The following is a 57,671-nucleotide window of genomic DNA, read 5'->3' as shown; positions in this document are numbered from 1 at the left end:
ATGCCATTCACTTGACTGTCCCAAAGCTTTTTGAAATAACCCGCATTATCAATAAGCTCGTTAAAGCTACCTTGTTCAATAATTTTTCCGTCCCCTAAAACAATAATCCTATCCATGTGGCGTATAGTTGATAGGCGATGGGCAATCGCAATCACGGTTGCGTTATTTTGGGTCAGCATGGCATCAATCGATTGCTGAATTTGTTGTTCCGTGATGCTATCAAGACTCGATGTGGCTTCATCAAGGACGATAATCGGTGCTTTCTTCAAAAAAGCGCGTGCAATGGCGATACGCTGCCTTTGCCCTCCTGATAATTTCACGCCACGCTCACCGACTGCAGTGCCGTATTGTTGCGGGAGCGACATAATAAAGGCATGGATATTGGCCAGTTGCGCTGCTTCTTGTACTTCTGCCTGGGACGCATCTTCTTTGGCATAAGCAATATTTTCCCCGATGCTGCGATGAAAAAGCATGATATCTTGTGGTATCAAGGCAATTTGCCTGCGCAAGGAATCGGCAGTAATGATTTCAATGTTTTGTCCATCGAGCAAAATCTCCCCTGAAGCGGGACGGAAATTTTTAAGAAGTAATGAAATCAGCGTTGATTTTCCGGCACCGGAATGACCGATTAAGCCAATTTTTTCACCGGCCGCGATAGTTAGATTCAGATTTTCGAATACCGTGTTTTCAGCATCGTATTTAAATGACAAGTTTTTAAATTCAATCGCCCCTTTTACCAGGGTGGCGGGTTTAGCTGTGGGATGATCGAGCATACTGTGGGGTGTGGCTAACACCGAGAAAGAAGATTTAAAATCGCCAACTTCCTTCATAAACTCACATAACCCTGCGATAAGTGCCCATAAGTCAAAAGAAATCGCAATTGCGGTCAGCATGACAAATACAAAATCACCGATGGAGATTTTTCCTTGTTCGCGTAGATAGACCATAAAGATAAAAACCGCAATGATCATGAACCAGTATAGGAAAGTCCCCACCAGGTTGAATTTAAAATCATATTTATGCAGGTTGACATGGCGCGGCACATAATCTTTAGACATAAATTGTTGAGCACGCTCCAATTCCAGACGGCGGGTTGCAAAATGAAATAAGGAGAAAATATTGGTGATGTTGTCTGCAAATAAGCCTATGACCGTATGCTTGCTTTCCGCCGCATCTTCTGACAACTGATTAAGCTTTAAGCCCATTGGATACAGGACTGCCACTACCAGGGCACACCATCCCAGCATAAAAATAAATACAGCAGTATTCACCAATAAAAGTACAAAAATAGATAGAACAACCACAAAGAAATTTTTGCCGATTACATGGTTAATATTGTTTAAAATGCTGTCGTATTTATCTAATAATCCTTTTAACTTGCTAACTACAGAACCACTTTGTGTATTTTGGAAATAAGCATATGAATGATGTTGAACATAATCATAGGCAGTTAATAATAAATTGCGGCGGATATGCGGTTCCGCCTTCCAGGCTGCAATATTGCTCAGGCGCCAGGAAATATCCAATATAATCTGTGCTGCAATGAACAGCGTAATCGGGTAGATAAGATGATGCATTTCGCCTGCACTGGTTTCTAGGGAAAAAGCGTCCACCAGTAACTTTAAGGAATAGTTATTAGCAAATACATATAAAGCGGTTACGAAAGACGCTTGGAAAAGCAGGATATACCACCAGCGATACGGTTTAATAATGCTCCATAAGAATTCCCGGATGGTTAGTGTTTTTGGGAAAAAAGCGCTCATTTAAATTGCTCCAAATTTTGCAATAATTGCTGCTAGATTATCGCATTATTAGACCCAAGGTATTTCACCGATAAGATGAGTTAACCAGGAAAAAAGCGCCAGGGATTGCACGATGATGCATCCTGAAAATAAAGCCGGATGACAATTAAAATTAAAATGAATAACAATGGGATAAAATCAGCATAAATTCTCAAAAGTTAATGGGAAGAAAGGTCTGCTTTGTGAATTTTGCTTAATAATGGCGCAATTATATAATTAAATGCACACCAGAGTCAATGTCCTTACTAAAACCTATAGGCTTAAAAATGGTTGCGTTTTATTTTTCGCCATGTACAAGGTGGAATGCCATATAGGGCAGTGAAGCGCCGGGTAAATGCTGAAATATTCTCATAACCCACAGTATAAGCAATGGTTTTAACGTTTGAATTTGAAAATTCCAAAAGCAATTTTGCGTGTTCTATCCGTCTATTACGCCAATATTCCGCTAGCCCCAAACCCGTGAAATATTTGAAGCGGCGCTGTAGCTGGCTCTGACTTAAGTGGAAAATTTTAGCCAATTCTTTTAGCTGAATTTTGGCCGCATAATTTTTATCAATCCATTTTTTAATTTGCCCGACTAATTTATCCTCGTTGCGAGGGAATCTATGCAGAAGATTCAGCAATAAATTTTGTAACAGAATGTCCGTATCCAAAATTGCATGAGAAGGATTATTTAAAGCCAGATATGTTTGCGTAAAGTGCAGAAATTTTTTTGTAACTTCATTTAAATTGATGAACCCTGAAGTTGGGACCTGACTTAAGCAGATGTCTTGTTCCGGCACATTAAAAACTATAAATGAATTATTCGGGCTGCCGGCAAAACTGTGAACCGTGTCGGGCAAAATAAGTGCCGCGGTTTCAGTGGTAACTTTTCCTGCTGCTCCACCCATTTCCAGTTCAAGACTCCCTTGGACAGGCAGTACAAATTGAGCAAACCCATGCGTGTGTTGTTGTATCTCAGTCCCATAAGTGCACAGGCTTAATTGGCGTGGGGTGCGATCTATGCGAAGGTTTGACATTTTAAATTCACAAGGGCCGTAATGAGAAGGCTAATTTTAGCCAAATTTTATAAAATTAAACTATATTTTGATTATAATTTGCGAAAGGATGCGTTATGAAACGTTTGAGTCTCACCTTCATTTGTCTGCTGCTCGCGATGCCGCTACGTGCGGAAGAGCCAGTTGTGCAACTTAAATTTGTATTGGAAACTTTAAATGGATGTTATGAGTTGCAAGGAAAAAGAAAAGCTGAACTGGCGCAATGCGTATTATCTGTTTTAAAACAAACTAAAAATCCGGATGGTTATCAAGTGTATATGAATATGGATGATCCCAATGAATATCTGGTGTCGTCTTTTACCCTGACTTTATTTAACAAACAAGGACTCATGATCGTTTGTAATGGTACAGCGGCAGAGCGAATTAATTTGGAGTATTGTACCAGCAAACAAGTTGCACCGCTTACTCCAGAGCAGCAAATGTCGATTAATCCGCCTCGCTAATAATGAGCGTAAAATTAAGATAAATTGTTAAATTCTGGCCGTAGGTGCCACACAGCCAGAATTTTTTTGTTATGTTAGGAAGTAATACAAAAACAGCAACCCGCATGCGTATCTTCTTCGGTGTCGTTTTCATCTCCCAAAGAGTTTGGTAAAGGAAAATATCCATCGGAGCGAATAGGTTTAGTTAATAAGGAATATTCATTTTTTTCGGTGTAGCCTTGCATGATGAAGTGTTGCAAGCGCTCACTATGATGCTCTGCAAATTCACCGCAAAAATGCACGCGCATGGGTATAAAAGTGACATTGTACTGCTCTTTAATCGAATGAACTTCCTTTTGCATCAAATTCAGTTCTTCAATATTATCATCGAGATGAATCAGAATTCCCTCACCCATTTCCTGGGCAATCGCCGCCAGTCTTGTAATTTTAGGCTGGCGTGTGTTGACGGTACTCATAAAACATTCAGGGCGAATATGAATGGTCATATTATGTTCTTTATACTTCGCAGCGACAGCGTGGGCGGAATAAAATTTTTGTTGTTCCTGTTTATACGCTTGCACCAGCGCATTAGCTTCAGTTAACCATTGCTCCATGTCGTCAAGTTTTTGAGTTAAATTGCGTAAAGCGTAGGTAGTTTTATACTCATATGCCTGCATGGTAGTTTGCAAGAACGTTGCAGATGTGGTGGTTTTGACCAGCTCGTTGGAAAAAAATTTCCCATTATTTTGTACTCGGTTTTTCAAGTTTTGGCTGTCGAATTTGCACTGTTTGATTTCTTTTTTAAACGCTTGGATGCTTTTAGGTAATCCGTTTAATATTTGTTGCGGATTCCCTCTTGCAGTAAGGAAAGCAGCGTAAGTATCTTGTCCCATTTTTTCATATAGCGGCACAATATTCTTATTAATTATTGTTTCTTCCGATAAAATGGAGTGGGAGCGCAGGAAAGTAGTATCATCGATGTCCAGCGATATATATTTTTTTTTACTGGCAAAGCTTAATTGATTAAAAATTTTTTGATCATCTGCATTAATATCACCGCTGTCATATAAACATAAAGATTTAACATTTTTCTCGCATAAAGATTGATAAAAAAATTTGTCTAAGGTAATAAAAATATATTGATTTTTAAATTTTTCAGCAGGGAATTGCCTGCCTATCTGTTTTTTAATACTCACTTTATCGTAAATAAAATGTCCAGCCTGGTCTTTGCATAAAGATATAGGTTCCTTGGAAAAATGAATTTCCTCTTCTGCCAGGGTGTTATATAGCCATTGCAAGGGGACTTCTAAAAATTCCTCCTGGTAAGTTTTTTTCTTAAATTTTTTATTTGTTTTTTCTATTGGGCTTACTAAACAGTGGAGAATTATATCTTCTGTTGGTTGAGGAGTATTAGCAGATGCAATCTTGTTCAAGCAAGAATTTAATAAATCTTTAAAGTTAGAATTAAAATTCAGTTCACATTCCCCAGGTGAAAACGGGTTTTCGCGAATGATAACAAGCGCATGGATATCAATAATTAAATGTGTTTTCACTTGCAACATATATTGTTCTCCCTTTCCTGTCGTACATGAAAAATCAAGCGGAAAATAGCCGCCCGTGAAAATTTGCTAATTCTGTATAAACTAATTTATAGCGGGATATAAAATTCCAGGGAATGGAAAATGAAAAATAAATTCAGATGGTTAATTTTGCTGCTGGTGTCTGCTCCCACCCCGCTTTTTGCTGAGGTGAGCCTTAAAGATTTGATTAAAGTTTCCAAAGAAAACAACCCTCGGTGTGTAGAGTATTATAATTACGCGGGCCAGGTATATTGCAGTACGAAAGCATTAAGCACTGGGGCAATCGATGTCGATGTATTAACCGACGAGAAACAAGACATTTTGTTTGACTCGCGCACCTGGCGTGCTGCCTGGGGGAAAAAAACTGATGCAGTGGTGACGATTGAATACATACCGGCTGAGGGAAAAATTATGGAATGGCGTGAATTAGTTACCAGCCAATTCATTCCAGGCATTCAAGACTCGATTACCCCTATGGATTTTGCAAATTCAGTGATTGAAAATTTGCAAAACTCAGGTTTGAGCCCCAAGATTACCTTTCATCAAAAAACACCTGAGCAAGTGATTTTTGAATTTAGCATTGCATCTCCAGAGAATCTTAAACAAGACGAGTTGCAAAAGATAACCAAGGGCAAAGATGGATTTTATGTCTTGCATTATGTAATTAAAGAAACGGATATGGGAGATGAAATCCGCAATCAATGGCTACAAAATTTAAAAGATAGTCAAATTAAACCGGCTGGCAATGAAGCTCCCCACACGGATAAGGATTAATATGCGCGCCATTTGGTCAGGATCCATTTCGTTTGGCTTGGTTAATATTCCCGTCAAAATCTATAGCGCCGTAGAAAACCATACTTTAAATTTGGATTTATTGCGTCGTCAGGATTTATGTCCTATCCGCTATTCCCGCGTGTGCCAAACGGATGGAAAAGAAGTGCCTTGGGAAGATATTGCGAAAGGATATGAGTATCGCAATGGTGACATTGTACTCCTGGAAAAAAAAGATTTTGCAGAAGCCAATGTAAAAAAAACACACGCTATAGAAATCAGTGAATTTGTGTTGCAAGAAGAAATTGATTCTATTTTCTATGAAACGCCATACTATTTGGCACCCCAGAAAGACGGCATAAAAGCCTATGCTTTGCTGCGTGAAGCGCTGAAAAAAACCAAAAAAGTTGGTGTAGGCGAATTTGTATTACGTACCCACGAAAGCCTGGTAATCATCAAGCCCTACCATGATGCACTATTGCTAAACAAACTGCGCTATAAGGATGATATTCGCGAAACCAAATCATTAAATTTACCCGAAGCTGAACACATCAAACCTGCTGAATTAAAGATGGCGATGCAATTGATCGAGCAATTAACAGAAGAATTTAAACCAGAAGTGTTTAAAGATACTTATATGGATGATCTTAAAAAACTTATTGAGGCTAAAGCAAAGGGAAAAAAAGTGAAAACAGCAAAACCTGCACCAGCAAGGGAAAAAGTCACCGATATTATGGAGTTATTGAAAAAAAGCATACAGGCTAAGGCAGTAAAAGGGCGTTAATCATCTTGTTTACTCCAGTTAACTTATTAGCTCTTAACTGGTGTGTCCAATTCCATTAAATCACTTCACATTAATCGCACTTCAAATGCGTTGAGGGATCGTTGCTTGGTGTGCTCAAAGAAATAAAAATCATTACTACAGAGAAACCTGCGCAGCCAAACATGTTCAGGATCATTGTTTATAGCTCGTAACAAAAGGCCGTGCAGGACCAGGTATACTGTCAAAGTAAAGTAAACAAGCGTTTACGGACAATGTATTCCATTCAGTCTTTATGATTTGCGCAATCAGTTTCCTGATGCAAGTCAGGAAGAGCTTAAAATGATCCAGAAGCAAAAGAGCGCGAATGGGAAGAGGATTGTCTTAAACGCGCAAAAAAGAACGTGAACTTAAGTACAGTGAGCAATGTAAAGAGGAGCATGTATTACTGGTTGTGAAAATGATATTGGGCGTATTTTTCTCCTCATTCCTGATGTCTCTGGCAGGCTTGGGATTTGTTAAAAATTATATCATTTTCAAACTCCAAATAAGCCCTAAGCTCTAAACAGGTGCATATCTTATTCAAAAAACGAAATGGGCTTTCATAGGATTTTTTTTAACCTTTGGAATACTCACATTTATCTTATTCTTCTCTTTGATCAAGCCATTGTATTTTTTCAGCCATCCCTGTTTGATCATAACAGCCATTACAACAAGTATTGCGATTAATATGGAGGCAAGCCGAATTGGAGTGAGTGTGTTGTCAAAAGCCATATCCAATTTTTCTATAAAGACAAAAACGAGACTTTCAATGCGTAAGCAACCTAATTTCAAACATTATACGCGTGGTGGGATAATTAGTTTTCACAACTTTCGTATGTGGGATCAGATTACGGTCATCTTAACATTAATTTGTCTTTTTCTTTGGGTAATCCTTACTGTAATTATCACTGGTTAGACATCTCTGCTGAGAATCTAAAACAAGCAATCGCTTATTACTATACTCTTTTTTGAACTTGGTAGGGCAAAAACACACATTTGGCCTTTCTTTTCGTGGTAAAGAATACCATCAATCGGTAGAAACCATTCTTCATTATCCCTATTATGCAGAAAATGCTAAGGGTGTGCTCAATTTGTTTGGTATGGCAACGAATAGCACATTTTTTATAGCGCCATGACTGGAATAGACATTGCAATTTACTTTGTTAAACGAGGTAAAGAGCAGAGCGAAAGCCCATTTGTTCGTGGCAGCCAACTCAGAGGTGCAAATGAAGTAAAAACAAATTCTTCATAATAAAGCTCAATCTGATATTACCCCTTAACAAAATTCCTCTTTAAGCTTTTTCGTTAAATTATACCCAAGCGTTCTTGTAGATTAGTTTGTCTCAATAGCCACTATCACGATTTCCAAGAGAGAGTTATAGGTATTTTGCGGGAAAGAATACTCTTTACTCCGCAAGGATTAGGGAATAATAACGGCAAGGAGCGTCCAACTAATTGGAGTAGGTTTTACAATGAGTTATATAAAATCTTTTGCAGGGATTGCTCTGCTATCTTTTCACTTTCATCATATGCTGGCGTCTGGGCTCCAACCGCTCATAGTCGAGCAAATTGCTTTGGTTTAATGAGTCTGTTACTTGGCATGCAGGACATTTTTATTATTGGAGAGTTGAAAGTCATCATTATCCTGATAGATGGTCAAGACCTGTCCATATTCTTAATACAGGAACTCAATATATTTGGCGGGCTGCTGCTTATCACGCCACTGAAGCTTATTCCAGCCAAGGGGATAAATGGTGGGTCAACGGTTTCCATTTCTACTAACTAATGGGAAAGAACGCTTGGATGTAATGACCAGTGTAGGGGATTGTAGTATTTATGATGGTTGGTGGGATTAATTTAAAGTATTAGGGAAAATTATGAAGAAAACTGTGTCATTAATATTGGCTTTAGGCGCCAGTATGGTATTTGCAGATCAAGCTGAAGATGATTTGAATGCTAAACGCATGGCTTGGTCAAAAGCTTATCTAGAGAAACAAGGGTTACCAATACCTGATAGTGGAGTAAAAATAGTACCCGACAAGCAAATGTCTAGCTATGCTGAAAAAAAGGATAAGCGTCTTAAATTCAAAAAAGATATTCAAAAATTCGGTTATATTAAATCAGACAACCCTTCAGCTAATCAGCTTTTAACGCTTTCAATTACTGCAAAGCGTGATTTGAAGGCTCATGGCAATGATAGCGATCCTGAGAGTACTCATCTTAAGAGAAGTATCAGCGATTTAAAAATGGCATATACACCAACTCAAATTCCCTCTTCCGTTGCTGATACATATATTGGAGCAGCACCTTATCTAACCTATTTGCAAGCTCAGGGATGGGTTGGCGCTATACAATTCTTCAGAAATAATGCAGTAGGTAATTGCTCTTTTAGTGAAAACAATGTGAAGTTAAGCCATGGGGCAATTGTTATTGCACAAGAAGACGTTCGTAGTGATGTAAACGGTAAAACTACAACCGTTGAGGTTATGGGAACTCCAAATGCTGGTTTTACTTATACTGTAGAATGGTTCGATGATGCATTCTTTAGAAAAGTAGAATGCGCCAATAAAAAATACTCTGCTGATTTAACTAATGTAGTAATAAAAATTGCCCAAGCGATTGATAATAATTAAAATCAATATTTTAATTTTGATTTCGTATCTCAATGGACTGTTGAGATACGAGTAAAAGCCCAGTCTCGGGAGCTGACAGTTATCGGTTTTTCAGAAGTGTCTGTCAGGTCAAATTTAGTTTATAAATTTTTCCTTCCAGATTTGTTTTCCATCTATCAAAGTGAGCATGGGAGTTCGTCGACAGCACATTTTGCCTTGATGGGTGCGCTCATTATTATAAAAATGAAGCCATTTTAGCTTGCTCAGTTTTTTCAGGAGCTCCCTGCACATGCACTGAGTAATAGTAAGACAACCATGCAGAAAGAGAATTGGTATCAAAATGAGGATCTAAGGGATGAAAAACCTTATCTATTACAAACTTTCGATTTTCTTCATTTTGGTGATCTAGGAAATTCAAGGATTTCTCCATGAGCTCATTGTACCCTGTTTCTGATAGATAAGGTACGTCATCTATCTCAAATCACTATATTCTTTGAATATTGAGCGCCACCCCTTGATATTATCGATATAATAGCCAAACAAAATATTTTTAGAGGAAACAAAGATGTCAGACATAATTAATCTAAATAAAAAGCGAAAAGCTAGAAATCGTTTAGAGAAAAAAAAGAAAGCCGTTGAAAATCGTATTAAATTCGGAAGAACAGAAAAAGAAAAGCATATTGAAAATCAAGTAAATGAACGCATTGAGCGTCACCTAGACGGTCACAAATTGGAAAAAAAATAGGCAGAATAAAAATTCATTGCAACACTACCAGTATGGAAATTACCTGCCATCCGAGCAGGTTTTGGTCCTGCCAATTGATTCTGGTGCTAGTAGTTACCTTGGGATTTAAAAGTTTATTTAACAAATTTAAAAAGATTTAAGAATTATATCTTTTCTATTACAAATATACTGGTATCTCAATAGTTCATTGAGATACGGAATGGATTTATCAAAAATTAAATATTGATTTTTATCAACTGCTTGGGCAATTTTGCTTACTGAATTAGTTAAATCATGGGGTGTTGAGTTCTAAACCATCGTCACTTTCACTGTCATTGTATTCATACTCGTTTTCTTCTGGTGTTGCTTGCGTTTTGTTTGCATTCACAGAAGCAAGCGTGCGAGTCAAAATATAAACTACCCCTATAAAAAAACCCAGAACAGTGGAGATTAAGGAAGTAAGTGCCATTTTCAAATGAGTACCACCACTTTGGAATTCCTGTAGGGCATCGTTCACTAAGCTTTTGGCTCGTATCTCTGCATCCGAAGCAGAGCTTATTGCCACACGCGCGCTTTCTGCCAATATCATCAATGCCACAGGTATGGCTGCTAATGCGGCAGCGCTATGGCCAATAGTTGTAACTGCAGAATAAATGGGAATAAGTATAGGTGATGCTAAAGTTACGCAAATATCTTTCTTATCCTGAAAAGGGGTCCAAAAAAAAGAATTTAATGTTTCCCGTACGCTCACTCGAAATTCACTCCTATTTTAGGTGTTATTAATATACATTTTTTTCAATAAATGATCAATTGTCAGTGCTTTTTCTATGTGTTTTTGACCTGATAGTGAGCCTATCCCAGGATGAGATAGTAAGGTTAGGTCTAGCTGCTAAGGATGATAAAAATATTTAATACGTAGACAGAGTAAAATTTGCATCATTCTTATGAGTTACAACATCTGCTATCGATATAATGGTTCGCGACACAACGCTGATTAAACCTAAAATAGGGCCAAGCAGCGCCAATGGCACGAAAGCAAAGGCCATAAAGATGCTTTCCATGCCGCTTATAAATATCTCTTTTCCTTCCTGTAACTTATCATTTGCCCTGTGGTACTCACTATTTGAATAGGTAGTAAACCGGAGGGCGTCAATTAATTGTCCAATGACTAAAATGATTAACGCTAAGCCCGCACATGCATAACTAATAGCCATAAGGCCAAAATACACAGGAGCCAGAATAGGGGAGGCCAAGGTTACCAACACATCTTTTATGCCTGAATACGGGGTCCAAAAATTACGCTGCAAGGCGGCTTTACTATAGAAATCAAGTTCCATTGTTGCTCCATTATTGTGCTTAAATATTTAACAACAAAAAGGAGCGGTAGTTATACCATAATTACGCGCTGCTTCAATAATGAAAACTTCCGCTACAGCAATGTATAAACTAGCAAGAATTTATTTGGTGGCCTATATATTCTTGAAAGGATTGCTGAAAATTACTCAGGAGTTGTAATGGGACATTCAAATGAAAAAGACAACAGCAAGTATGCTTATTTTGAATGTCAGGTTTGTCAGGTACTTGATGCAGGACATCCAGAACACAAGTCTCGCTCCTATGCTTGGCGTCCAGCCACTGATATCTATGAAACCGATGCCGCCATCATTATAAAAACAGAATTAGCAGGCATGCAGGCAAAAGATTTCAATATTACGTTTATCGATCATCTATTGACAATTAATGGAGTACGCAAGGATAGCGAGGCTAAATTAAATTATCACTGCCTTGAAATACCTTATGGCGCCTTTCAGGTAAGAGTGCTTATTCCGGGTAAATATAAAGAAGCAGATATCAGCGCACGCTATGAAAATGGGTATTTATACGTGCTCTTACCAAAAGCTTTGTGAAGCCTCCATATATCAGTTGAAAAGGATGTAAACATGGAAATTCTTACTCAAAAGGATGAGGGGAAAAGTTCGGATATCCGTCCTGAAATTCCAGTAGAACTCCCTATTTTGGTGTTACGCGGCAATTTGGTATATCCCTCCATGGTTATGCCACTTAGCATTGATCAAGCCAATTTGATTCAATTGGTTCATGATGTGGCTTTAAGCCCTTCGCGGGTTTTGGGGTTGGTAGCCATTAAAGACGATAGAACTGAGGGTGATAACAATAATATATATACCATGGGCACGGCGGCTACTGTTTTACGGTTATTTCATGTTCCTGACAATACGGTACGTTTGATTGTACAAGGGCTGGAGAAAATTCGAATTAAAGAATTTACCAGCACAGAGCCTTATCTTAAGGCAAAGGTTGAGGTGGTTTCAGAGAGCATGGCTCAAAATAAGGAAACCGAAGCGCTTATGCGCAACACCATTGAATTATTAAGGCGAATGGTTGCATTGGCTCCTCATTTACCGGAAGAGCTCTTAATGGCTGCCTTAAATGTGGATGAACCGCGTCAGTTAGTATACATCATTGCTACTAATTTACGCATGGATCTCAACAATGCACAAAAACTTTTGGAATTAAACACCATTGAAGACAAATTAATGGAGCTTAACAAATTACTCGGTAAGGAAATTGAAATACTTGAGTTAGGAAAAAAAATTCAAAGCCAAACCCAAACGCAAATGGAAAAAAACCAGCGCTCTTATATTCTTCGCGAGCAGCTTAAGCAGATTAAAAAAGAGTTGGGCGAGGAAGATGATGAGACAAATGAAATTAATGAGTATCAGGAAAAAATTCTCACAGCGCATATGCCGTCTGAAGCTGGGAAAGAAGCCAGTCGCGAGCTGCAGCGTATGCAAGCGATGACTCCAGCTTCTGCGGAGTATCACATTATTAAAACTTACCTTGATTGGTTGATTGAAATACCTTGGGAGAAACGGACTGAGGATAATCTGGATATTACGCGCGCGCGCAAGATTCTGGATGAAGATCATTATGATATGAAAGAAATCAAGGAGAGGCTCCTTGAATACCTTGCTGTAAGAAAATTGCGTTCTGAACGCGACCGGGAAGAAAAGCATCACCATAAGGGTTCCATACTTTGTTTTGTCGGCCCGCCTGGGGTGGGAAAAACGTCCCTAGGCCAATCCATTGCCCGTGCTCTGGGACGCAAATTCATCCGGATGTCACTAGGTGGGGTGCACGATGAGAGTGAGATTAGAGGGCATCGCCGTACTTATATAGGGGCTATGCCTGGACGCATCATCCAATCGATTAAAAGAGCCGGTTCACGTAATCCGGTGATGATGTTGGATGAAATAGACAAAATAGGTTCAGATTTTCGCGGTGATCCTTCTTCGGCCTTATTAGAAGTTCTGGATCCTGAACAAAATAAGACGTTTGCAGATCATTACTTGGATGTTGATTTTGATTTATCCGAAGTGATATTCATTTGCACAGCAAACCAATTGGAGCCAATTCAACCCGCATTACGGGATCGCATGGAAATTATCAAGTTAGCGGGTTATACCGAAGAAGAAAAAGTACACATAGCAAAACAATACCTCATCCCACGACAAATCCCAGAAAATGGCCTTACAGCAAAAGAAATCAAATTCAAAGACCGTGCAATACGTAAAATCGTACGTGAATACACTCGCGAAGCAGGGGTGCGTAACTTAGAGCGGGAAATTGAATCCATTTGTCGCAAAGTTGCGACTGTGGTTGCAGAAAATAATCGGGATATACCCATCGTAGTCACCCCGGAAAAAGTTGAAGAATTGTTAGGTAAGCCAAAATACTATTCTGAAATCGCGGAGCGAACCACTCTTCCTGGAGTGGCTACAGGACTTGCTGTGACTCCTCTCGGTGGGGGCGATATCTTGTTTATTGAAGCCACTAAAATGCCTGGTTCCAAACGATTTATCATTACAGGGCAATTGGGAGAGGTTATGAAGGAATCAGCACAAGCCGCATTGTCGTATGTGCGTTCGAAAGCTCATGAGCTGGGTATCGCTGAAGAATTATTTGAAAAAAATGATATCCACATTCACATTCCGGCGGGTGCAACGCCAAAAGACGGCCCCAGCGCCGGAGTTACCATGGCAACCGCATTGGCATCCCTGATGACCAATCGTTTGATTAACAGTGAAGTCGGCATGACGGGTGAAATCACTTTACGTGGCAAAGTCTTGCCTGTAGGGGGAATTAAAGAAAAAGTACTTGCAGCACATCGTGCAGGCTTGAAAAAAGTTATTATCCCCAAACGCAATGCTAAGGATTTGGAGGATTTACCTGAAGAAGTCCGGCAGGAAATGGAATTCATTCTGGCAAAAGACGTCAGCGACGTATTTGCAGCGGCGCTCAATCCTGAAGCAAAATCCTAATCCACCCTTGCATAGGTTGCAGTTCAAGGCATAATCAAAGTCATGGCGTTATACATTAAGGATAATTTTATGAACGATATTAGCCGCGGGAATATACGTGTTCGAGGTTTTGCCAATGAGGAAATGGATTTTCAGCTGCTAAGGCAACTAGGGGCAACCTCCTATGGGGCAGCTTCTGTGGGGGAGTGTTTCAATCTTTCTGCTAAAATTGCTGATGGCAATCCTAAGAATTGGGTGCAAGAATTCACCCGTTTGGCCGAATGGCAAAAAAACGATGGTTTAGAGCGCTTGCTTAAAAATCACATTATCAGTGGCCGCGAACAATTGTTTAAAGCATGTAATTCGTTCCGTGCTGCTGAATATTATTCGCCTTGTGCGTCAGAACAACATCGTACATTGGGTTTAAATTCAGCGGATTGCTTTAGGACCGCAATCAGTACTTTGGATATTCACTTCGAAACCCACAGCATTACTTATCAGGATATAGCCATCCCGATTTATTTTTTCTCCCCTGCCAATGATGGGGTGCAGCGCAAGACAGTTTTAATGGTAAGCGGTTTTGATGGAACCATGGAAGAAGAGTTTTTTATGCGTGGATGGGCAGCAATTGAACGAAATTATAATGTGATTCATTTTGCGGGTCCGGGGCAAATGGATGTATTTCGGCAATATCCAACTACATTTTTTCAGCCTGATTTTGAGCAGGTAGTCAGTAAGGTCATTGATCATATTGCGTTCCGGCAGGAAGTGAATATGAACAAACTGGCTTTGGTAGGTATTAGCATCGGCGGTTATTTCGCAACGCGTGCCGCAGCTCATGAGCCACGCATAAAAGCTCTAGTCGCCAACTCTCCCATCCTTGACGTCTATGCTTATCTTACATCATTTGTTCCTGGGAATCCTTTGGATATTCCGGATGATCACGACTTTACATTGGCAGATATTCCCTTTATTTCCGATACCGAGTTTCCCGTTGAATTAAAAGCAAGAACCGAGCAGTTATTGATGCGTTATGGGAGACACTCTTTTAAAAACACATTTAAATACTTGCAAGAATTCCAGGTGGGGGAGGCAATCAACAATATTACATGTCCTTGTCTTGGCCTTATAGGAACCGCAGAAGGGGAGGAGCCTAGGAAACAATTTGCCGAATTTTGCCGGCAAGTTAGAGCGGATAGTTATGAATTCAACGATTTTGAAGGTGCGAGCACGCATTGTCAGGTCGGTAATGTTTCTTTTGCGAATGCAGTCATGTACGATTGGTTGGATCAACTGTAATCGGAGGAGAAACTTATGCAGTGTTATCGAATATTGATTTTGGTTTGTTGTACTTTTTTGGCAAGTTGCCAAGTGTATCAAAATCAAAGTTTATTCACCCTTAAACCTAACGATGCCACTATCACCACCTCGGTCATGGATGCATTGGTGAGTAATCGCGAATTGGCTCCTTATAATTTGCACGTCGAAAGCGAAGACGGAGTCGTACACTTAAGCGGTTATGTGAAAACCATCCGCCAAAGCGATATCGCAGGTGAAGTAGCCAAAAAGGTTGCCGGGGTAAAATCTGTGGAAAACAACATCATTGTCAGAAAATAAACATGATTAAGCCTGATTATTGTGCCGTGATAACCAGGCTTAATCTCCTAAAAAACAAACAATTAGATTCAAATACAATCATTCCTTCCTTTACTTATTTTTCACTGTATCCAATACTTTAGTTATAAAAATCAATTTCCAAGAGCACAATAACATGAACGCATGGACACAGCAGTTGGAAGAACGATTGCTCAAGCAATTGGGAAAAAGCAAAGGTTTGGCATTAAGTAAAAAGTACGTGCAAAAATTTCCAGCAGGATATCGTGATGATTTTGATGCCATCCGTGCGGAAGCTGACATTGCCAAACTTGAAACTCTCTCTGAAAACCATACTCTGGCGATTAGCTTATATTTCAAGGCGGGTGAAGAGGGCGATTTGCATCTGCGTTTGTATCAATGGAGGAAACCGGTGCCGCTGTCCGATGTTTTACCCATGCTTGAAAATTTTAATTTGCGTACCCTGGCAGAGCATCCTTATAAAATCCAATTGGAAAAAAATAAAATGGTTTGGATTAACGATTTCCATTTGGAGTATAAGGAAGGGAAGCTGGAACTTGAAAAGGTAAAGGCACTATTTGAAGATGCATTTGCTAAAGTTTATTTCAATCTAGCTGAAAATGATGGCTTTAATAAACTAATTCTCGGAGCTTCGTTATCATGGCAAGAAGTCATTATTTTGCGTGCGTATGCCAAATATCTCCATCAAATACGCTTCCAATATAGCCAGGCTTATATTGAAAAGGCATTAATAAATAATGCATCTTTAATGAAAGACTTGGTTGAGTATTTTAAGTTGCTACACGATCCTGGGCGATTTAAAAAAAATCAATCCGCTGCTTTAGAAGTAGAAATTCTGCAGAAACTGGAGTCAATTCCCGCATTGGATGAAGACACCATAATTCGCCGTATATTAAGTTTAATTAAGGCAACTTTGCGTACTAATTATTTCCAGCGCACTCATAATAATGAGATTAAACATTATTTGGCTCTTAAGTTAAATTCCCGTACTATCCCTGAAATGCCCTTACCCGCTCCCCTATTTGAGACCTTTGTTTATTCTTCACGTTTTGAAGGGATTCATTTACGTAATGCGAAAATTGCTCGTGGCGGTTTGCGCTGGTCCGATCGGCGGGAAGATTATCGTACGGAAATTCTAGGATTAATGAAGGCTCAAGTCGTAAAAAACTCAGTGATTGTCCCTTCCGGCGCCAAAGGCGGGTTTGTACTTAAAGCAGTGCCTCCTGGTGCTGGACGTGATTTTATGGTTAAAGAGGTAACGTATTGCTACACAGGTTTTGTAAGTGGTTTATTAGATCTTGCCGATAACATCAAGGATGGAGCGTTTGTTCCCCCGAAGGATGTCGTGTGCCATGACAGCCCCGACCCTTATCTGGTTGTCGCCGCTGATAAAGGAACGGCCACTTTTTCCGATCTTGCCAATAGTATTTCCAAAGCATATGACTTTTGGCTGGGTGATGCATTCGCCTCAGGAGGTTCTGCGGGATATGATCATAAAAAAATGGGTATTACAGCCCGGGGTGCATGGGAATCGGCCAAACGCCATTTCCGTGAGCTTGATATTAACATCGCTGAGCAACCGATTACCGTAGTCGGTATTGGCGATATGAGCGGCGATGTATTTGGCAATGGATTGTTATATTCCAAAAACCTTAAGCTAGTTGGTGCTTTTGACCATCGCCATATTTTTATTGATCCTAATCCGGATGCCGAACTATCATTCGCCGAGCGCCAACGGTTGTTCACTCTTCCTGTTTCATCTTGGGAAGATTACAACCCAAGTTTAATTTCTGCAGGCGGAGGCGTTTTTAAACGCACGCTTAAATCCATCCCGGTTACTGCGGAAATGAAGCAGAGATTTTATATCGAGGAAGATACACTGACTCCAGACGAATTGATCCGCGCACTTCTTAAGTCGCCTGTGGACTTATTATTCAATGGCGGGATCGGTACGTATGTTAAATCCAGTCAGGAGAGCCAAGCCGAGGTAGGCGATCGCAGTAATGAGCGGTGCCGGATAAATGGCAAGGACTTGCGTTGCCGGGTAGTTTGCGAAGGTGGAAATTTAGGGTTTACCCAACGCGGCCGTGTGGAATTTGCCTTACATGGCGGCTTAATCAATACTGATTTTATTGATAATTCGGCTGGGGTCGATTGTTCCGATCATGAAGTGAATTTAAAAATTCTTTTGGATCATGAAGTGCAGCAGGGAAATTTATCACGGACTGCACGCAATAATTTGCTCATGTCTTTAACATCCGAGATAGCGCAATTGGTTTTAAAAGATAATTACCATCAAGCCTTGGCATTAAGCTTTTCTAGATTTTCAGCTGCAAAAGACATAGTCCAACATACTGATTATATAAAACATTTGGAAGCGCAGGGAATTCTAGATCGCCAGGTGGAATTTTTGCCAGATGATAAAGAACTCATTGAACGTAAGGTAGAAGCCATTGGTTTAACGCGTCCTGAGCTTGCTGTTTTGTTAGCCTATACAAAAATTAATCTTAAGGCAGAAATTTTAAAATCCGATCTGCCCGAAGATGCTTATCTTAAAGAAATCATTCAGACAGCTTTCCCGGCCAAAATTGGTAAAAAATATAAAAAATCCATGCAACAGCACCAATTGCACCGCGACATTATAGCAACCCAACTTGCTAATGAAGTGGTCAACAACATTGGTATGACGTTTATTTATCAAACCCAAAAAGAAACGGGGACGCCAGTTGATAAAATCATACGTGCCTACACCGCAGCTTCAGCTATTTTTGAAACCAATGAATTGCAACGCATGGTTGAGTCACTTGATTTTAAAATATCCCTGGCGGAGCAATTTGATATCATCACTAATATTCGCCATTTACTCATCTTATCCACCCGCTGGTTTTTACAGGGCCGCCGTTTAAGTTTGGATTTGCAGGAATTAATCGGTAAGTATTACAAATCCGTAAAGCGGCTTGAAAAGATCATTCCTGAACTTATGGGAGGTTTTACGAAACAGTATTTGGCTTCCATGACGATGAAATTTCAGAAATCAGGTCTTTCGCAAGCGATTGCCGAACGCATCGCTACGTATCGCGCTATCTATACCGCACTGAATATCATAGAAGTAGCCCATATCAATGGTTTCGATTTAATCAAAGCTGCAAAAGTTTATTTTGCCAGTGGCGAGCGTATGAATTTGTTATGGTTTAGAGATCAAATTGCTAGCGAGTCTCGTGAAGGGCATTGGAATACGCTTGCGCGTTTTGCCCTAAGGGATGAGCTGGACAATGCCCAGCAAGCAATGACTGTGGCAATTATGCAATCTACACCGGATAAATGGGATGTAAACAGACGCATTGATAGATGGGTGAGTGATAACCAGACTATTATTTTGCGCTGGGAGCAGCTTTTATCAATGCTACACAGCAGCCAGGCGATCGAGTACAGCATGTTTTTTATTGTTATTCGCGAATTTATCCGCCTGATTCAGGCTGCCTGCATCAAATAGCTTGCCGTGTTGCAATATTTATTAATAAGTATCCATCCTTAATGAAGGTTCTTTTTCTTTGTTATTGCTTGCCGAGAGGGGACGCGAGAAGAATCCATTCCTAAGCGCTAATGGCACTGAGGGTGAAACGGGAGAAAACTGGGTTTTTGAAGAAAGATTATCATTATTATTTTCAAGAACTAATAGCAATTGAGGTTGGGAAAACATACCTGTCATTTCCTGAAAATAAGGATGGTTATTTTTTAAGAGTAAGGCGATTAGGTCGCTTGCGTCTTCGACGGTTAGTGCAGGTATAACTTTTTTCAGTAATTCATTATTTAAAAGCGAGGGGGAAGTATATGCTATTCTGCACAGAATTTTTAAAGCTGTCTTTTTTACAAATCCATCCTCATCATTCAGGCAGCCTGCAAGTTGGGTTAACGCGGAGCTAGATAACGTATTCGGAAAATAGTGGCTGAGTGTTTCCAACAGGAGCACAGCACTCTTACGGGCAAAGGAAGGCGTTGCCGCTATATTTAGGATTAAAGGCATTCTTTTTACTATAAGTAGGTGCATCTCCTGGGGGCAGGATTTTAAAAAAGAGCGTATGACCCAAAGGCCAAGAATTTGTTCATCTATATCTTTCCGCTCCAATTTGGCCAGATACTGTGTGGCATAAAAGTAAATTACGCGCGGTGTTTGCAAGCTTATAATCGCGCTAATTAGCGAAACCAGTTTTTTTTGAATGATATTATTCTTTTCAGCTTCAAGCGATGCAAAGAGGCTGGAAAGGCCTTTAGAACCCAATATTTCCGGCGCTATTCTCACTAAAAACTTCAGTGTTTGTATTGCGTAAATCTGTAATTGCGGATGTTGGTCTCTTATATTTTCACTCACAGAGGTCATTATTTCTTCATTTAAAAATAATTTTAATGTTTTCGGACATTTTTTTGCCAGAAGAGAAAACATGAACAGGGCACTTCTGCGTGAGAATGTATTTGCTTCTTTAAGCTTATTGGCAAGAGAGCAAAGGAAGTTGTTATTTAATAATTGTGAGAAATGCTGGGCAGGAAAATCCTTTAATGTTGCATAAAGCTGATTTTGTACATCGAATTGTTCACTATCCAGTTTATTGACAATAATATTCAGTTGATTTTCCGATAAAGACACTTCACTTTTTGTAATGAGAAACGCTATGGCTTGTAATGCTTTCGTGGCAATATAATCTTCACTATCGCGCACTTGGATAATAAAACCATTCAATAAGTCCGCGTAATTTTTATTTTTGTCAGGTAAGATTGGAATTAATCGAGAAAATAAGCTTAAGGAATTCAATTGCATATAAATGTCGTTTTGACTTAAATTTTCAATTATTTTGGTAGCATGTTTTTCTGTTATTAACACTGAATGGTTCAAAATTATAGTTGCAAGTGCATGCTGGGCCACGCATTGGACGTCGACATCAGAATGGGTCAAATGCATAACCAACTTATCCGTAAGAGATTGCATTTGTTCCTTGTTTAAAAAAATAGCTAATTCATCCTTTAATAAATTGATTGTTTCCAGCGCTATTTCATGGGTATTGGCATTGGATATGGCTTCTATTGTTTTGAGGAGATTTTCGCAATAAATACGAATAGTATGGATTTGCAGTTCAGTAAATTTTTGTGGATGTTTTTTCCATAAAAAAGATAAAACGTGCAATACCATAGGGGAGTTGCTGTTTTTAGTATTAAGCATTTGAATCAGGGTATCGAGATTTTCCTCTGTAATTAACTGCGGTTGTTTTTCAGCGATTACGCGGCAGGCAAGCAGAACAGGCAGAGCTCCTTCGGAGTTTGTTTTAATCACGTCTAAAAGTGTTTTGACAGTAATTAGGTGTGGAAAAGTAATGAAAATACTCCACACGACTGCTGTGTTGGGTAGCGATAATTGCGTTGGCTCTTCTTTAAATTGCTCTAGCAAAAATTTGATATTTTCATCTTTAAGAAGAGGTAATAAGCTGGCTAAACCTACTACACGGTACTCTTTCAAGAGAGTGAGTTTATTTAAAAAATCCAACTCAGCTGGAAGGATGAATTCTCCTGATTTAATTTTAAATCCGATATGCAATGCATGCAGTTTAATGAGGGTAGGAGAATAATCAAGTTTGTGTGCTAATAAATAACTAAGTTGCTGCTGTAAATAGGCAGTAATCGATGAATAAAAATTGATATCTTTTTTTTTAATATTTTCTATGGGCTGGAGCAATTGAGCAAAAAGCCGTTGGTATAAGATATTCCAGGAAGCCTCATCTTTTTTTTCTTTGATTGTTGCAAACAGCGGCATCAATACACTGGCAATATAATTTGCCTTTTTAGTAAGGGAAAAATTTGCAATTTCATCATGAGAAAGAAAAAAACTCATTTCGGTAATCAAGGAGTTTAACTTTAAGGCAGACAGAGGTGGTTTAGGCATGGTTTTATTTTATCCCAAATGAAATATAACCAGTCATACTATAGTACTGTAACTATAAAACAGGATAAATAAAAAATTCATGCATTATTCACGCGCATAACCTATTAAATCTAAGCTTCGTTGCAAATATTCAGCAAGAAAAGGATGGCCCAATAAATAATCAGGCAAATTATCCGGTAAATTATTTTGTGCAGATTGTCGAGCGCTCTCCCAATCGTCAAAATCACCGCGTCCTAAGTACATTAAGGTCAGTAAATCCAGTTTTTTTTCCACCGTTAATGCGTCAATAACATTTTTTATCTCAAGATAAGTTAAATCATCCTGGTGATCGGCTAAAATTTGCGCCCAATCGTATTCATATTCCGTTTCAGGCATCTGTTCACCAAAGGTAACTTCTTCTTTCGCATGAAATTCTTTAGTTTTTTCAATTAAGTCACTCACAATTTGCGGGTTTACAGATAAAATATCGATGCTTAACATGGCTACATTCCTTTGCCTTATATGCTTATAATAATTATAGAACACCGACTAAATAGAGCATGAGTACCTTAGGTAGAGAAGCGATAACTTGAGAATATAATTTCTATAAAATTATAGAAATTATTGGCCAGTTATCTAATTATCGTTAGTAAAATTAAATATAGGAAGTTATTTTAAGCGATATGAATACCCCATTTCTTTCTTCCACAAACGAATTGATACAGCAGGCGGAACACGCGCTAACGAATTCTTTATCGGTCCTTAAAGACTTGGCTCAACATGCGGATGCTTTGCCTGGGTCTGATTCAGTGGGAGGTAGAGTACAAACCCTGCAATTAATTTTACAGTATCGATTAGATACCCAGGATGCTCTATTGCGGCTTTTACACATTGAACAAACGCTGCTGCAAGTTTTAGGGATTGCGCCGCAACATTCTTCCCGGATTAACATGGAGAGAATTGCTTTTGCCCTGGGCCACGATGATTTACGCCACATTTTGCATGCATTAAGTCAATTGATTGATTCTTTGGCAAAGATTGCGAATCGGATGGGAAACCGCGAGCGCTTCACTGATCAAGTCACACACCAGCAAGCATTGAAAGCCAGCAATCGTTATTTAAAGTTTCAAGAGCGTTTGCAGAGCGCTGCTGAACAACAAAAGCGTTTTGTTATCACATTGGATGATATTCATCGGAACATAAAAGAGTTGGTGAAGCGGGAAGCAATCGGACCTGTTCTTGATCACATTGCGGCACTGCGCGGTCCTATATCGCAATTTTTTCAAGCAGTACAAAATGGTTTGGGCTTATCCCATGCCCTTTACGAAAAAACTAATAAAAACATGGGCGTAACTAAAGAATTGAGCATTTTGTTGCAGCAGGCAGATTTAGTATTGCGTGAAATCCCGGCTTTGCATCCGCGGCAAACTCTTCTTTCGCCGGCAAAAATGTCAAGCCCCGATCGCTTGGAAGAACGTGCAACTGCAAAGCGAATGGGGCATTTTTTTCATTTGTAATGACGCCTTTTTATGCCAAGATATTATCCAAGTCATGTGCCAGCAAACGTCGATTGGCGCGAAAATACGTAAGCGGCGAATGTTCAAGCAAGTCGGATAATCGCTCCATGTAGATGCAAGCATAGCGGTCCACTTGATAGGCAAAATAACTTTCTTCTGCCCCAGCCCGAAAAATTCGCTCCCATTTTGGATTAAAAAATTTATGTTGTTCCTGCAGTAATTCCATGATTTGTTTGTCAACCGCATTTATTTGTATCTGTAAAGCCTGAATTTCATTGTCATAGACATGCGTTTCTTCTTCAATGCTTTTGGTATTTATCTTGATATAATTTTCTTCAAGTTTGCGCTTCGTTTTCATGGCAGCGTTAATCTGCAATTCAACGGGCCTTGCTTTTACCTGTGCTGCTATCTCATCGCCGAGTTCTTCTACGACGAGAGCCGTGCGCCAATTACAGTCTTTCTTTAAACGTAAAATATCGCCATAAATATGATCGCCAATATATAAAATTTCATCTCCTTTTAAATGCAAATCTTCTGTGAATTTTGTTGCATATCCTCCCTGATAGACACCGGGAGTAATTTTTCCTGTAACGTTGGTCATTGTGCCGGTTGTCGGATGAACGGCAAGAAATCTTGACTCGTCATAGAAAAAACGCGGTTTATTGGCGAGTGTAATCACATATTCAAACAAATCCTGCCAATTTTTGCCTTTTTCCATGAAAGGATCGATAGTGTATTCCAATAAAAGTTTTGCATATTGATACTCAGAATTGGTCAAAATAAATATTTTTTTCCCATGCTTGATGTAACGTTTAAGCCCTTCTACTACGGTGTGATCTTGATAGACAAACTGCTCCGGTGCATCACAGATCCGCCGCTTCAAGGTGCCTTCTGCGTGGACTTCATCCACGCTGTTTAATACGTCTAACGCAATGACATTATAACTGGGTAGTTCATGAGGGTATTGATCTTTATAATCAATTAACTGGCTATATAAAACGCAAAATGCAATGGAGAAAGACGTATCGATAGCCATGTAATTCGGATCACCTAAATCCACATAAATACTGCGGTAAAACTGCTTTTGATCAGAAAATTGTATGGCTTGTGTACCATGATAACTCTGGCGGATAGCTGCATATCGACTTAATTTTAAGATATTGCCATTCTTGCTATCGACTACCAGCCCACGAATTGCATCTTTAAAATTAAATTTAAAGCTGCGGATGTTTTCAGGATATTTCTTACTGTTTATCAAATTATCAATGACCAATTGATACACTAAAGCTTCGAAGTTTTCAGTTTTATAACGGATCAGCGTATGATCCATATCCAAGCCGATAAACTTAATTTTTTTCATGTTCAAGATGCGGTTTACAAAAACTTTCTGATTCATGCCTTTTCTCTCAAATATTTGCCGTTAAAGAGCGTTGTACTAATCATGGATATATGGCTGATAGTCGGGGAACCACATGGTGTTATGAATTGCTGTCTCAATGTTCTTTTCAGACTGCGCATCTGCATGTTTTTCTTTAATCGCTTCCAATAGGACTGCTTTTGCGATGTGCTGACTGACTTTGCGTATGGACGTTAGTTCGGGTAACAAGCATCCTTGGCCGGTAATAGTCGCGGGTGCCAGTTCACTCAGTGCTAATGCTGCGGCCATCATCATGCCATCCGTTACCCGCTTGATTTTACCCGCAACCACGGCTAAGCCTATGCCGGGGAAAATATAGGAATTATTGCATTGCGAAATGCTTATTTCTTCCCCATTTATGTAGACTGGGGCAAACGGGCTGCCTGTCGCCACTAAAGCTCGGCCTTTTGTCCAGGTTAATAAATCATTAGGAGTAGCTTCCGCTCTGGAAGTGGGATTTGACAGAGGAAAAATAATGGGCCGCTGGCAATAATGACCCATGGTTTCCACCATGGTTTGCGTAAATTGGTTGGCTTGACCGGATACACCGAGAAGAATAGTCGGTTGTGCGTGCTGGATGACATCCAAAAGGCTGAGTTGTTTCCTTGCTGGTTGCCAACCTGATAATGATTTGCGGGAATGGGCAAAAGGTTTTTGAAATGGCAGCAATCCAGGCAACTCATCATGCAATAACCCTAAGCGATCCACGAGATAAAAACGGGAACGCGCCTCTTGTTCGCCGAGCCCCTGGCTTACCATCATTTGCACTAGTTGTTCGCTAATGCCGCATCCTGCCGAGCCTGCCCCTAATAAAGCGATCCGATGCTCCCTAAGTGGCATGTTGCTAATTCGTGTGGCGGCCATAATGGCTGCCACAGTCACTGCTGCTGTACCCTGGATGTCATCATTAAATGTACACAATTGCTCACGGTAGCGTTGCAATAAAGGATAGGCATGTTGTTGGGCAAAATCTTCGAATTGCAATAATGCTTGTGGGAAATGCCGCTTGACCCCTTGTACAAATTGATCGACAAAATGATCATACTCACTGCCATTTATACGAGTATGACGCCAACCTAAATATTGCGGATCATTTAATTTTTCCTGGTTATTTGTACCCACGTCGAGAACGATGGGTAAAGTTTCACCAGGATTGATGCCACCGCAAACCGTATATAAGGATAGTTTACCAATTGGGATACCAAGCCCGCCTGCACCTTGATCGCCCAATCCTAAAATGCGTTCACCATCGGTCACCACGATGACCCGTATACTGCGTTCCTGTGCAATGGACGCCAGGATGGCATCCATTTTATGTGCCTCCGGATAACTGATAAACAATCCTCGCGGTTGCCGGTAAATATGATGGAAAAATCGACAAGCTTCACCTACCGTAGGCGTATAAATGATCGGTAACATTTCCGTAAGATTTTCTAAAACAAACCGGTAAAACAAAACTTCATTGCGATCTTGTAAAGCGCGCAAATAAATATGTTGCTCAAGTGGGCTCTGTTTTGCTGCATAAGCATCACGGCAGCGTTGTAATTGCTCGCTAATTGTTTCGGTATTGGCGGGAAGCAAGCCGTATAAGTGAAATAATTCTTTTTCTTCGGGAGTAAACGCAGTGCCTTTATTTAATAAAGGATTGCGCAGTAATGTTTGTCCAGTTGCAGATACTTTAATTGCCATCTGTTGCCCCTGTATCCTTTTGCTTATAATAACAATTCAGTAATTCCTTATACATTTTGCATATTAGCACGTATGCTGTTGTTAACAAGCAAGGAAGACTCAAAGCTGCAAAAGAAGGCGTAAATTCAGAGTCTTAAGATAGGGTATGGTTTTTTAAAATTTAAGGATTGCAAAAAAAGTGTTCAATAAAGATACCATTTTCCTGGGTTTTTTGTTATAATTTCCGCCACTTTTAAACCCGGGCTAGGAGTCATGGTTGTCTGAGTCAGTTGCAATTGATTCGCAGGGCATTTTTCCTCGCACTTATTGGATGCCTTGGCTGGTATGTTTATCAGCCGGATTATTTTTTCTGTACGAATTTTTTCAGCTCAATCTATTTGATGTGATTAATGAGCCATTGCGCCAGGAATTTCACATCAATGCTGCAGAATTGAGTTGGATGTCCAGTGCTTACCTTTGGGCAGACATCTTGTTTTTGCTGCCTGCCGGAATTATTCTTGATCGGTTTTCTACCCGTTTTGTTATTTTAGCCGCCATGTTTATCTGTGTGTTAAGCACGATGGGATTTGCTCTGACCCACTCATTCGTCTGGGCTTCTTTTTTCCACTTTCTATCCGGCATCGGGAACGCATTTTGTTTTTTATCTTGCGCTGTTCTGGTTTCACGCTGGTTTCCGCCGCGCCGGCAAGCGCTTGTCATCGGTTGCCTGGTGACGATGGCATTTATAGGCGGCATGATGGCACATACTCCTTTGGCATTTCTAAATGAGCAATATGGGTGGCGAAACGCTTTATTTATTGATGGCGGAGCAGGGGTATTATTATTTTTCTGGATTTTTTTTACGGTCAAAGACCGCCCTGACAACCAGAAAAAGACAAGCTCTGTGAATCAAGCGGCATCGTCCGGTTTTTCACGGGCATTGCTTAATCCGCAAAATTGGCTGGCTGGCTGTTTTACTTCTTTCCTTAATTTGCCGATTATGGTGCTTTGTGCCTTGTGGGGTGCAAGCTATCTGGAAACCGTGCATCATTTATCCAAGATGGCAGCCAGTAATGCCGTTAGCTTGATTTTGGTAGGGAGCATCATCGGGTGTCCTGTTGTTGGGTGGTTATCTGACTATATGGGGCGGCGCAAACCGCTGATGATCCTTGGCGCTATGGCAACTTTGCTGACGGTTCTGCCATTGTTTCTGCATAGCTCCATTCCTCCGGTAGTTTTATGCACCCTATTTTTTTTGCTTGGGTTTTTTACCAGTACTCAAGTGATTTCATACCCCCTGATAGCTGAGAGTAACCCAGCCAGCAGCACCGGCTCTGCGACCGGGATTTCTTCAGTAATTATCATGGGTGGCGGTGGCCTCGGGCAGGTTTTGTTTGGCATATTAATGCATCATCATGCCGGGGCAGCGCAGTATTCAGCAGCGGATTTTCAGTTCGCTATGTGGATGTTCCCTGTTACGATTGTGGCTGCGCTAGTAGCCGTTTTCTTTACCCGTGAAACCTACTGCAAACGTTATAGTTAAGGAGTCTTTTTTATGCAGCCATTGGTGGAAGAATACAGAAGATTCGACCTGGTAAAAACAACGCTGTTACCATGGATAATTTGCTTCGCTGCATCCTTATTTCTCTTTTATGAATTTATTCAGGGCAATATGTTTGCCTCGATTGCAGATAACATAATGCGGGATTTTCATATTCAAGCCGACAAAATGACTTATTTGTCCAGTATTTATTATCTCGCCAATGTAATTTTTCTTTTTATTGCAGGGATATTGCTCGATCGTTTTTCAACAAAAAAAACCATAGTAATTGCCATGCTGCTCTGTATTTTGAGCACATTTCTTTTGGCTTATGCCCACTCGTTTTACCTTGCACTTTTTTGTCGGTTTGTAACAGGCATCGGTAGCGCATTTTGCTTTCTTGGACCTATCCGTATTGCTTCGCGCTGGTTCCCGCCTAACCGCATGGCGCTGGTTACCGGCGTAGTCGTGACTATTGCCATGACAGGCGGTATGTTGGCCCAATATCCATTAACCAAATTGGTGCTTGAATTAGGTTGGCGCGATTCGCTTATTCGAGTAGGTTGGCTGGGTGTCGCATTATTATTATTCATGATGTACTGGATTAAGGATAAGCCGCAAGAAGAGGCCTTAGCCACCGCCAAAAAACTGGATGTATTAACCACGGCAAAAATGGCTTATCTAAATTTGCAAACATTTCGGGCGGCTCTTTACACCAGCTTGATGAATATGCCTATTGCCGTGCTGGGGGCAATGATAGGTTCTTTATATTTAATGCAGCGGCTTGGGGTGAGTAAGGAAGATGCTGCATTGGTTAATTCCATGTTATTCCTCGGTGCCATTGTAGGCGGTCCTGCCATTGGCTGGTTTTCAGACAAATTAGGTTTGCGTGTATTACCCATGAAACTGGGTGTGCTGGCATCTTTGCTTACTCTATTAGGGATTATGTATTTACCCGTATCCCTGACCATGATGGGTTTTTTATTCTTTTTGCTGGGTTTTTTTACTGCCGCCCAGGTAATCAGCTACGCTTTGGTAGCAGAAAGCAGTCCTGCTGCAATGACGGCCATGGCAGTGAGTATGATTTCCTTGCTGACCCAAGGCGGATATATTCTTTATCAAAATTTATTCAGTGCCGTATTGCTATGGCATGGTGACATGCATATGGTTGCGGGAACGCCGGTGTATTCTTTTACAGCGTATCAAACCGCAGCCTTGATCATGCCGCTGGGATTGGGTATTGCCCTGTTCGCATTGTTTAAACTGAAAGAAACGTATTGTCGGCATATTCAAGGATAAGTATGGATTCTGGACGGGTTTGTATACTATTAATGGATTCATTAGGTATTGGTGCAAGTCTTGATGCCCCAAGCTATGGGGATGCAGGCGCAAATACCTTTATGCATATTTACCAGGCTTGCCGGGATAGGCGTGCCGACCAATCCGGATTACGCAATGGCGATTTGCACATCCCCAATCTGGCGCGTTTGGGTTTATACCACGCCGCAATAGCCAGTGCGGGGGTAAAATTTATCGATTTATCCACTTTGGCCGAGCCTGCCGGCTATTATGGCTATGCGGTGGAGCAAAGCCTTGGGAAAGACACCCCTAGCGGGCATTGGGAATTGGCAGGAGTGCCAGTTATGTTTGCATGGGGCTATTTCCCTGAGGCCATTCCGTGTTTTCCCCCGCAATTAATAGAAAAATTCATTGAACGCGCGGCTTTGCCTGGGGTTTTAGGCGAAAAGCATGCATCGGGTACGGTGATTATTGAAGAGCTGGGAGAAGCGCATTTACTGTCTGGGAAACCCATTGTTTACACATCTGCGGATAGCGTTTTTCAAATTGCAGCACACGAAGAGTATTTTGGCTTGGAGCGCTTGTACCAAATTTGCGAAATTGCCCGTGAACTGGTTGATGAGTATAAAATTGGACGCGTCATAGCGCGGCCTTTTACTGGAATTCCAGGAAAATTTAAACGCACTGGCAACCGCCGCGACTACGCAGTACCGCCGCCGCAGCCAACATTATTGGATTTTTTGAAAAATGACGGGCGGGAGGTTATTGCCATTGGCAAAGTGGCCGATATTTATGCGCATCAGGGGATTAGCAAAACCATTAAAGCAGATGGTAATCAAGCGCTTTTTGATGCAACCTTGGAATGCATGAAGACAGCGCCTGATAAAAGCCTTGTCTTTACCAATTTTGTAGATTTTGATTCATCGTACGGCCATCGTCGCGATGTGGCGGGTTATGCTCATGCTTTGGAAGCTTTTGATGCACGTTTACCGGAATTGGAGTCTTTATTAAAGCCTAATGATATGGTTGTCATCGCTGCCGATCATGGCTGCGATCCTACTTTCCCTGGAAGCGATCACACGCGGGAGCATATTCCTGTTTTAATGTTTGGCCCGAATTTAGCCAGTCGTTTTATAGGAAGACGGGAAACTTTCGCAGACATAGGGCAGACGCTTGCAGAATACTTCGCAGTTAAGCCCCTGCAGTATGGACTTTCTTTCTTAAATCAGCCATGAGCTATCCTGTTTCCTTTTTAGAATATTGCACGCTTCTTAATTTGCGCCTCACTTCCATGCGCAAGGAAATTCTTTACATTTTATGGCAAGCGAAAAAGCCTCTGAAAGCCTATGAAATTTTAGAAGCTTTATTAAAAATAAACCCCAATGCCAAGCCGCCTACTGTGTACCGCGCCTTATTATTTTTTGTAACACAAAACATGGTCCATAAAATTGAATCGATTCAGAGTTATACGTTATGCTCTGAACCGGAAAAAAACTTGTTCTCGGAAGTGTTGATGGTTTGCAATAGTTGCCATGAAGTTGTTGAAACCTATGACGCAATGATGCAGGCGTTGGTTTTAAACATAGCGGCAAAAAATGATTTTAAACTAAAACAGCATGTCATCGAGTTGAAAGGAGTTTGCCATAAATGTGCGGTATAGCGCATGGCTTTTATTTTATTCTCGCAGCCATCGTAATTGCTATTCAGATTGCGTTCCAAAACGTATGGAGAAGTAGAGAATTCAATATTGCTGCATGCTGGGTTGCTCAAATATGATACATTTGTGGGTTTTAATGAACTGAGGATTTTCTAATGCCAACTTTGACTGACGCCATAAACGCGATAATTGCTGGAAATGATGAAGATTCAATTGTAGGTAAGTTAACGTCTATTCCCAAGTATCTCTTCTTTCAGCCTTTTCAAAAAAATTTTAGTGATGTGGCGCTCACGGTTACCGCTTCGGTGACCGCCCCCCTTGTTCTGGGAGTGATGACGGCAGTAGCCGCAGCAATGGTGGTAACGCTGCCGCTTGTTGCCATAGCTTTATTTGCTGCTAACCGCTTTTTCGCTGCACGTGGTTACGAGGATGAATATGAGCCAGGGAATGAAGATGACATAAGAAATAAGGCTTTTGTTGGGGGGGCGCTGGCACTGCTTGGCGCCATGATTGCACTGGCTGCGACCCCTATATTATTGCTGTTCACGGTGCTCGCAACCCCACTGGCCTTAGCGTCTGTCATAAGCCGGACAGCAGCGACCATTGCCGATGCGATACAAAGTGAAGACGAATTGAATGCATACGGTTGTCAATAGAAATCGATTGCTAAATTATTGTTTGTTTTATGCAAATTACAGCGGCATCCTTCCCACCATAAATAATTCATCCTGGACCCTCTGAAACCGTCATGAGTTAACTACAGCAGGATGTCATTTAGCTGAAAGTAATTTGCCGAAGATGCAACATAATAGTATTTGTTCAATTTGTGGATGCCATAATGACCATGGCTGCCTAAGGTTGAGTCGCAAAAGATGAGCTGAAGTTTTTAAGGAATTCCATTGTGAAATTTGCATAAACATGATACATTGTGAGTTTTAAATAAACTGGGGATTCTTCTGATGCCAACCTTAACGGATGTATTTAACGTTGAAACGTCGATTGGGACGAAATTAAGGAGTACTTTCTTTCAACCTTTTCAAAAAAATTTCAGTGATGTAGCACTCACTTTCACTGCGCCAGTCAGTGCTCCTCTTTTTTTTGGCATGCTGACAGTGGCTACTGCAGCAGTGGCAGTAGCTTTGCCATTGGCTTCTATCGCTTTATTTGCTGCCAACCGCTTTTTTACAGCACGCGGTGCTGAGCATCAAATTACAAATGATAGTAACGATATACGCAGCCAAACTCTTGCCTTCAGTGGCTTTGCATTGATTGGTGGCGTGGTGGCATTGGTTGCCACCCCTCTGTTGTTGCTGCTGACGGTGCTGGCAGCCCCATTGGCTTTAGTGTCTATTGCAACCCGTACAGCAGCGACCATCGCTGATGCTGTACAAGGTGCAGAGAATTCTAGACCACAACATGTGTATTAATGGTTTTGTAGTTCTGCCTATGGCTGCATTTGCAGCCATAGCATTCAAATTTATCAGCCTCATCCTTTCACAAGATAATTCCTTCTTAAAATATATTTTTTATAATATATTTGCATAATGTGTTTAATTGTAGTACAATTTGATTTTATTATGCAGTCGAGGATGTATTATGCCCAGATCTTTTATCCCTACTTTAAACGATGTATTAAATTCCGAAGGACTAGAATTTACTGAAAAGGTAAGGTTAGGCATAAAACAAACTTTTTTTCAGCCTCTGCGCCGGGATAATCCCAGAGACTTCGTGCATACCTTGTGTTTGCCAATCACAGCACCTCTTTTTATGACTGCAGCTACAGCACTTGCTGCATTGCTGGCGCCGACGCTATTGGCTGCTTCGGCGGCTTTATACGTGACCCATAAATTTCTTGAGGCACGCGATACCAACAATAATCCGGACCAGGAACATGCCCCGGATTCTGGGTCAGATGTACTTTTCTATAGCAAAATTGCGGCTGAGTATACATTAAAGGCTGCCGGGGTATGTTTCGCACTCACTCCTTTCTTATTGTTGGGTGCTATTTTAAGTGTGCCTTTAGGGCTAGGAGCTATTGTGACCCGTGCAATTGCCACTCTGGTTTCTCCTCCTGCTTATGATGGTGCAGAGAATGAGCCTCAATACCCTAGGGATGCCTGTACAAATAATTGATTTTTTTAGTACAGAAAATGTTTTTATATTATTCAGCAATAATGTTTGTTCAGAGGACGTGCCATGCCGACTATTACCGAAGTTTTGAATGACCAGTATCAATCTATACCGCAAAAAGCCGTCGGGGCCTTGCATGCAACTTTTTTCCAACCCTTCAAAAAAGGAGCTACGAGCGATATTCTCTTCACGCTGGCTTCACCGATTAGTTTCCCGCTGTTTTTGGGAGTGGCCACGGCCATATCCGCTTCTTTGCTGGTTACTTTACCGGTTTTATCCCCCTGTTTGCTGTTCGCCAGTTCTTTTTTAAAAGCACGCGGCGCGGATGCACAGTCCAATGGTTTTTTTAGGCCAGAACATTTATATAATGCTGCCATGGCAAGTTCAGTCCTTGCAGTTATCTGTGCGGTAGCAACTCCAGTATTATTGTTGGCAACATTATTGTCTGTTCCATTGGCATTACTCTCCATGGCGACTCGAGCCGGGGCAACTATTGTTGAGTCGGCTCGCGAGCGAAATAATGCAGAATATCCAGCATATGAGGTGTGATGCATAGTGTGCAAACATGGAATGTGGTATTCAAGGGAATATGCCAGGAGGTAACTTAACTTTCTGGATATTCCCCTTGTCGTTATTTTTCATCCAATTTATACATTTTTATTGCAAATCATAATTAGAAAACAAAATTTTATTGCAAAAACTTTACGAACTCCCATCATAATTGCAAATAAAATTACCAATCCCTATTGATTTTTCTGATGTCATCCCCAAATTATGCAATTTGATTTTGTGAGGATTAATTTTGGAACAATTTCGCGGCACAACCATTTTATCCGTACGGCGCGGCAATCAGGTCGTTATAGGTGGTGACGGTCAAGTCACTATGGGTAACACCGTGATGAAAGGAAATGCGCGCAAAGTTAGGCGTTTATATAAAGATAAGGTTATTGCGGGTTTTGCCGGAGGAACGGCGGACGCATTCACCCTGTTTGAGCGCTTTGAAAGTAAACTGGAGCTGCATCAAGGCCATTTGGTGCGGGCTGCAGTCGAATTGGCCAAAGATTGGCGCACTGACAAAATTCTAAGGCGCCTGGAAGCTCTTTTGGTGGTTGCAAACAGCAAGTCATCTCTCATCATCACGGGTAATGGTGATGTAATCGAGCCAGAAGAAAGTTTGATGGCAATTGGTTCAGGCGGTCCCTTTGCACAAGCTGCCGCGCGTGCGCTTCTTGAAAACACGGATTTATCTGCACTGGAGATAGTTAAAAAAGCATTAGCCATTGCCGGCGATATCTGTATTTATACCAACCACAATTTAACCATTGAAGAATTAGACAGTGAGTAATTTAATGAGTGACATAAAAACTGTAATGACCCCGCGCGAGATTGTCGAGGAATTGGACCGATACATCATAGGACAAGACCAGGCCAAGCGGGCCGTGGCTATTGCCCTGCGCAACCGTTGGCGTCGTTTGCAAATCCCGGATAGTATTTTACGCAATGAAATAATGCCTAAAAACATCTTGATGATTGGGCCGACCGGGGTCGGGAAAACAGAAATAGCGCGAAGATTGGCACGCCTGGCAGAAGCTCCTTTTATCAAGGTGGAAGCTACAAAATTTACTGAAATTGGCTATGTTGGCCGCGATGTGGATGCCATTTTGCGCGATTTAACCGACATTGCGGTGAAACAAGAGCGTGAATTGGCTATGAGAAAAGTACAAAATATCGCCGAAGAAGCAGCTGAAGAACGCATTTTGGATACCTTGCTGCCGCCGCCGCGTGGCAATTTAAGCCCTGCGGAAAAAGATTCAGCCACGCGCCAGATTTTCAGGAAACAATTGCGTGAAGGCAAGCTTGATGACAATGAAATTGAAATCGATTTAATGGCTTCCAATGTAGGGGTGGAAATTATGGCACCTCCTGGCATGGAAGAGATGACGAATCAATTACAAGCCATGTTTCAGCAAGTGGGTTCAGGAAAAACAAAAACAAGGAAATTGCCTGTCCGCAAAGCAATGAAATTGTTATGTGAAGAAGAAGCAGCAAAACTTATCAATGAAGATGATATAAAAACGCGCGCTATTGAAAATGTAGAGCAAAACGGCATCGTTTTTATTGATGAAATCGACAAAATTACCAAGCGTCCAGAGCACGGAGGTGATGTTTCCCGCGAAGGAGTACAGCGTGATTTATTGCCGTTAATAGAAGGAACAACGGTTTCAACTAAATATGGCATGATTAAATCGGATCATATCCTTTTTATCGCATCAGGCGCTTTTCATGTCGCAAAACCTTCCGATCTCATTGCAGAGTTGCAGGGAAGATTGCCTATTCGTGTCGAGCTTTCAGCTTTAAGCGTAGAAGATTTTGTGCGGATTTTAACGGAACCAAATGCGTCTTTGACGGAACAATACATTGCTCTTATGGCAACAGAAGGCTTGCATCTTGCATTCACTGAATGCGGCATTCAAAGAATTGCCGAAGTGGCGTGGCAAGTAAATGAACGCACGGAAAATATTGGCGCACGCCGTTTATATACTGTTATGGAGCGTTTGCTTGAAGTGGTTTCATTCGAAGCAACTGATAAAGCGGGTGAAACCGTATGCGTCGATAAGGATTATGTGAATCAGCATTTAGGCAAATTAGTAGCGGATGAAGATTTAGCCCGTTATATCCTGTGATAAATCACCAAGTTTGTGCAGGCGCCAAGCGTTTGCACAAATTTAACCCTCATGGTTCTCTTTCAGCATTTTCTGCACTGCCTTTGCTTCATCTTTATTTTCGCGGAATAATTCATCCAAAGTAATGCTTAATTTCTCCTTTAATTCCTGATCCGTTTCCCTAAGATGTCGATGCCAACGTTTCGCGATCGGTGAATCCGTTGAAATTAATGCATCTACATGCGGGAAGCGGTAAGGTAACAAACGGATTAAGTCATAAAATGTTAGATAAGATAAATCCCTGCTTAAAATATAATGGCTGTCTGACGTTGTCTGAATGAGTTTTAAATTCGAGAGTATAGCCAACATTTTTCCTATATCGACGCAAAAAGGCTGGCTGCTGATATTGATTAATTCATCCAATGTCACGCTTCTACCTTGCAATTGTTTGCGCCAAAGAATGTGTAGCCATAATAAGGCGTGCACAAAACCATCCAGAGGCATACCCTGTCGTCTTTGATGATGTACAGAAAGGGCATAGCTGATTTCAGCCCCAATTAAAATGATGACCCAAACCCAATAAACCCACAGGAAAAAAAGAGGAATGATGGCAAAAGCGCCGTATAGCAATTGATAGCTGCCGTATTGAGTTAAATAGTGGCCGAAAGCATGTTTAGCCGATTCAAATAATAAGGTTGCCACTAAAGCGCCGTAAAACCCATGAGTGAAGCGCACCTCGCAGTTGGGTACTACCACATAAAGAAAGGTAAAACCCACTAGAGATAATAAAAAAGGAATAGAGCTTAATAAAAAGGGCGCGTAATAGCCTCTAATTAAAGGCATGGAAAAAAAATAAGAACTGGCGGCCAGGCTTAATCCCAATAAAAAAGGGGCCAAAGATAAAATACCCCAGTACAGAAGGAAAGCTGAAGTGCCCTGGCGAGGCGAACTAACTCGCCAAATTTTATTCATGGAACGCTCAATGGTATACATCACCAACAAGGCAGTAATAAATAGAAAAATAACGCCAATTGCTGATAATTTGGACACTTGCGTTGCAAACAATTGTAAGTAATTCTGAATTGCTTTCCCTGTGGCTGGTACAAAATTCTCAAAAATAAAATCTTGCAAAGGGCCTGAGAAACTTTGAAAAACTGGAAAGGACGATAATACCGCAAATCCAACTGACATCAGCGGCACGATAGCCAGCAAGGTGGTAAAGGCTAGAGCCGAGGCGCGGTAGGTGCAATCGTCTTCAATAAAATGATTCACTACGAATTGAATGAAGAGTTTTGCTTCTATAAATTTTTCTGTGATTTTTTGTTTCAAATTCGCGTAATGAACCATTCTGACGTGCTTGCGTAAATAGGTATTACTACATTTTTTAGTGCAAAATACAAATATATTCAAAAAGTCAGCAAGATAGGAAATTAAGGCTTACAGTTGCCATTTGCCTGGCAGAAGTTGTCCTGTAAGATAGAAGAGGTAAAAACTAGGAGTTTTAATTAACACACTTGGAGACGCTTATGTCAGGGATGAAACGAGTTTTATATTGTCTGGGTGCGTGTTTTATGTTGGGAGCAAGCCATGTTTTGGCATGTACAGGTTTGCAGCTCAAAGCACAGGATGGCGCGTTTATAAACGGCAGAACCGTCGAGTTCGGCATTCCCATGAACCTTTCCGGACTGGTTATATCGCGAAATTATGAATTTACCGGAACGCTTCCTGAACAAGCATCTGGCTTGCGTTACCGCGCCAAATATGCGGCAATTGGTGGCAGTGCATTTGATGAAGCTTCAATTTTAGACGGTATCAATGAAAAAGGTTTATCAGCAGGCATGTTTTATTTTCCAGGATATGCTTCATACACGGCAGTTACCCCGGAAAATCAAAGTCGAGCCTTGGCCCCGACCGAATTCATTACTTGGGTCTTAACGCAATTTGCAACTGTGGATGAAGTTAAGCAAGGTATTAACACCATTGTTATTGCTCCCACCGCGCAAAAAAATTGGGGTGGTGTACCGCCATTTCATTACATCGTTTATGATAAAACTGGTAAAAGCATTGTAATTGAACCTTTAAACGGGCGATTAACTGTTTGGGATAATCCTATCGGCGTTATCACCAATTCGCCGACATTTGATTGGCACTTAACCAATTTATCTAATTACATGAACTTGTCTCCTTTTAATATTCCTTCTAAAAACATCGGTGGGTTGCAACTTAAAGAATTTGGGCAAGGAAATGGCTTGCGCGGCTTGCCGGGAGATTTTACGCCTCCCTCCCGATTTGTGCGCGCGGCACTATATTCCGCAAGTGCCTTACCCATAGCGACTGCTGAGCAGGGGGTGTTTAATGTTTTTCATATTTTAAATCAATTTGATATTCCGGTAGGTGCTGTCCGCGCTGAGGAAAATGGCAAAATGATGGTGGAAAATACTTTAGCGACTACCGTTAAGGATCCGCAAAATCTCAAGTATTATTTTAAAACGTATGAAGATCAATCTATCCGGGTCATTGATTTGCAACAGTTTGATTTGAACAGTAAAGAGCTGATATCGATTAGTTTCAGCGGCAAGCAAGCGGTTACCGATGTGTCAAAAAAGGGGATTCCGCTGCAAAAATCTAAAAAAATCAGCAATTAGCAGAATAATCTCCCAGGCTTCCTCTTTTGCAAATGACGATAAGGCGGGGAGGTAAGCCCATCCAGTTTTGCTTGGATACAAAAATCAGCCTGCATTGATTATGATCACTCTGCTATACTGTGATCATCATTTTATTTGGTTTGCCAGAAGTTATTCCTATATCAGTGTTCTTATGAGACTATCCGCAACGACAAATATGGATTAGTGAGTGTATGCATGAATAAGCCGTATGTATTGGTTTTATACTATTCCCGCAGTGGCTCCATTGCCCAACTTGCGCAATACGTCGCCCGCGGCATAGCGCATGTAGACGGTATTGAGGCGCGCATCAGGAGCGTGCCCCCGGTGTCGGCAACGTGTGAAGCTACCGAGAAAGCTGTACCAGATGCGGGAGCTCCTTATGCTTCGCTGGAGGATTTACGCAATTGCGCCGGCCTTGCTTTAGGAAGTCCTACACGATTTGGTAATATGGCAGCACCTATGAAATATTTTGTGGATAACACCACGCCTTTATGGTTATCCGGTGAGTTAGTCGACAAACCCGCTTGTGTTTTTTCTTCTTCAGCCTCTATGCATGGTGGGCAGGAATCCACGCTGCTTAGCATGATGCTGCCTTTAATTCATCAAGGAATGATTATGGTGGGTCTACCCTATACAGAGGCTGCTTTGAATACAACGCATACGGGAGGTACTCCCTATGGGGCAACCCATGTAGCTGGTGTAAATAATGATAATCCATTGAGTCAGGATGAAATAACGCTGGCAAAACGGCTTGGGGAGCGAGTCGCTCGCGTTGCCTTACAAATGAAAAAATAGTGATATGAAAATTATTAGTTTTAATGCAAATGGTATTCGCTCTGCTGCACGCAAGGGCTTTTATGATTGGTTGCATAAGCAAGAAGCCGATTTTGTCTGCATTCAGGAAACCAAGGCGCAAACAGAGCAATTAAAAGATGATCCGCTTTACTATCCGTGTGACTATTTTTGCGACTATTTTGACGCAGTTAAAAAAGGTTACAGCGGTGTTGCTATTTACGCCCGCCAAAAACCACAGCAGGTTGTTAAGGGGCTGGGATTTCCTTTCTGCGATGAAGAAGGCCGCTATATACAATTTGATTACCCTAAATTCAGTATTATTTCCTTGTACATGCCTTCAGGAACCAGTGGTGAGGTGCGGCAAAGCATTAAGTTTGATTTTTTGGTACGTTTCGCCAGGCATTTGCAGGAATTGAAAAAAACAGGGAAGGAGTTAATTATTTGCGGCGATTATAATATTGCTCATAAAAAAATTGATTTAAAAAATTGGCGAGGTAATCAGAAAAACTCAGGGTTTTTACCGGAAGAGCGGGCTTGGATGGATGAATTATTCAGCAGCATGGGTTTTTTTGATGCTTTTCGCTTGCACAATCAAGAAGAAGAACAATACACCTGGTGGTCTAACCGTGGACGTGCATGGGAAAAAAATGTAGGGTGGCGCATCGATTATCAAGTCATTACTGCCGGTTTAGTGGAGAGTATTGCTGCAGTGGATATTTATCGTGCCACGCGGTTTTCCGATCATGCACCCTTAACGATCGAATATCATGGGGAGTGGTATGCTTAAAATAGCAAGCTGGAATGTGAATTCACTAAAAATTCGCCTGGAACAAGTCTTATCTTGGCTCAAAAGCTCGGAAGTGGATATTTTAGCCTTGCAGGAAACCAAGCTCATAGATGAACAATTCCCCACGTTTGAATTTCACAATCAAGGGTATCATGTAGCTTATACAGGCCAAAAAACTTACAATGGCGTTGCAGTCATTAGCCGTAAACCGATTGAACAAGTAACCATTGAGGTTCCGGGTTTTATGGACCCACAGCGCCGCATGCTGGCAGTTACCATTGCTGGAATGCGCCTTATTAATCTTTATGTACCAAATGGCAGTGAAGTCGGTTCCAGTAAATACCAATATAAGTTAAATTGGCTGGAAGTCATGACTGGATTTATTCAGCAAGAATTAAAACATTACCCGCATTTGGCTGTTGTTGGGGATTTCAACATAGCTCCGGAAGATAAAGACGTGCATGACCCCTCTGTTTGGGATGGGTGTGTAATGGTTAGTCCCCAGGAACGCAAGGCGTTTGCCGATTTAGCGCTTTTAGGTTTGCATGATAGTTTCCGCTGCCTGCACCCGGAAGAGCAAGCGTATACGTGGTGGGATTATCGGACTGCCTGCTTTCGGCGTAACAGGGGGCTGCGGATCGATCACATTTTGCTGAGTGACAAATTAAGGCAGCATTGTTTGGAAAGTTGGATCGATGTCGAACCGCGCCGAGCTGAGCGTCCCTCTGATCATGCGCCTGTATGTGCTAAACTAAGTGAACTGCAATTACATTTGCTTTAAAACCCCATATCTGTTATTGTTTTGCGTTATTTGTGGAGTATGGTGCCTGGCAAAGGCATGGTATTGACCGAGGTGGGGCTGTGTCATTGTACCGTGCAGATCAGGTGGCGATACTCATTTATCATGTCATAGAGAGTAGTATTATGAAAGCTTCGATTCATCCTGAGTACACAACCATCAACGTAACTTGCAGTTGCGGTCATTCATTTGAAACTCGTTCTACTTTATGCAATGATTTAAGCATCGAAGTGTGTGCACAATGCCATCCTTTCTATACCGGAAAACAAAAGCTGGTAGATACCGGAGGCCGAGTACAAAAATTCCGCGATCGTTACAGCAAAGATCGTCGCGGCAATTAATTCATTATTCAATAAAAAACAAGATCATATACATTGGCGCATTTAAAATGCGCCTTTTTTTTGCAATAAAAACTATTCATCCCTAAAGAATTTCTATATGATTTTTTTCTGGATGACTTGAAACGAGAGTAAGCACTTTGGACAAAGATGATTTAAAAAGCCGTGCGTTGCAGTACCACGAATTTCCCACGCCCGGAAAACTGGGGGTGTATGTAACCAAATCCACAAATTCTCAAGAGGATTTATCATTAGCTTATACACCGGGAGTAGCTGAGCCCGTGCTGGCTATTGCCGAAAATCCGGAAGACGCCTATCGCTACACTGCCAAGGGCAATTTAATTGCGGTAATGACCAATGGTACTGCCGTACTTGGCTTGGGGGATGTGGGGCCGCTGGCCAGTAAACCCGTTATGGAGGGAAAAGCGGTTTTATTCAAACGTTTTGCCGGCATTGATGTTTTTGACATCGAAATCCATGCAAACGAACCGCAGGCATTCATCACCACAGCAAAAAATATCGCCCCAACTTTTGGTGGCATTAACCTTGAGGATATTAAGGCTCCGGAGTGTTTTGACATTGAAAAAGCCTTAAGCGAACAATTAAATATTCCTGTGTTTCATGACGACCAGCATGGTACAGCGATTGTAGTCGCGGCAGGGTTGCTAAATGCCCTTGAGCTGCAGCAAAAGAAACTGTCGGAAGCGCGCATTGTCTGTATCGGTGCAGGAGCCGCTGGCATTGCTTCCATGCGCTTGTTGGTGGCGTTAGGCGCAGATAAACGCAATATGTTTTTATTAGACAGCCGCGGTGTAATCCACACTGGCCGGGATGATTTAAATATTTATAAACAAGCATTCGCGCAAACAACCGACAAACGCACGTTAGCCGATGCTCTGGTCGATGCCGATGTCTTTATTGGCGTAGCAAAGCCTGATTTACTAAATGCCGATTTATTAAGTTTGATGGCGCCCAGGCCGATTATTTTTGCTTTATCCAACCCAAATCCTGAAATAAGACCTGAATTGGCTTTAAAGTTATGCGATGATTTAATTATTGCAACAGGCCGAAGTGATTACCCAAACCAGGTAAATAACGTATTATGTTTCCCATACATTTTTCGCGGCGCATTGGATGTGCGTGCTACCTGTATCAATCAAGCCATGCACGTTGCCGCGGTGGAAGCGATACGCCAATTGGTGCATGAACCTGTTCCACAAGAAGTTAAAGATAATTATCCTGGTGTAACGGATTGGGAATTTGGACCGCAATATATCATCCCCAAACCGATTGATCCCAGGTTGCGCGAGCGGGTTTCGGTTGCCGTAGCAAATGCAGCAATTGCAAGTGGCGTAAGCAGAAAGAATGCTTTGTAGCTTACCCATAGAACTCATACGTAAACCTTTACGTTAAGGAGCTTATTTTGTCTACCAGCAATAAACGCTATCAATTAGTAGGATGGTTAATCTGTAGTTTAGGTGCGGTGTATTACGCTTATGAGTATTTTTTGCGCATATCCCCCAGTGTAATGGAAACTGAATTGCGCAATCATTTTAATTTATCCGCCGCAGGTTTTGGCTTTCTATCCGCTTTTTATTATTACGCTTATGTTCCTATGCAGTTGCCTGTAGGCGTGCTCATGGATCGTTTCGGTCCACGGCGCTTGCTGACTATCGCCTGCCTAATTTGCGTAATAGGTACGTTTATGTTCGCAGGGACCACTTCTTTTCCAATTGCTGCTGCAGGGCGCTTTTTAGTGGGGTTAGGTTCGGCATTTGCTTTCGTTGGCGTATTGAAATTGGCCACGCTTTGGTTGCCTGAGAATAAATTGGCTATGGTGGCTGGTATAGCTACCGCCCTGGGAACTATAGGGGCTATGATTGGCGACAATTTACTGGGATATATGGTGTCCTGGCTGGGATGGCAAAAAACAGTAAACTTTACTGCAATTTTTGGTATTGGACTCATCGTGGTGCTGTGGTACGGCATACGTGATCAACGGCGTACCCAGCAAGTGAGCGGTACCATAGACAGTTTCCGGCGCAACATGGTTGATTTAGGGATCATTGCCCGGAACAAGCAAATTTGGATTAATGGTTTGTATGGATGCCTGGTTTATTTGCCTACCACTGTATTTGCAGAATTATGGGGGATTCCATATCTGCGCCATGCACATGGCCTCACTGAAGCGGGCGCGCATTTTGCCAACTCACTGCTTTTTTTAGGATTTACAATTGGGGCGCCGCTTGCCGGTTTTATTTCCGACACGCTTAAAAAACGTAAACCACCGATGTTAATAGGTGCTGCCGGAGCAGCCTTGATTATGATGGCAATCCTGTATACCCCGGGGCTAACGCAGCATTGGCTGAATGCATTAATGTTTTTACTGGGCTTGCTTTATAGCGTACAAGCGATCGTGTTTGCCGTGGGGCGTGAACTTAGTCCAAAAGAAGCGGCAGGTACCGCTATTGCCATGACCAATATGATCGTTATGATTGGCGCCATGTTTTTACAACCGCTGGTGGGCCAGTTATTGATGTGGAGTTCCCAGTCGCGCGCAGCAAATCTGCCTGAACAAGCATTGCATTTAGATAAAATGCAACAATTCTACACAGCAAATGATTATCAATTCGCTATGACTATCATTCCCTTGGGAATTTTAATAGCCGCTGTTTTAACCTTTTTCTTAAGGGAAACTTATGCACACGCTGACACAAATGCTAGAAAATAAATCCATAAAGAAACAAATTTATTTCGGTTGCTTGGTTTGTGCGATAGGAGCTATTTTTTATTGCTATGAATTCGTGCTGCGGATTATCCCAGGGGCATTACAAAGTGAATTAAGTGCGGCTTTTGGACATATTTCTGCCACGACATTTGGCCAGCTGTCTGCTTTTTATTACTTCGCTTATTCCCCCATGCAACTACCGGTGGGCTTGCTCATGGATCGGTTCGGCCCGCGTCGCCTGCTGACATTTGCCTGTCTGTGTTGTACCGTGGGTTCTTTTATGTTTACCTACTCTTCTTCAATTGCCATAGCAGGTAGCGGCCGTTTTCTTGTAGGTTTTGGTTCGTCGTTTGCATTCGTAGGCGTATTGTCTTTGGCTATGCATTGGCTGCCACGGCGTTATTTTTCTCTGGTAGCCGGCTTAATCACTACGTTGGGCATGTTGGGATTGGTTTACGGCGAAGTTAAAATAACCGAAATGGCTGTTTCCATGGGGTTGCAGCATGTATTGTTTATGATGGTTGTTTTTGGCGGGGTACTGACTGTTCTGATTTTTCTCATGGTGCGAGATGGGCCAGGTGGATTTCAAAGCAAGACGCAACCTTTACCGGAATTTTTCCGCAATGTCATGCATGTGCTGACGTCGCCGGAAGTGTGGATCATCGGATTTGTGGGAGCCTGCCTTTATACTTCGCTTTCTGTATTCGGCGAACTCTGGGGGAAAACTTATTTGGAGCAAGCGCACCACCTGACTAAAGTAGAGGCAGCACATACGATTTCAGCCATGTTTCTAGGCTGGGCTGTGGGGGCGCCAATTGCCGGGTATTTTTCCGATCGTAGCGGCCGGCGCGTATTGCCTTTAGTATTAGGCGCCTTCATGTCCCTGATTTGCATTAGCCTCGTTTTATACTGGCCCGGATTGTCTTATGTTGCGTTAAATATTTTGCTTTTCCTCTATGGGGTATTTAGTGCGACTGAAATTATTGTTTTTGTCATGGCTAAGGAAAATAGCGGCGCCAAATTATCAGGAACAGTATTTGCTGCTACCAATATGATAGTTACTTTGGGTGGAGTGATTTTCCAGCCGTTGGTAGGTAAATTATTGGATAAGTTCGGAGATAGTGGCGTCGTAGGCGGGGAGCATATTTACACGGTTGTGGATTACCAGGTCGCTTTATCCATTCTTCCGTTGTCTTTATTGATGGTCATGATTGCTGCTTTTTTCTTAAAAGATCACAAGTTTTCTCAAAATTAAGTATTTGCTGGATGCAGGCGTAAGTTGGGTTTCCTGCATCCCCGCATCATTTATTGCAAGCAATTTTCAACAAAGGCTTAGGAATTCAACAGAGTTCACAGGATAACCCTTAAATTATTTAAGGTAGACGCATTCTGTTTATTGCAGAAGATTTCTTCTTAACGAAAAACAGCGAGCAACTCTTTCACCGGGAGCCGATTTTTTCCATTCCGATTAATTGAGCGTTTAACGGAAAATGAAATAATTTCTGCATGCTGGTAATGATGCCGCGTGAATTCCGTATCATGATTGGAAATAATTACAGTAATACCTTTTGTAGCGCTTTCCATGGCTAATTTGGCCAGCAGTATTTGCTCAGTTTGGCCAAATTTTTTATGGATATAGGAAGAAAAATTGGTGAGCTGGTGGCGCGGGGCATAGGGAGGGTCGCAATAAATGACATCGCCTGGCTTCGCCAAAGCAAAGGTTTTGCGAAAATCAGCATGAATGAAATGAGCCATTTGGCTTTTATGATGAAAGAAAATCATTTCCTCGCGTGGAAAATAAGGTTTATCGTAACGGCCGAAAGGGACATTATAAATCCCTTGTTTGTTATAACGGCATAAGCCATTGTAGCCATGGCGGTTTAAATACAAAAAAATAGCTGCCCTTAAGCGTGGGTCATTTTCCTGATTGAATATTTGTCGTAGTGCATAATATTGAGAGGCGTAATTGTTGTCCGGGCAAAAAAATTGCTCGCAATAAGCAATAAAAGTTTCACCTTCTTTTTGCAAGCATGAAAACAAAGCAATTAAATCCTTATTTTCTTCAGCAACCAAATAATTCGGATAGTTTGAATTGATAAAAATTGCTGCCGAGCCAGCAAATGGTTCGATCAGCCGGTTTGCGGCAGGTAATGACATTAAGATCTGCTCAAGACAATTGTATTTATTTCCGGCCCATTTTAAAAAGGGTCTTATTTTTTTTGTCATATAGCGTGCGGGAAACCTTGTGTTTGTTTCTGCTGCAATATTACTGCATCATAAAAAAAAGACCAGGGATTTCTGGATTTACATCCTTCCTGGTCAAATAGGAGAAATATTTGGCTTACTAGCTGAAATTGCTTGCAATATAAAGCAGTACCACGGCTGTTAATCCTATCAAAGCTAAGGTGATATTCCCGCCGGGAATGAATACCTTATCCCCTGTACTGGTTAAGGTCGCGCTTTTTCGGCCGCGCCATGCCATAACTACGGGTAAGAGCAATAACAAGATAACGCAGCAAATTCCAGCATAACTTAAAGCTTGCAAATACACGCCAGGGTTAAATAATACCACGAGAAGCGGGGGCAGGAAGGTTAACCCCAAAATGCAATGGCCTTGTTTGCCTGCTTTTTGTAATTTTAAGCCATCAGCCAGGAAGTCGAATAACCCCAAGGAAACACCTAAAAAAGCAGTGATCATGCAAATTGATGTGAAAAAGCCAAAGAAGCCACTTATCCATTTACTATGGATGGCTTCGCTCAAGGCATTCATTAAACCACTGGTCGCATGATCGCTATTCATTAATACCACTAATCCATTACTGCCTTCACGTTGAATGACGCCCATAATGATTGCTTCCCAGACAATGTAGCAGCCTAACGGTATCAGGGAGCCAAAGAGGATGACTTTTCTTAAAGAAGTTATATCGTCCTGAAAGTATTCACGTAAGCTCGGCACAATTGAGGCAAAACCAAACGATGTAATTAAAATCATAAAGCTGCCTGCAATTGCAGGCATTGAGCCCCCTTGCCAAATAGTGACATCGATGTGCGGGCTGATAATCAACACCAACAATAGGTAGACGCCGAGTTTCCCAAACATGAGCCCGCGGTTCACATAATCGACGGCCCGGATCCCTTTATATATGATGAGGCTGAACAAGACAGTAAATAACAGCGAAGTACCCCAATTAGGCAGTTCGATACCGGCCTTGTGCAGCAAGCCGCTAAAGACATCTGTTCCGCCGGAGATATAGGCGGCAAGCAGGGTATACAGTAAGAAAAGATAAGTCACCCAAGCAATGATTTGTCCTGGGAGCCCTAAAGTGGCTTTTGCCATGGAAACCATATTGCTGCCGGCAGGAAGGCGAAGATTTACTTCAAGGATCAGTAAGGCGCCTGCAGTCATGATTAACCAGCATAATACCAAGAAAAAGATGGAAGCCGTAATGCCTGCAGCTGCGGTAGATACTGGTAATGCCAGCATGCCGCCCCCAATGGAGGTACCAACGATTAATAATATGCCGCCAATGAGTTTTGAGTTTGCCACAGTTTGTCTCTTTTGGTCAAAAATAATCCAACATGATAATTTAAAATGCTAAATAAGTCAATATGATCCTTTAATCAACGTGCCATAAGGCTTTGCCATTAAGCATAACCAGGTTGCATTAAGAGCTTAAGGCTGCAACTAATAATGCAACTGAACAGATTAAAACAAAAAATTGCGTGGTTTTACCGCCAGGTACTATAAACGGCGAGTTAAATTTTTTCCGACCCGCCAAAGACATAAGAACAGGCAGCAACAGTAATAAAATAATGCAAAAAAAGCCGGCGTAGTTCAAAGCTTGCAAGTATGCACCTGGATAATAAATTACCACCAGTAAAGGCGGTAAGAAAGTCAGCAAAAATAAGCCAAATCCTTCTTTGCCGCGTTGTGCAAGGTTTAATCCATCGCCTAAAAAACTGATAAGACATAAGGATACGCCCAAAAAAGCAGTGAGCATGCAGATCGACGTGAAAAAATGAAACAGCGATGAAATGATGGAATTGTTTACCGTATTGCTTAAGAAAGCAGCCAGAGAACTCGTAGCGTGTTCATCATGCAGGAGTTCTTTAAGTCCCCCAGCTCCTTCAGCCGGCAAGCTGCCCATGATCACAGCATCCCATGCTAAATAACAAATCAATGGGATGAGAGAACCTATAAAAACTACTTGTTTCAGTGCGCGAACATTATCATTAAAGTATTCGCGCAAATTAGGCACGATGATAGCAAAGCCAAATGAGGTGATTAAAATCATGACGGTGCCGGTGATGTAGCGGTAATCTCCTCCGGCAAAATATTGTGGTTTAACGTAAGGTGCGATAAGCAATACCAAAATTAAATATACCCCAAGTTTGGCGAACATCAACCCGCGGTTTATTAAGTCGACCTGACGAATCCCCCCATAAACGATGAACCCAAAAAACAAGGTAAATAATACAATTAATTGCCACTCTGCAATGTGGATATGCAGCATTTGCAATAAACTGCCCAATACATCTGCACCGCCTGAGATATAAGCAGACAATAGGGTATATAGCAGAAACAGGTAACTGAGCCAAGCGATGAGTAATCCCGGCTTGCCCAGCGTCGAGGTAGCCATGGAAACCATATTTTTACCTGCAGGAAGATATAAATTAACTTCGAGGATAAAAAATGCGCCTAACGTCATTACTACCCAGCATAGAAAAAGAAAAAGAGACGATTGCCAAAAACCGGTCGCGGAATTTGCTACCGGTAATGCCAACATGCCGCCGCCAATTGAGGTACCGACAATGAGAAGAATCCCACCAATAAATCTTGAACGCATGGATAAAATGGTAAAGTAACGAAGGGAAATGGTATCAGAACTCGATTTAAGCGACAAATTTAAACTTTAAGATTTAAATTTGCTGCAAATCCTGAATCATCTGCATAATTGTTATTGAGGTTAACCGGGCTTTTTAATGCCCATAAGCCTATGGCAGTGAGAAGAATACCAATACCGAGCAAAGAAAGACCTGCGGCAAAACCCACCGGGAAGGAAAACAGCATAGCGGCAGCGCCTCCTAACATAACGGCAGGTCCTAATGATAATAAAATCAATCCCAGGTTGTTAGAAAAAGAAGAGGGGCGAGCCGCGGGCAAGGGTTGTTTAATTGGAGTGGGGCTGATTGCGGAAGGAGAAGGAGATTTTTGCACGAAAAATGTTAGGTTTGTTTGCGGTGCTTGTGCAAGAGACACGGTAGGTGATGATGGTTTAACCGAATCCGCTGGTAAGACGTTTGTAGAGGTTGAAAGTTTATTCTCTACTGCAATAGTTGTTTCAAGGCTTTCTGGCAGTTGCGTTTCTTGTTTGGTTTCTTTTTTCTTTGGTGGTTCTGCTTTAAGAAGCTGCAATAATTCTTTTGAAAGAGCGCCCTTTGTATTTTTTTTATAGACGGTGCCGTAAGCAGCTAGCGCAACAAGATTGGCGAGACAGTAAAGCCAGCAGGTCTGGGATTTAAAAGGCTGCTGCTCACCCGCAATAAAAGTGATTTTATCGGCATGTTGTTGTAAAAAAAGATTATTCTCAATATCCGGCTTTGCGGTAATTCCAGCTTGGTTCACAGTCCTGGAATCCGTGATGATAATTTTTTTAAGTTCGCCGGTTTCATCCATTTGCGCGAATAAGGCATGCCAATGAGCATATTGCGCGGTAGAGTACAAACGCATGTGGCATATTACTGCATGTGGTGTTTGATTGGCTAATATGGTGTTTGCGAATTCATCTTCTTGGTGAACATGTAAAATAGTCAATTGTTCATCATATTGATCGCAGCTGAATATGGGCGTAGATGAGGAGTTTTGCCTTTCTGCAAGTTTGGTGTAGAGCTGCTGGAAAATTTTTTCCAATTCTCGCGGGACGGAGGAATTATCCAAAGCGTCAATAAAACCTAAGGGGCTCTCGCGAGCGATCTGATCAGATAGGGTTGGCATGGTTCATTCTGAATAAGAAGTAACTTATTATAGGCTAAAAGTTTATTTTTTTCAAAAAAAATACATTGTGGAGAAAAATTATCGCAATATGCTGAATACTTTGGATTTGGGAGCAATGCTTGCTGGAGTCACCCATTGTATTTCTATGCGGCGGTTATAAGCGCTGCCATGAATTAAATTGTTATCTCCAATGGTATGCTTGTCGGCATAGCCTTCAGGATGCAGGCGTTGCGCCGGAATATCATTGGCCCACAGAAAGGTTAACATGGTTTCTGCCTGCGCTTGTGATAACATTTTTTTGTGATGTCGGGAACCTACATTATCAGTGAAAGCCGCTACATAAATTGGGCTGCAATCATAAAGTTTAATCAAGCGAATGATGTTGGCTAACCCTGGATAACAGCGGTCGTCCAAACGTGGACTGTTGAATTGGAAATAGCGATCCGTGGGGACGATAAGGGTCATTGTATCCCCATATTTCACGAATTGAATGTCTTGATTTTGCAACTCTTTAAGTAAGGTGCGTTTGCTGGCTTTTTGATAACCTGCCATGGTTCCGGCCACGCCGCCGATCACTGCTCCTACTCCTGTACTTCCTGCTAATGCCCCAGCCAAAGCACCGAATCCAGCACCAACACCGGCACCTCTCGACATGTCTCTTAGCGCACGTTTGTCTTCGCGAAAGTTATTATAAGGAGGATGATAACAACCGTTTAGAAAGAGAGAAAAAACACTGATGAGTGCTATGAAACCAGAAGATTTAACTGGCATTTTAACTCCTGTAACGATTAATCGTGCGATTTCTCAGTCAAGAATTTGCCGCGACACTAAATCTTACATTATCAAGCATCCTTGCAGTTTTCGCAAATAACTTAAGTTTGATGGCGTGTTTTAGTTTAAAAATGCAGTATGATTTTGATATTTAAGTAGAATTGATTTGTAAAATCCTCACTGCTATCCTTTTTATTTGCTTAATTAAGGATTGTTTAATCTTGTCGGAATCATCGAAACTAAGTCCAAGCATGTTTTCTTTATCAGTGGCAGCGCTTGGAGTGGTATTTGGGGACATTGGCACCAGTCCTCTATACGCTATGCGTCAGTCGTTAGATGGTTTACCTATTAATCTGGCTGACGTGTTAGGGGTGTTGTCGCTTATTTTTTGGTCGTTGATTGCAATAATTTCCATTAAATATTTAATTATTTTATTTCGTGCAGACAATGATGGTGAGGGGGGTATTCTGGCTTTATTGGCCTTGCTGAAACAATTTATAGGCAATCGGGCTAATTTGGCATTTGCAATCGGCATTTTTGGTGCTGGTCTATTGCTGGGTGATGGCATGCTGACGCCTGCCATTTCAGTGTTGAGTGCCATCGAGGGCTTACATGTGATTGTCCCCTCCCTGTCTGATTGGGTTGTCCCGTTAACCGTAGTGATTTTAATTTTATTATTTTGGTTTCAATCTTTGGGCACTGCTAAAATTGGCATTGTTTTTGGACCCATTCTTCTCACCTGGTTTTTAACCCTGGCAGTATTAGGAGTTATCCAAATCGTACAAAACCCTGTGGTGCTCAAGGCAATCAATCCCTGGTATGCATATGAATTTTTTCATCTCAATGGCTGGCATGCCTATACGTTGTTAGGCGGCGTATTTCTGGTCGTAACGGGAGGCGAAGCTCTTTATGCCGATTTGGGACATTTTGGCAAAAAACCTATCCGTTTGAGCTGGTTTATCATTGTCTTGCCTGGCTTGCTGCTTAATTATTTTGGCCAGGGGGCTTATTTGCTAAATCATCCTGCAGGCATTGTAAATCCTTTTTACATGCTGGCCCCGGAAGGTTTCTCCTTGCCTTTGCTGATATTAGCCACCATGGCTACCATTATCGCTTCGCAAGCAGTTATTACAGCAACTTTTTCTTTGACCAAACAGGCTGTTCTTTTAGGATTGTATCCGCACCTGCCTATTATCCAGACTTCGGGGATGCGAAAAGGGCAAATTTATATCCCGCAAGTGAATCTGGTTTTGGCGGTAGGAACCTTGAGTTTAATTTTTACATTTAGAAATTCAAATGCTTTGGCCCATGCCTATGGGATTGCCGTTAACTTGGATATGCTGTTGACCAGCATGCTGGTTGCTTATTTAGCCATAAAAAAATGGAAATGGAATTTATTACAAATTACCTTGCTGTTTTCCTTTTTTGGAGCCATTGATTTAGCTTTCCTGGGAGCCAATTTGCAAAAATTGTCTACGGGAGGTTGGGTACCCATTGTTTTTGCCCTGACTTGCGCATTCATCATGTATACCTGGTATAGCGGCAGACGTTATTTACGCAAGGCTTATTACATGAAAAAGGAAGAACTCTCGAAAATTTTAAAACAATTCGATTATAAAAGCCTCAATAGGCTTCCCGGGGTTACTGCAATCTTTATTACTGATATTTATGATAAAAGCGGAGGGACATTTCTACATTTTCTAAAACTTAACCGCACCTTACCAGAATATATTTTGATCGTGAATTATACAGTAGAAAATATTCCTTATGTATCATCGCTAGATCGTTTTGAAATTAAATGCTTAAAACCAACGGTTTGCGAATTGACGTTGCATTATGGCTTTATGGATACGGTTTCCATACCGCAAGCTTTATTTGTAGCGCATGATCGAGGCATCCTGCCTTTCCCTCTCAATATTGATAATGCTACTTATCTTTTAGAAATCCCAAACGTAGTTGCTTCACGTAAGCAAAGAACGTTGTGGTTTTATTGGCAAGAAAAATTATTTGCGTTTTTAGTGCGCAATTATTCTGCCAATTTAAATATAGAATTTTATCAATTGCCGTTTAATCGGACTATTGCAATGGGTACGTATTATTTGATTTAAGACTGATAGACAATCCTGCATCATTTGGCTGCTGCAATGCCCGGCAGTTTCTGCCCAAAGTGTGCTGCGGTAAAATAATTTGCACATTTATTCCTTTAATCGTTGGGCTGGCTAATGCATTGTGCAGATAGTCAATAAGTGAAACTTCCACTGTTTTGCCATAATTTGAAGAAGCTTGCCGAAACACTAAAGTCCCATTTTTCCAGAATGCAAAACCTAAGTGAGAAATATTAAGACACGTGCCAATTTCTTTGCGCAAGTCCCAATTGGGGCGCACGATTTCAATAATTGCACCATTAGGGATTTGTTTAAATAAAAAATCGTTTGCTCGGCCGGTGCGATCGAATAATGTAGTTAAGGGAATATAGGGCACAAAGGATTTAACCACACTAAGCTTGTTTCCTTCGTGTTTCAAGGCATCTAATCGTTTGTTAAGTTCAGTTGCATCTCCCTTAAGGCGCAGGTCGTCTACCGTAAAATGCTGATACCAGCCTGGTTTGTTAATGAGCGCATATGCTATTTTTGCTACCGGTTGATTTTTTTTGTTTTTAAATTTGGTTGTAATGTCTTTGATAAAACCCTGCTTCTGATTGTTTAAATTCCAGTCTACCGAGGTAAAGTGATTGCGGGTAATGAAGGAAATTTTCCCATTCTGATAACGAAGTTTGCGTAAACATTGGTTAAAAGTTTCAAGGTCAGGGGAAAATGCTATGGCAAGCACCGTCTCGACATAAGTCAGGCAATCAAAGGCGTCCGTACGATACAGCGGATTTTGGTCGTAATCCCCCTGGCTCCCTTCTCCCAACGCACCGAGCAGGTAAGGTTTATTTAGGAATTTAGCACTGATTGCATCGATGCGTTTTAGCATATCTAATTTCGGCGTTTTATGCAGAGTATGGTATAGTTCTGCAATCACTTGTTGTGCTTCGGATTCATATTCATTTTTTGGCGCAGCAAAAAGCGTTATGGATAACACCATAAAAATACCAACGATAATCCATTTTAAAAAAGATAAAAAATTCATTTGATTTCCATTAAAATTATAAATTTACGCAGAGCGCATCATGACAATCAGCTGGTGATGATAACGTGCCTGTCCCGCGGAGGGAATAATGCTGAACGCAATTTGGTTAGGAATGATTTTTTTATCGGTCATTGTAGGTATTCTGCAGGGGCGCTTGGATAATGTTGTAAATGCGGTCACGGATTCTGCAAAACTGGGGTTTGAAATTGCTCTGGGCCTGGCAGGGATTATGACTTTATGGCTTGGGATCATGAATGTGGCTTCAGAATCCGGATTAATCAACATCCTGGCGCGCTGGTTAAGGCCCATTATGAAACGGCTTTTTCCAGACGTACCAGCCGAACATCCTGCCATGGGGGCTATGATACTTAATATCGCTGCAAATATGCTCGGCCTTGCCAATGCTGCTACACCCTTTGGACTGCAAGCCATGAAAGAGTTGCAACGCTTAAATACCCATATCAATACAGCGACTCATTCGATGTGCATGTTCCTGGCCATCAATACTTCCAGTGTGCAATTGATCCCTGCAACAGCGATTGCTTTTCTTGCCGCGAACGGGAATTTGCATCCTAGCAATATCATCATTACATCGCTGCTTGCGACTTCTTTTTCTACACTGGTGGCGATCGTTGCCGCCAAGCAATTTGCAAAATTGCCTCGCTATCGAAAAACTGAACTCGTGGATACAGAATGAATGCTATAGCCAATCAAATATCAAATGCCCTCTTTCTTTTATTTATTGTGGGGATCCCACTTTATGCCGTGACTAAAAAAATTAATGTTTTTGATTCTTTCATTACTGGGGCCAAGCAAGGATTTGAAACCGTAGTAACCATCATCCCTTATCTGGTGGCGATGATCGTAGCAATTGGCATGTTGCGGGCTTCGGGTTTCTTTGAGCTACTGCATGGAGGATTGGCCCCTCTCTTAAGTCGCATCGGCATGCCTCCGGAACTATTGCCGTTGGCTTTAATACGCCCATTTTCAGGCAGTGCATCCACAGGTGTTATGGCAGAATTAATACATGAGCACGGCGGTAATTCATTTATTGCCAAAACAGCAGCCACCATGATGGGCAGCACGGAAACGACTTTTTATGTCGTCGCAGTGTATTTTGGCGCTGTAGGCATACGCCGCACCCGGTATGCAATTCCGGCCGGTTTGTTGGCGGATTTTGCTGGCGTTGTCGCTGCAATTTGCGTATGTCGCTATTTCTTTGCAGATTAATCAATGTATATTAAGCGGTGCGGGCAGATTTTTTATTGGACGCTAACTGTGCTTCTTCATAGAGTTTCATTTGTGCGAATAAGGCCAGGGCGTGTGCTTTAAAAGCTGCCATTTCGCGTGCGGGAATCGGGGATGCTCTTGGCAAATCCACGGTAGTTGGGTTTTTAGGCTGCTTATTAATGTGAAACTCATAATGGCAGTGTGGACCTGTGGCCAACCCCGTCTGGCCTACGTAGCCAATAATCTGACCTCGTTTTACCCGATCACCTCGAGATAATCCTTTTTGAAATTTGAGCATATGGCCATATATTGAACTATGATTTTGGTCATGTTTAATTTTTATCATATTACCATAACCATTTTGCCGGCCAATGCTTTCAATGCGCCCATCGCCAATGGCTCGTATCGGGGTGCCGATAGGGGCTGCCAAATCAACTCCTTTGTGCGGTCTTCGCCTTTTTAAAATGGGATGATATCGCGATAGGCTGAATGTCGAGCTGATATGGCTGAATTGCACTGGATAGCGGGAAAATGCTTTCTTTAAACTGGTTCCTTGCGGGGAGAAGTAATCATAATCCCCATTTGCTCTTGTATGCCGAATGGCTTGATGGGTCTTGCCGCGGTTGGTATAGCTTACTGCAACAATGTCACCGGTATTTACTAATTTATTTTCGATAAAAAAAGCTTTATAGACGATAGTAAACTGATCGCCCGCGCGAACTTCTTTACTGAAATCAATTTCCCATTTAAAAATTTCAGTCATTTGCTGAATCAGCTTATAGGGAATGTTCTTGCGTTTGGCTGTGCTGTATAACGAACCTTGGATGGTTGCCGTGACGTAATGCTCATGGCTATCCATTTTTCGCGAATTGATTTCGCTTTTATACTGGTTACCTTGTTTTGCAATGGTTAATGATTTTATCTGATCCAGAGGGACTATCATTTTTTCAAGTGCATGATTGCGAATTAAAATTTGTAATTGTTGTTTCGCTTTTAAATTAGCCAGCGCTTTTGCATGCGGATTATTGTATAAAATAGCTTGCAGGGTTTGTGGACTTAAGCCCAAGCGTTTGAAAATACTGGATAAGGAATCCCCGGGCTGTAGGGTGATAATCTTCCATTCCTCTTCCGTTGTTGCAGCAACGGTAGTTTGTTTATTTTGAGTCTCATGTACTGCGGTGTTAACGCTTTCGGTAATGGATTCCTCTTCCTCTTCCGATTCATCCACTAATTCTTCCATTTTAGGCAAGCTTAAGGTTTTATTAGTATAAGTGACTGATTTATGTCGAAAAGCCTTAATTATAAAATAAGGCAATAGCAATATTGCAGATAAAATAATGATGACTAGCAGCTTGGAGGGCTTGGCAGGTTTGGGAGGTAAGACTTTTGGTTTAAGATCCATGTTGTGCCTTTACTGCTATCATCTAAAGTACGCAATCACATCAGAACTGCAGGAAATTGAAAAAGTTTTAAATAAATGCTTTTTCAGTCCCTAGCAGGAACGAAATATCCGGGCTAAGATACCCGCTGTAACAAGTTAGGTCAACATTAAAAAGGTTTTGGTGTCATGGTAATTGAAAAAACAGCATATAATGAATTACTTCGCGGTTGCGAAGAAATTTTGCCTGCACAAGAGTTGGAAAAAAAGCTGCAACAAGGTAAGTCCTTAAAAATTAAAGCAGGTTTTGATCCAACAGCCCCCGATCTGCATCTGGGCCATACCGTATTACTTAATAAATTGCGCCAATTCCAGGAATATGGCCATGAAGTAATTTTTTTGATAGGTGATTTTACGGCAATGATTGGTGACCCTACGGGTAAAAATGTCACCAGGATGCCATTAAGTCGTGAGCAGGTGTTGGAGAATGCACAAACTTACCAACATCAGGTATTTAAAATTCTCGATTTTGAAAAAACAACGGTCGCGTTTAATTCGCAGTGGCTCAATCGCATGACAGCCGTTGATTTAATTCGTCTGGCTGCAACGCATACGGTTGCTAGAATGTTGGAACGGGATGATTTTCACAAGCGTTATACTGCAGGACAACCCATCGCCATTCATGAATTTTTATATCCATTATTGCAAGGTTATGATTCCGTTGAGTTAAAAGCCGATGTGGAATTGGGGGGTACGGATCAAAAATTTAACTTGCTCATGGGGCGGGAGTTACAAAAGCATTTTCATCAAGAGCCGCAGGCTGTCATGATGTTGCCGTTGATAGAAGGTTTGGACGGCATTAAAAAGATGTCTAAATCATTAGGTAATTATGTAGGCATTAATGAACCGGCCGATGCGATGTTTGGCAAGCTCATGTCAATTTCCGACGAATTGATGTGGCGCTACATTGATTTACTGAGTTTTAAAACCGGTGCAGAAATAGCGAAAATCAAACGAGCAGTCGTGGAAGGATTAAACCCGCGCGATGTCAAAATTGATTTCGCAAAAGAAATTGTGGCGCGTTTTCATGATAACGCCCAGGCTGAAACTGCCCATCAAAACTTTATTGAGCGCTTTCAAAAAAAATTAGTTCCTGAGGATTTAGAGACAAAAACGATTAAATGCAACAGCGAAACAACAATAGCGCAAATTTTAAAACAAATTGACTTGACTAAAAGCACATCAGAGTCTATACGTTTAGTTAAACAAGGTGCTGTAAAAATAGACGGGGAAAAAATTTCTGACCCTGCGCTAATTCTACCCATCGGAAGTACATTCATCATTCAGGTAGGTAAACGCCGCTTGGTAAAATTAAGCGTCCAAGCCTCTGATTAAAAAAATTTGAATTTTTTTCAAAAAGTGTTTGACAAAGGGCGTTAGATGAGTAGAATACGCACCACTGCCTGAGATTGGCGAGTTCCTTAAGAAGATAGAAGACAAACTGTGTGGGCGCTTTGAATAGCGAAGT

At 41.4% G+C, this 57,671-nt stretch carries 53 protein-coding genes and 1 pseudogene (1 of these 54 running past the window's edge); 34 read left to right on the top strand and 20 right to left on the bottom strand.

Annotated features, from left to right (window positions below; genetic code table 11):
- Together ELY11_RS04825 and ELY11_RS04820 are read right to left on the bottom strand one after the other, a co-directional pair.
- Positions 1-1,763, bottom strand: the 5' portion of a protein-coding gene (locus ELY11_RS04825) for an ABC transporter ATP-binding protein (protein WP_126954965.1). The gene continues 10 nt to the left of window position 1, outside the view; only the first 1,763 of its 1,773 coding nucleotides appear in the window; the start codon lies at positions 1,761-1,763; its stop codon lies off the left edge, out of view.
- A 299-nt stretch (positions 1,764-2,062) separates the two neighbouring features.
- Positions 2,063-2,821, bottom strand: coding sequence for a helix-turn-helix domain-containing protein (locus ELY11_RS04820; protein ID WP_126954966.1), 759 nt, complete (start codon positions 2,819-2,821; stop codon positions 2,063-2,065).
- A gap of 95 nt (positions 2,822-2,916) precedes the next feature.
- Between ELY11_RS04820 and ELY11_RS04815 the strand changes: the two genes are divergently transcribed.
- Positions 2,917-3,303, top strand: a complete 387-nt coding sequence (locus tag ELY11_RS04815; RefSeq protein WP_126954967.1) for a hypothetical protein — start codon at positions 2,917-2,919, stop codon at positions 3,301-3,303.
- Positions 3,304-3,377: 74 nt separating this feature from the next.
- On the opposite strand, the gene ELY11_RS04810 is transcribed toward ELY11_RS04815, so the two are convergent.
- Entirely contained in the window at positions 3,378-4,844 is a 1,467-nt protein-coding gene (locus ELY11_RS04810) for a hypothetical protein (protein ID WP_126954968.1), read from the bottom strand.
- Positions 4,845-4,964: 120 nt separating this feature from the next.
- On the opposite strand from ELY11_RS04810, the gene ELY11_RS04805 reads away from it, so the two are divergent.
- Together ELY11_RS04805 and ku are read left to right on the top strand one after the other, a co-directional pair.
- On the top strand, positions 4,965-5,636 hold the full coding sequence (locus ELY11_RS04805) for a hypothetical protein (protein ID WP_126954969.1): 672 nt from the start codon (positions 4,965-4,967) through the stop codon (positions 5,634-5,636).
- A gap of 1 nt (position 5,637) precedes the next feature.
- Entirely contained in the window at positions 5,638-6,417 is a 780-nt protein-coding gene (ku, locus tag ELY11_RS04800) for a non-homologous end joining protein Ku (protein ID WP_126954970.1), read from the top strand.
- A 558-nt stretch (positions 6,418-6,975) separates the two neighbouring features.
- On the opposite strand, the gene ELY11_RS12405 is transcribed toward ku, so the two are convergent.
- Complete coding sequence (locus ELY11_RS12405) at positions 6,976-7,167, bottom strand: hypothetical protein (protein WP_127032623.1); 192 nt, start codon at positions 7,165-7,167, stop codon at positions 6,976-6,978.
- Positions 7,168-7,403: 236 nt separating this feature from the next.
- On the opposite strand from ELY11_RS12405, the gene ELY11_RS12575 reads away from it, so the two are divergent.
- Together ELY11_RS12575 and ELY11_RS04785 are read left to right on the top strand one after the other, a co-directional pair.
- A complete protein-coding gene (locus ELY11_RS12575; RefSeq protein ID WP_325049661.1) occupies positions 7,404-7,571 on the top strand; it encodes a TraD N-terminal domain-containing protein in 168 nt (55 codons plus the stop codon).
- Between the two features lie 741 nt (positions 7,572-8,312).
- A complete protein-coding gene (locus tag ELY11_RS04785) occupies positions 8,313-9,068 on the top strand; it encodes a hypothetical protein (protein WP_127032622.1) in 756 nt (251 codons plus the stop codon).
- A gap of 114 nt (positions 9,069-9,182) precedes the next feature.
- On the opposite strand, the pseudogene ELY11_RS04780 reads toward ELY11_RS04785, so the two are convergent.
- Together ELY11_RS04780 and ELY11_RS04775 are read right to left on the bottom strand one after the other, a co-directional pair.
- Positions 9,183-9,329 (bottom strand): annotated as a pseudogene (locus tag ELY11_RS04780) (IS481 family transposase); the annotation flags it as partial.
- Positions 9,283-9,465: a hypothetical protein gene (locus ELY11_RS04775; RefSeq protein WP_199737887.1), complete on the bottom strand. Its 183-nt coding sequence runs from the start codon at positions 9,463-9,465 to the stop codon at positions 9,283-9,285. The pseudogene ELY11_RS04780 and the gene ELY11_RS04775, both read right to left, overlap by 47 nt.
- A gap of 147 nt (positions 9,466-9,612) precedes the next feature.
- Here ELY11_RS04775 and ELY11_RS04770 point away from each other — a divergent pair, with 147 nt between their 5' ends.
- Positions 9,613-9,792 (top strand): DUF4169 family protein, encoded by a 180-nt coding sequence (locus ELY11_RS04770; protein ID WP_126954448.1) that lies wholly within the window; start codon positions 9,613-9,615, stop codon positions 9,790-9,792.
- A gap of 271 nt (positions 9,793-10,063) precedes the next feature.
- Here ELY11_RS04770 and ELY11_RS04765 read toward each other — a convergent pair whose 3' ends face one another.
- Together ELY11_RS04765 and ELY11_RS04760 are read right to left on the bottom strand one after the other, a co-directional pair.
- Entirely contained in the window at positions 10,064-10,522 is a 459-nt protein-coding gene (locus ELY11_RS04765) for a hypothetical protein (RefSeq protein ID WP_126954449.1), read from the bottom strand.
- Positions 10,523-10,679: 157 nt separating this feature from the next.
- On the bottom strand, positions 10,680-11,108 hold the full coding sequence (locus ELY11_RS04760) for a hypothetical protein (protein WP_126954450.1): 429 nt from the start codon (positions 11,106-11,108) through the stop codon (positions 10,680-10,682).
- Positions 11,109-11,285: 177 nt separating this feature from the next.
- Here ELY11_RS04760 and ELY11_RS04755 point away from each other — a divergent pair, with 177 nt between their 5' ends.
- From ELY11_RS04755 to ELY11_RS04735, 5 genes are all read left to right on the top strand, one after another.
- The gene (locus ELY11_RS04755; protein WP_127032621.1) at positions 11,286-11,678 is read left to right on the top strand and encodes an Hsp20/alpha crystallin family protein; all 393 of its coding nucleotides are present in this window, start codon (positions 11,286-11,288) and stop codon (positions 11,676-11,678) included.
- Between the two features lie 33 nt (positions 11,679-11,711).
- Positions 11,712-14,111 carry an endopeptidase La gene (gene lon, locus ELY11_RS04750; protein ID WP_127032620.1) on the top strand — a complete coding sequence of 800 codons (2,400 nt, stop codon included), beginning with the start codon at positions 11,712-11,714 and terminating at the stop codon, positions 14,109-14,111.
- A gap of 69 nt (positions 14,112-14,180) precedes the next feature.
- Positions 14,181-15,389, top strand: coding sequence for an alpha/beta hydrolase family protein (locus ELY11_RS04745; protein WP_127032619.1), 1,209 nt, complete (start codon positions 14,181-14,183; stop codon positions 15,387-15,389).
- A gap of 15 nt (positions 15,390-15,404) precedes the next feature.
- Entirely contained in the window at positions 15,405-15,707 is a 303-nt protein-coding gene (locus ELY11_RS04740; RefSeq protein WP_126954454.1) for a BON domain-containing protein, read from the top strand.
- A 154-nt stretch (positions 15,708-15,861) separates the two neighbouring features.
- Entirely contained in the window at positions 15,862-19,218 is a 3,357-nt protein-coding gene (locus tag ELY11_RS04735) for an NAD-glutamate dehydrogenase (protein ID WP_127032618.1), read from the top strand.
- A gap of 21 nt (positions 19,219-19,239) precedes the next feature.
- Here the strand turns inward: ELY11_RS04735 and ELY11_RS04730 are convergent, their stop codons facing one another.
- Together ELY11_RS04730 and ELY11_RS04725 are read right to left on the bottom strand one after the other, a co-directional pair.
- Positions 19,240-21,654, bottom strand: a complete 2,415-nt coding sequence (locus ELY11_RS04730; RefSeq protein WP_127032617.1) for a hypothetical protein — start codon at positions 21,652-21,654, stop codon at positions 19,240-19,242.
- 84 nt (positions 21,655-21,738) lie between these two features.
- Positions 21,739-22,134, bottom strand: a complete 396-nt coding sequence (locus tag ELY11_RS04725; protein ID WP_126954457.1) for a DUF3775 domain-containing protein — start codon at positions 22,132-22,134, stop codon at positions 21,739-21,741.
- Positions 22,135-22,316: 182 nt separating this feature from the next.
- On the opposite strand from ELY11_RS04725, the gene ELY11_RS04720 reads away from it, so the two are divergent.
- Positions 22,317-23,150 carry a hypothetical protein gene (locus ELY11_RS04720; protein WP_127032616.1) on the top strand — a complete coding sequence of 278 codons (834 nt, stop codon included), beginning with the start codon at positions 22,317-22,319 and terminating at the stop codon, positions 23,148-23,150.
- 10 nt (positions 23,151-23,160) lie between these two features.
- Here ELY11_RS04720 and ELY11_RS04715 read toward each other — a convergent pair whose 3' ends face one another.
- Together ELY11_RS04715 and ELY11_RS04710 are read right to left on the bottom strand one after the other, a co-directional pair.
- Positions 23,161-24,546: an HAD-IG family 5'-nucleotidase gene (locus ELY11_RS04715; protein WP_127032615.1), complete on the bottom strand. Its 1,386-nt coding sequence runs from the start codon at positions 24,544-24,546 to the stop codon at positions 23,161-23,163.
- A gap of 39 nt (positions 24,547-24,585) precedes the next feature.
- The gene (locus ELY11_RS04710; RefSeq protein ID WP_127032614.1) at positions 24,586-26,256 is read right to left on the bottom strand and encodes an NAD-dependent malic enzyme; all 1,671 of its coding nucleotides are present in this window, start codon (positions 26,254-26,256) and stop codon (positions 24,586-24,588) included.
- Between the two features lie 256 nt (positions 26,257-26,512).
- Here ELY11_RS04710 and ELY11_RS04705 point away from each other — a divergent pair, with 256 nt between their 5' ends.
- The 10 genes from ELY11_RS04705 to hslU all read left to right on the top strand — a co-directional run bounded on the left by ELY11_RS04705 (position 26,513) and on the right by hslU (position 35,545).
- Positions 26,513-27,778, top strand: coding sequence for an MFS transporter (locus tag ELY11_RS04705; protein WP_199737786.1), 1,266 nt, complete (start codon positions 26,513-26,515; stop codon positions 27,776-27,778).
- Between the two features lie 12 nt (positions 27,779-27,790).
- Entirely contained in the window at positions 27,791-29,074 is a 1,284-nt protein-coding gene (locus ELY11_RS04700) for an MFS transporter (RefSeq protein ID WP_126954461.1), read from the top strand.
- 2 nt (positions 29,075-29,076) lie between these two features.
- The gene (locus tag ELY11_RS04695; RefSeq protein ID WP_126954462.1) at positions 29,077-30,309 is read left to right on the top strand and encodes a phosphopentomutase; all 1,233 of its coding nucleotides are present in this window, start codon (positions 29,077-29,079) and stop codon (positions 30,307-30,309) included.
- The gene (locus ELY11_RS04690; protein ID WP_126954463.1) at positions 30,306-30,734 is read left to right on the top strand and encodes a Fur family transcriptional regulator; all 429 of its coding nucleotides are present in this window, start codon (positions 30,306-30,308) and stop codon (positions 30,732-30,734) included. The genes ELY11_RS04695 and ELY11_RS04690 overlap by 4 nt, the downstream gene beginning before the upstream one ends.
- 152 nt (positions 30,735-30,886) lie before the next feature.
- Positions 30,887-31,387: a hypothetical protein gene (locus tag ELY11_RS04685; protein WP_126954464.1), complete on the top strand. Its 501-nt coding sequence runs from the start codon at positions 30,887-30,889 to the stop codon at positions 31,385-31,387.
- A 303-nt stretch (positions 31,388-31,690) separates the two neighbouring features.
- Complete coding sequence (locus tag ELY11_RS04680) at positions 31,691-32,158, top strand: YwiC-like family protein (protein ID WP_127032613.1); 468 nt, start codon at positions 31,691-31,693, stop codon at positions 32,156-32,158.
- A gap of 169 nt (positions 32,159-32,327) precedes the next feature.
- Positions 32,328-32,864: a hypothetical protein gene (locus tag ELY11_RS04675; RefSeq protein WP_127032612.1), complete on the top strand. Its 537-nt coding sequence runs from the start codon at positions 32,328-32,330 to the stop codon at positions 32,862-32,864.
- A gap of 63 nt (positions 32,865-32,927) precedes the next feature.
- Positions 32,928-33,410 (top strand): hypothetical protein, encoded by a 483-nt coding sequence (locus ELY11_RS04670; protein ID WP_127032611.1) that lies wholly within the window; start codon positions 32,928-32,930, stop codon positions 33,408-33,410.
- 253 nt (positions 33,411-33,663) lie between these two features.
- Positions 33,664-34,206 (top strand): ATP-dependent protease subunit HslV, encoded by a 543-nt coding sequence (gene hslV / locus ELY11_RS04665; RefSeq protein ID WP_126954468.1) that lies wholly within the window; start codon positions 33,664-33,666, stop codon positions 34,204-34,206.
- 4 nt (positions 34,207-34,210) lie between these two features.
- Positions 34,211-35,545 carry an ATP-dependent protease ATPase subunit HslU gene (gene hslU, locus ELY11_RS04660; protein ID WP_233579651.1) on the top strand — a complete coding sequence of 445 codons (1,335 nt, stop codon included), beginning with the start codon at positions 34,211-34,213 and terminating at the stop codon, positions 35,543-35,545.
- A 42-nt stretch (positions 35,546-35,587) separates the two neighbouring features.
- Here the strand turns inward: hslU and ELY11_RS04655 are convergent, their stop codons facing one another.
- Positions 35,588-36,871 (bottom strand): YihY family inner membrane protein, encoded by a 1,284-nt coding sequence (locus ELY11_RS04655; RefSeq protein WP_127032610.1) that lies wholly within the window; start codon positions 36,869-36,871, stop codon positions 35,588-35,590.
- Positions 36,872-37,050: 179 nt separating this feature from the next.
- On the opposite strand from ELY11_RS04655, the gene ELY11_RS04650 reads away from it, so the two are divergent.
- The 8 genes from ELY11_RS04650 (at position 37,051) to ELY11_RS04615 (ending at position 44,892) form a co-directional block, all read left to right on the top strand.
- Complete coding sequence (locus ELY11_RS04650) at positions 37,051-38,169, top strand: choloylglycine hydrolase family protein (RefSeq protein ID WP_126954470.1); 1,119 nt, start codon at positions 37,051-37,053, stop codon at positions 38,167-38,169.
- 216 nt (positions 38,170-38,385) lie between these two features.
- Complete coding sequence (gene wrbA, locus ELY11_RS04645; protein ID WP_126954471.1) at positions 38,386-38,985, top strand: NAD(P)H:quinone oxidoreductase; 600 nt, start codon at positions 38,386-38,388, stop codon at positions 38,983-38,985.
- A 4-nt stretch (positions 38,986-38,989) separates the two neighbouring features.
- Complete coding sequence (locus ELY11_RS04640; RefSeq protein WP_126954472.1) at positions 38,990-39,772, top strand: exodeoxyribonuclease III; 783 nt, start codon at positions 38,990-38,992, stop codon at positions 39,770-39,772.
- A complete protein-coding gene (xth, locus tag ELY11_RS04635) occupies positions 39,765-40,553 on the top strand; it encodes an exodeoxyribonuclease III (RefSeq protein ID WP_127032609.1) in 789 nt (262 codons plus the stop codon). The genes ELY11_RS04640 and xth overlap by 8 nt, the downstream gene beginning before the upstream one ends.
- 143 nt (positions 40,554-40,696) lie before the next feature.
- The gene (gene rpmE, locus ELY11_RS04630) at positions 40,697-40,912 is read left to right on the top strand and encodes a 50S ribosomal protein L31 (protein ID WP_126954474.1); all 216 of its coding nucleotides are present in this window, start codon (positions 40,697-40,699) and stop codon (positions 40,910-40,912) included.
- A gap of 137 nt (positions 40,913-41,049) precedes the next feature.
- A complete protein-coding gene (locus ELY11_RS04625; RefSeq protein ID WP_126954475.1) occupies positions 41,050-42,285 on the top strand; it encodes a malic enzyme-like NAD(P)-binding protein in 1,236 nt (411 codons plus the stop codon).
- 47 nt (positions 42,286-42,332) lie between these two features.
- Complete coding sequence (locus ELY11_RS04620; protein ID WP_126954476.1) at positions 42,333-43,640, top strand: MFS transporter; 1,308 nt, start codon at positions 42,333-42,335, stop codon at positions 43,638-43,640.
- Positions 43,618-44,892, top strand: coding sequence for an MFS transporter (locus tag ELY11_RS04615; protein WP_126954488.1), 1,275 nt, complete (start codon positions 43,618-43,620; stop codon positions 44,890-44,892). Before ELY11_RS04620 ends, ELY11_RS04615 begins: the two co-directional genes overlap by 23 nt.
- A gap of 158 nt (positions 44,893-45,050) precedes the next feature.
- Here ELY11_RS04615 and ELY11_RS04610 read toward each other — a convergent pair whose 3' ends face one another.
- The 5 genes from ELY11_RS04610 to cmpA form a co-directional block, all read right to left on the bottom strand.
- Entirely contained in the window at positions 45,051-45,863 is an 813-nt protein-coding gene (locus ELY11_RS04610) for a Dam family site-specific DNA-(adenine-N6)-methyltransferase (protein ID WP_126954477.1), read from the bottom strand.
- Positions 45,864-45,981: 118 nt separating this feature from the next.
- Positions 45,982-47,184, bottom strand: coding sequence for an amino acid permease (locus ELY11_RS04605; protein ID WP_127032608.1), 1,203 nt, complete (start codon positions 47,182-47,184; stop codon positions 45,982-45,984).
- Between the two features lie 118 nt (positions 47,185-47,302).
- Entirely contained in the window at positions 47,303-48,484 is a 1,182-nt protein-coding gene (locus tag ELY11_RS04600) for an amino acid permease (RefSeq protein WP_127032645.1), read from the bottom strand.
- Positions 48,485-48,543: 59 nt separating this feature from the next.
- Positions 48,544-49,632 carry a hypothetical protein gene (locus ELY11_RS04595; protein WP_127032607.1) on the bottom strand — a complete coding sequence of 363 codons (1,089 nt, stop codon included), beginning with the start codon at positions 49,630-49,632 and terminating at the stop codon, positions 48,544-48,546.
- Positions 49,633-49,710: 78 nt separating this feature from the next.
- Entirely contained in the window at positions 49,711-50,403 is a 693-nt protein-coding gene (gene cmpA, locus ELY11_RS04590) for a C-OmpA-like family protein CmpA (RefSeq protein WP_126954480.1), read from the bottom strand.
- A 251-nt stretch (positions 50,404-50,654) separates the two neighbouring features.
- Here cmpA and ELY11_RS04585 point away from each other — a divergent pair, with 251 nt between their 5' ends.
- On the top strand, positions 50,655-52,511 hold the full coding sequence (locus tag ELY11_RS04585; protein ID WP_126954490.1) for a potassium transporter Kup: 1,857 nt from the start codon (positions 50,655-50,657) through the stop codon (positions 52,509-52,511).
- Here ELY11_RS04585 and ELY11_RS04580 read toward each other — a convergent pair.
- Complete coding sequence (locus ELY11_RS04580) at positions 52,480-53,535, bottom strand: N-acetylmuramoyl-L-alanine amidase-like domain-containing protein (RefSeq protein WP_127032606.1); 1,056 nt, start codon at positions 53,533-53,535, stop codon at positions 52,480-52,482. The genes ELY11_RS04585 and ELY11_RS04580 overlap by 32 nt on opposite strands.
- Positions 53,536-53,623: 88 nt before the next feature.
- Here ELY11_RS04580 and ELY11_RS04575 point away from each other — a divergent pair, with 88 nt between their 5' ends.
- Both ELY11_RS04575 and ELY11_RS04570 read left to right on the top strand, forming a co-directional pair.
- The gene (locus ELY11_RS04575; RefSeq protein ID WP_126954482.1) at positions 53,624-54,232 is read left to right on the top strand and encodes a nucleoside recognition domain-containing protein; all 609 of its coding nucleotides are present in this window, start codon (positions 53,624-53,626) and stop codon (positions 54,230-54,232) included.
- Positions 54,229-54,765 (top strand): spore maturation protein, encoded by a 537-nt coding sequence (locus ELY11_RS04570; RefSeq protein WP_126954483.1) that lies wholly within the window; start codon positions 54,229-54,231, stop codon positions 54,763-54,765. Before ELY11_RS04575 ends, ELY11_RS04570 begins: the two co-directional genes overlap by 4 nt.
- A 10-nt stretch (positions 54,766-54,775) precedes the next feature.
- Here ELY11_RS04570 and ELY11_RS04565 read toward each other — a convergent pair whose 3' ends face one another.
- Positions 54,776-56,167 carry a peptidoglycan DD-metalloendopeptidase family protein gene (locus tag ELY11_RS04565; protein WP_126954484.1) on the bottom strand — a complete coding sequence of 464 codons (1,392 nt, stop codon included), beginning with the start codon at positions 56,165-56,167 and terminating at the stop codon, positions 54,776-54,778.
- A 165-nt stretch (positions 56,168-56,332) separates the two neighbouring features.
- Here ELY11_RS04565 and tyrS point away from each other — a divergent pair, with 165 nt between their 5' ends.
- Positions 56,333-57,538, top strand: a complete 1,206-nt coding sequence (tyrS, locus tag ELY11_RS04560) for a tyrosine--tRNA ligase (protein ID WP_126954485.1) — start codon at positions 56,333-56,335, stop codon at positions 57,536-57,538.
- Positions 57,539-57,671: the final 133 nt, after the last annotated feature.

The sequence above is a fragment of the Legionella septentrionalis genome, from assembly GCF_003989745.1.
GTDB lineage: Bacteria > Pseudomonadota > Gammaproteobacteria > Legionellales > Legionellaceae > Legionella_A > Legionella_A septentrionalis.
This window is presented reverse-complemented; position numbering and strand designations above follow the sequence as displayed.

Bases quoted from the DNA above. Each gene is read 5' to 3' on its own strand.
- ELY11_RS04820 (WP_126954966.1), bottom strand. From the start codon at position 2,821: ATGTCAAACCTTCGCATAGATCGCACCCCACGCCAATTAAGCCTGTGC.
- ELY11_RS04815 (WP_126954967.1), top strand. From the start codon at position 2,917: ATGAAACGTTTGAGTCTCACCTTCATTTGTCTGCTGCTCGCGATGCCG.
- ELY11_RS04810 (WP_126954968.1), bottom strand. From the start codon at position 4,844: ATGTTGCAAGTGAAAACACATTTAATTATTGATATCCATGCGCTTGTT.
- ELY11_RS04805 (WP_126954969.1), top strand. From the start codon at position 4,965: ATGAAAAATAAATTCAGATGGTTAATTTTGCTGCTGGTGTCTGCTCCC.
- ku (WP_126954970.1), top strand. From the start codon at position 5,638: ATGCGCGCCATTTGGTCAGGATCCATTTCGTTTGGCTTGGTTAATATT.
- ELY11_RS12405 (WP_127032623.1), bottom strand. From the start codon at position 7,167: ATGGCTTTTGACAACACACTCACTCCAATTCGGCTTGCCTCCATATTA.
- ELY11_RS04785 (WP_127032622.1), top strand. From the start codon at position 8,313: ATGAAGAAAACTGTGTCATTAATATTGGCTTTAGGCGCCAGTATGGTA.
- ELY11_RS04770 (WP_126954448.1), top strand. From the start codon at position 9,613: ATGTCAGACATAATTAATCTAAATAAAAAGCGAAAAGCTAGAAATCGT.
- ELY11_RS04760 (WP_126954450.1), bottom strand. From the start codon at position 11,108: ATGGAACTTGATTTCTATAGTAAAGCCGCCTTGCAGCGTAATTTTTGG.
- ELY11_RS04755 (WP_127032621.1), top strand. From the start codon at position 11,286: ATGGGACATTCAAATGAAAAAGACAACAGCAAGTATGCTTATTTTGAA.
- lon (WP_127032620.1), top strand. From the start codon at position 11,712: ATGGAAATTCTTACTCAAAAGGATGAGGGGAAAAGTTCGGATATCCGT.
- ELY11_RS04745 (WP_127032619.1), top strand. From the start codon at position 14,181: ATGAACGATATTAGCCGCGGGAATATACGTGTTCGAGGTTTTGCCAAT.
- ELY11_RS04740 (WP_126954454.1), top strand. From the start codon at position 15,405: ATGCAGTGTTATCGAATATTGATTTTGGTTTGTTGTACTTTTTTGGCA.
- ELY11_RS04735 (WP_127032618.1), top strand. From the start codon at position 15,862: ATGAACGCATGGACACAGCAGTTGGAAGAACGATTGCTCAAGCAATTG.
- ELY11_RS04730 (WP_127032617.1), bottom strand. From the start codon at position 21,654: ATGCCTAAACCACCTCTGTCTGCCTTAAAGTTAAACTCCTTGATTACC.
- ELY11_RS04725 (WP_126954457.1), bottom strand. From the start codon at position 22,134: ATGTTAAGCATCGATATTTTATCTGTAAACCCGCAAATTGTGAGTGAC.
- ELY11_RS04720 (WP_127032616.1), top strand. From the start codon at position 22,317: ATGAATACCCCATTTCTTTCTTCCACAAACGAATTGATACAGCAGGCG.
- ELY11_RS04715 (WP_127032615.1), bottom strand. From the start codon at position 24,546: ATGAATCAGAAAGTTTTTGTAAACCGCATCTTGAACATGAAAAAAATT.
- ELY11_RS04710 (WP_127032614.1), bottom strand. From the start codon at position 26,256: ATGGCAATTAAAGTATCTGCAACTGGACAAACATTACTGCGCAATCCT.
- ELY11_RS04700 (WP_126954461.1), top strand. From the start codon at position 27,791: ATGCAGCCATTGGTGGAAGAATACAGAAGATTCGACCTGGTAAAAACA.
- ELY11_RS04695 (WP_126954462.1), top strand. From the start codon at position 29,077: ATGGATTCTGGACGGGTTTGTATACTATTAATGGATTCATTAGGTATT.
- ELY11_RS04690 (WP_126954463.1), top strand. From the start codon at position 30,306: ATGAGCTATCCTGTTTCCTTTTTAGAATATTGCACGCTTCTTAATTTG.
- ELY11_RS04685 (WP_126954464.1), top strand. From the start codon at position 30,887: ATGCCAACTTTGACTGACGCCATAAACGCGATAATTGCTGGAAATGAT.
- ELY11_RS04680 (WP_127032613.1), top strand. From the start codon at position 31,691: ATGCCAACCTTAACGGATGTATTTAACGTTGAAACGTCGATTGGGACG.
- ELY11_RS04675 (WP_127032612.1), top strand. From the start codon at position 32,328: ATGCCCAGATCTTTTATCCCTACTTTAAACGATGTATTAAATTCCGAA.
- ELY11_RS04670 (WP_127032611.1), top strand. From the start codon at position 32,928: ATGCCGACTATTACCGAAGTTTTGAATGACCAGTATCAATCTATACCG.
- hslU (WP_233579651.1), top strand. From the start codon at position 34,211: ATGAGTGACATAAAAACTGTAATGACCCCGCGCGAGATTGTCGAGGAA.
- ELY11_RS04655 (WP_127032610.1), bottom strand. From the start codon at position 36,871: ATGGTTCATTACGCGAATTTGAAACAAAAAATCACAGAAAAATTTATA.
- ELY11_RS04650 (WP_126954470.1), top strand. From the start codon at position 37,051: ATGTCAGGGATGAAACGAGTTTTATATTGTCTGGGTGCGTGTTTTATG.
- wrbA (WP_126954471.1), top strand. From the start codon at position 38,386: ATGAATAAGCCGTATGTATTGGTTTTATACTATTCCCGCAGTGGCTCC.
- ELY11_RS04640 (WP_126954472.1), top strand. From the start codon at position 38,990: ATGAAAATTATTAGTTTTAATGCAAATGGTATTCGCTCTGCTGCACGC.
- xth (WP_127032609.1), top strand. From the start codon at position 39,765: ATGCTTAAAATAGCAAGCTGGAATGTGAATTCACTAAAAATTCGCCTG.
- rpmE (WP_126954474.1), top strand. From the start codon at position 40,697: ATGAAAGCTTCGATTCATCCTGAGTACACAACCATCAACGTAACTTGC.
- ELY11_RS04610 (WP_126954477.1), bottom strand. From the start codon at position 45,863: ATGACAAAAAAAATAAGACCCTTTTTAAAATGGGCCGGAAATAAATAC.
- ELY11_RS04600 (WP_127032645.1), bottom strand. From the start codon at position 48,484: ATGCGTTCAAGATTTATTGGTGGGATTCTTCTCATTGTCGGTACCTCA.
- ELY11_RS04595 (WP_127032607.1), bottom strand. From the start codon at position 49,632: ATGCCAACCCTATCTGATCAGATCGCTCGCGAGAGCCCCTTAGGTTTT.
- cmpA (WP_126954480.1), bottom strand. From the start codon at position 50,403: ATGCCAGTTAAATCTTCTGGTTTCATAGCACTCATCAGTGTTTTTTCT.
- ELY11_RS04585 (WP_126954490.1), top strand. From the start codon at position 50,655: ATGTTTTCTTTATCAGTGGCAGCGCTTGGAGTGGTATTTGGGGACATT.
- ELY11_RS04580 (WP_127032606.1), bottom strand. From the start codon at position 53,535: ATGAATTTTTTATCTTTTTTAAAATGGATTATCGTTGGTATTTTTATG.
- ELY11_RS04575 (WP_126954482.1), top strand. From the start codon at position 53,624: ATGCTGAACGCAATTTGGTTAGGAATGATTTTTTTATCGGTCATTGTA.
- ELY11_RS04570 (WP_126954483.1), top strand. From the start codon at position 54,229: ATGAATGCTATAGCCAATCAAATATCAAATGCCCTCTTTCTTTTATTT.
- ELY11_RS04565 (WP_126954484.1), bottom strand. From the start codon at position 56,167: ATGGATCTTAAACCAAAAGTCTTACCTCCCAAACCTGCCAAGCCCTCC.
- tyrS (WP_126954485.1), top strand. From the start codon at position 56,333: ATGGTAATTGAAAAAACAGCATATAATGAATTACTTCGCGGTTGCGAA.